Here is a 56,071-nt window from a genome sequence, read left to right on the forward strand (position 1 = left end):
GCCCCGCAGGCGCTGGCCGAACTCGCTGCGGAGCTACACCGGCATCTGGCTCCGGAGAATGTGCTGCATCCGCGGCCTGAGGGCGCTTGAGGAAGGTCAGGTACGCTCCCGCCATGGGGAAAACAGTAGTAAAACCGCTTCTTTTGCCGGCTGCCGTGGCGCTGCTCTGGCTGCTTTCGGGCTGGGGGTATGAGGCGCTGCTGACGGCCGGCAACGGCAGAATACCGGTATGGCTGGCGGCCGTGGTTGCCCCCGACACCATGCCGGTCCGTATCCGCTCGCTGCTGGACGGGCCGGCTTTGGTCCTCGCGGCCTCGCTCTCGGCTCTGGCGGTATCGGCTCTGACCCTGGCACTGCTGCCGGCAGGCACCGGGGCAGGCAGGCCGGCGCGCGGCACGCTGTTCCTGGCCAGCTGGATGAGCGTGGTCCTGGCAGCCGTGGCCGGCTCAGCGGTGCTGGCTACGGCAGGCATCCTCGCGGCATGGCCGTTGGGCCGGGTGCAGTGGATCTTCGACATGCTCAGCCCCTCGCTGCTGACCGGCGCGTACTGGGGAGTGAGCTGGGGCTGGATGCCTGCGCTTCTTGCCGTCTACCTGCGTCCCCAGCCGGAGGACGGCCACCGGGACGACGACGGCGGCGGCTACGCTGCCGCAGGTGAGGCCACTTCCCCGGGGCGGCAGCGGGCATGGGCACTGGGTGCCTTCGCCCTTTTCTCTGTTGCCCTGCTGGTGACCCTGCCGCTCACCGCCCGGGATTCCTCCCAGTCGGCACCGGTCCCGGAGAGCACCCCCACTCCGGAGCCGACGGTCTATGGCGCGGAAGCGGTGGCTGCCGCGGTCTCGGAGATCGATCCGCAGTGGTGCACCGGCGATGAAGTGGCAGTGTCCATCGGCGGCTGGGATGCGGCCACCGGACACCGCGGCGCCCGGATCACCCTGGAAAACACCGGCACCCGGACGTGCACCGTACAGGGGTACCCGGATCTGGATTTTGAAAGCAGCGACGGCTGGGTCATGGGCATCACCGCCGTCCATGGCGGCTCCATGATGACCGAGGATGCCGGGGCAGATACGGTGACCCTGGCACCGGGAGCGGAAGCCACGGCGTCCATCGGCTGGCGCGGCACCGCCGGGGCGGACATGGTCCGGGTGGGGACGCTGCTGGTGGCACCCTATGCGGGAACCTTGCGGCAGGAGCTGGAAGCGGATATTGATCTGGCGGAGCCCGGGTTCCTGACAGTCACGGCCTGGACACCCGCCGGAGGAGAGGCATCAGCCGGCTAAGTCTGCGGTCACGCACTGCGTATGTCGCCCGGGCCTGCCCCCTTGCCGTGGCTGGCAGGCGGGGACGCGGTCAGGCTTTGCCGTTGGCCATCACGCCGGCCACGGAGCGCGAGGACATGATGGATCCGGCCGAAAGCCAGGACATCACCGCCAGCACGGACAACGCCGATCCGACGGCCAGCACCGAGCCAAAGGACCCGATGGATCCGACGGAGCACGCTGAGCCCAAGCTGCCGATGGACAGCACGGAGTTCTTCGATCCGATCGACAGCACGGACCCTGAAGACCACAGCGACAACACAGAACTCTCCACGGAACCTACTCCATCCTGACTCCGCTGAGCCGGGCCACTGCTTCCGGGTCGCGGTGGTCGAAAAAGAGTGAGTGCCCGGTATCCAGATCGGCGATAGCGGCCATTTCCTGCGGGCTGAGTTCGAAGTCGAACACCTGCAGGTTCTCGGCCATCCGGTCCGGCCGCACTGACTTGGGGATCACCACAATCCCCCGCTGGATCAGCCAGCGCAGCACAACCTGGGCAACGGACTTCCCGTGTCCGGAGGCCACGGCCGTCAGCGTAGGATCCGAGAAAAGGTTGTTCTTTCCTTCGGCAAACGGAGCCCAGGATTCATGCCGCACGCCGCGATCCGTCATCAATTGGTTCTCGACGGCGCGCTGGTAGAAGGGGTTCGTTTCAATCTGGTTTACCGCCGGGACCACGTCATTGTGGATGATCAGGTCCACCAGCCGGTCCGAGCCGAAGTTCGAAACCCCGATGGCGCGGGCGGCGCCGTCGTTATAGAGCTGTTCCATCACCCGCCACTCGCCGTAAACGTCGCCGAAGGGCTGGTGGATCAGATAGAGGTCTACGTATTCGGTGCCAAGGTTCTGCAGTGAGGTCTCAAAGGCCCGGCTGGTGGTGGCTTCCCCGTTGTCCTGGATCCACAGCTTGGTGGTGATGAAAAGTTCGTTGCGCGCAATGCCGCTCTTCTGCACGGCACGCCCCACCGCGTCCTCGTTCCGGTAGGCCGCCGCGGTGTCCAGTGAGCGGTAACCGGCAGCCAGGGCATTGGTGACGGCTTCTTCGGTCTGGTCCGGCGGGACCTGGTAGACGCCGAAACCCAGGATCGGCATTTCCACGCCGTTGTTCAGGGTGATGTATTCCATCGGGTTGTCCTTTCGGTGGCGGTTCCTGCGACTGCCGGCGGCCTAACGCGCGCTGTATTCCACGTCGGTGACCTGTTCTCCCCATTCGGCCTCGGGCCCCACCGGCGGCGCCTCCCACATGGCCAGATGCGTCATAAAACTGTCCGGTCCGGCGCCGTGCCAGTGCCACTCCCCCGGCGGTGTGTACACGGTGTCTCCGGGGCGCATGTGGACAACGAGTCCTCCGTAGGACTGGATCAGCCCGTACCCCTCGGTCACATGCAGGGTCTGCCCCACGGCATGTGAATGCCACGCTGTGCGGGCGCCCGGGGCGAAATGAACCCAGTTGACCCGCATCCGGGACGGGGACGGCCTCGGTGCGGCAAGTACTTCAAACCAGACGTCGCCCGTGAACATATTGGCGGGTCCCTTGGTGCTGGGCTGGCGTGGTTCCAGTTGCATGGCATCTCCCTGCCGGTGGGTGGGAACGGCTTCGCTCAGGGCGGTTTCGCGCGGCACCGGACGGGATTCAAACCGCCGGACCGGCCTGCGGCCGCAAACCTGATTTCGACATTACAAGGGCTACTGGCGATGCGGGAGGGGAAAGCCCCGCTGCGCCGTTATGCCCCGCAGGAAGAGCGGCAGCCGGGGGCGGGCGAGACCCGCCGCTCCGGCTGCCGTGTTCCCCTGCCGGTGCTCCGGCCGGAGATATCCCGGCCGGCGAAACACCGGGCTTAGCCGTGGCGGCCGCGGGGCATGAGGGTCAGCGCGATGACCACAACACCGGCCGCCAACGTGCCCAGGCCAAGGACCGCCATCCCGACAGGGAAGCCGCTTTCTTCGATGCCGGTGTAGGCCAGCGCACTGGCGCAGGGCTGAACAGTGTTACCGCTGACGGGGTCCACCAGAGCGCCGTCAGGCCCCGTGGTGGGCACCGGAAGCCCTGCCGCTTCGGCAGCTGCAATGGCGGCTGCGGCGTCCGGGCAGGTGCAGTTGGCTGCGCCTCCGCCGCCGGCAGCAGCGCCCCCGCCCTGCGAGGCGGTGCCGGTGGGACTGGTTGTCGGTGCGCCACTGGTCGGATCCGTTGTCGGTGCCCCCGTCGTGGGATCCGTTGTCGGCGTCCCCGTGGTCGGATCCGGCGTCGGCGTCCCCGTGGTCGGTGACGGCGTCGGCGTTGCGGTAGTCGGCGTGGGGACCGGCGTATCCGTGGTGGGACAGGGGGTGGGGGCGGGCGAGGTGGTGGGTGGTGCGTCCGAGCAGCCGTTGGCCAGGAACTGTGCGGCCCGGACAGGGTCCTCGCGCCATGTCGCGCTTCCGCTGTAGCCCTCAAACGGCGGCACTATGTCCCCCTGGTGGCTGTCATGGCCGTTGCCGCCAAACACGCTGGACGTACTCACGGATTGATAGTTGTAGACACCCTCCGGCTGGCCCTGCGGGTGGTGGCAAATATTGACTTTGCCGGCACCCAGGTTGGGGGACGTTTGCGTCGGCATGCTCACTGCCTGTGCCGATCCGGCAATTCCAAGGAAAGCGAGCACAAAAACTGCTAGGAAACTCAGGACACGGAGTTGGCGGATTTTTTTCATGGCGGTGATGCTCCTGCCGACGAGGGTGCGCTTCGTCAGCCGTACCCACCGAACGGCAGGCATGGCCGGATGCAGGCCCGGCGGGGAATGGACACAACGCCAACGTAAGGGAGTGGTCCGTTCCGATAATCCGCCTGCCTGGCAGTGGTGTCAGATACCGGGTGAATTGCTGCTAGCTGGACCGAGCCTACGCAGCACCTAAGTACCGGAATAGGGTGTTTCCCGATACTGGTTCAGGTAGTTCCGAATTTTTTCGCAGGTATGGGGCTGCTGTCTTCCAGCCGGATCCCGCGGGCCGGCGCTCTCCCGCCGGCCCGCGGCTGCCTTACGGCCGTTCCACCGGCTGCTGCAGCTCGGTCACCCAGTTTTGCTGGTCCGCGGTGTCTGAGCGCAGGTACACCTCCCGGCACGGACCCGAGGGCGCGAAACCGCGGGCGATAATCTCCGCGTGCACCGCCTGCCAGCTGTCACCGATCCGATCCATGGAACCCAGATGCACTCCGCAAATGGCAGCAGGGACCGCGGGCAGGTCCACCGTGAGCAGGTCCCCCGGCACCTCCGCGGAGACGGTGAAACCCACCACAATGTCCATTCCGTCCTCGCCCATGGCGTACTGGGCAACCGGGGTTCCGAGGGTTCCTCCGGCGGACGTCAGGGCAGCGCCGACGGCGTCGAACAGCGGTCCGACGACGCCGGCCACCTCCGGCTGTTCGGCGACGGCGGCGGTACGCGCCGCCAGGCGGAGGGCGGGCAGGGGCTTGGAGATGATTTCGATCTGAGACATGGCATTTTCCTTTTCGATGAGACGGAGCCTGCGCTCCACGTCGGCGAGCCTGGCGGTGGCCGTCCGCTGTTCGTTCTCCACTTCGGCACGCCGGATGCGCAGCAGCTGCGCAATCCGGCCGGCGTCAACGCCGGCGTCGAGGATGGAGGCAATGTCCTCCAGGCCGAAACCGAGCTGGCGGAGGGCAACGATCCGGTGCAGCCGTTCCAGCTGCGCGGGATCGTAGGAACGGTAACCGCTGAACCCGTCCACGTGGGCGGGAACGAGCAGCCCGGAGGTGTCCCAGTGCCGCAGCATGCGGTGGGTTACCTGCCCGATCTGCGCGAACGCTCCGATGGATAACATGCTTCAGTTCTCTTCTCTGCCACTGTGTCAGGGTCAAGTATCGCCTCCGATCGGCTTCATAACGGGGGTTTTCCCTACCCCGGCCCGGCGGCGCGCCCGGTGTCCGCAGGCCTCCGGGCACCGGCAGACTTGGATCATGACGCAATCACTGCCCGCCGCCTCCCGCCGAAACGGCGTCCCGGCCCTCTTCCGCGGGGAAACCTGGCGCGCTTTCGGCCATCACTGGATTTCCTTGGTGCTGACACCGCTCGCCTTTACCTACGCAGTGGCCACCGTGTCCCTTGGCGCCTCGCTGGCGTTCTCCTGGGCGGGACTCGTGATTCCGGCGGCCATGATTGTGGGTGCCCGCGGCTGGGGCAGCCTCAACCGCAGCCTGGCGCGACACCTGCTGGGCACCGATCTGCAGGCGCCGGTGCCGTTTACACCCCGCCGCGGTTTCGTCGGCTTCCTCCGCAGCGGGCTGACTGACGGGGCCGGCTGGCGGGCGATTGTGCATATGGAGGTCTCTTTTGTCCTCTCGCTGATCGCATTCACCTTCAGCACCACGTTCCTGGCGCTAGGGCTCGGCGGCGTCACGCACTGGTTCTGGTACCGGTTCATCCCGCTGCAGCAAAGTGCCGACGGTTCCTGGCACCGGGGCACCCAGGTCTTCCCCGAGGTTTATGCCGACACCCCCATGTGGCAGTGGATCTATGCGGGCGCCGGGCTGCTGATCCTGTTCTTCGTCTGGCCCTGGGTCAACAACGTCACCGCCCGGCTGCAGGCCCTGCTGGCCGCGGCGCTGCTGACACCGACGGCTTCAAGCCTGCGGGTGCGGACGCTGGAACAGTCCCGCAGCGCCTCCGTGGACGACGCCGATGCGCGGCTTCGGCGGATTGAACGCGACCTCCACGACGGCACTCAGGCGCAACTGGTGGCCATCGCCATGAAGGTGGGCGATGTCCGCGAGCGCCTCGCTTCCGCAGACGCCGATCCGGAGGTCCTGGCCCTGCTGGACAGCGCCAACGGCACCGCGAAGGAAGCCCTGACCGACCTGCGCGGCCTGGCCCGCGGCATCCGTCCCGCCGCCTTGGAGGATGGCCTGGACACCGCGCTGGAAACCCTGGCCGCCGGTGCCGCCCTGCCCGTTACGGTGGCCTATGCCCTGGCCCGCCGGCCGGACCCGGCCATCGAAGCAATTGCCTATTTCTGCGCGGCGGAGCTGGTGACCAATGCCGTCCGCCACGCCCGTGCCACCCGGATCGACATCAGCGTCACTGCGCACAACGACGGCGAGGGGCTGCTGCTGATCGTCACCGATGACGGACGCGGCGGCGCCGCCGTCGGCCGCCGCACCGCCGACGGCAACCGCACCGGCTTGGCCGGGCTGCAGGAGCGGGCCGGATCTGTGGACGGCTGGCTGGAGATCGATTCCCCGGCGGGCGGGCCCACACGGATCACGGTGGAGCTTCCGCTATCCTCGAAGGCATGACTCCGGCGCACCCCGACCTCCCCTGCCCTGCCGCGGCTGCCGCATGAGGATAGCGCTGGCCGAGGACTCCACCCTGCTGCGCGTTGGCCTGACCGAGCTGCTCACCGGCCGCGGACACCAGGTGGGCACCGCCGTCGACAATGCCGCGGACCTGATCGCCGCCCTGAACGGCGCGGACGGCGGCGAGTTGCCCGACGTCGTGGTGCTGGATAACCGGATGCCGCCCACCTTCACCAACGAGGGCATCCGGGCAGCACTGACGCTGCGTCGCACCCATCCGGGCGTGGGTGTGCTGGTGCTGTCGCAGTATGTGGAGACACGGTATGCCGCGGAGCTGCTGGCGGGTACTCCTGCCGGCGTCGGGTATCTGCTCAAGGACCGGGTGGCCGACGTCGGTGATTTCCTTGATGCCCTGACGCGGCTGGCGCGCGGTGAGACGGTGCTGGATCCCGAGGTGGTACAGCAGCTGATGGGCGCTTCCCGGCACCGTTCGGACCTGGACCGGCTGACGCCGCGCGAGACGGAGGTGCTGGAGCTGATGGCGCAGGGCCGCACCAATGCCGCCGTCGGCAGCACCCTGTTCCTCTCCGCCGGTGCGGTGGAAAAGAACATCACCTCCATCTTCGCCAAGCTGGGCCTGCAGCAGAGTCCGGCGGACCACCGGCGCGTGCTCGCGGTGTTGGCGTACCTGCAGTCGGCCTAGCCTGCGTAAACCCACATCGCATCGGCGGTCATTGCTGCCCCTCCCTGGCATCCTGCGGCTAGGCTGGCGGCGTAATGGTAATCCCGGTCATGCCGGGTGAAGGACGGTGTGATTATGACTCTCGACAGCAATCCGGGACGGGCAGCCGAGCTGTGCATCGAAGCGCAGGAGCGGTTGATGCGTTCCGTGTCCGGCCTGGCCGACAACGACGTCCGTGCGCCAAGCCTGCTGCCCGGCTGGACGGTCGGGCATGTCCTCACCCATCTGGCCCGCAATGCCGATGGGATCGGGCGGCGCCTTTCCGGGGCGTTGGAGGGTCTCGATCTCCCCAAGTACCCCGGCGGCACGGCGCAGCGCGAGGATGAGATCGAAGCCGGGTCCGGCAGGTCAGCACCGGAGATCATCAGCGATCTCGCAGCCAGCCAAAAAGCGCTCGAGGCCGTTTTGACCCGATATGGTGAGGCCGGTTTCCCGAACGGCCACTTCCTCGGCGGGGAGCATTACGGGGTGGTGGAATGCCCGGCGCACCGGCTGCGCGAGGTGGAAATGCACCACGCGGATCTGGGTCTCGGCTACGGACCGGAGGACTGGCCGGAGGAGTATGTGGCATGGGACCTTCCGGTGCTGCTGGCCACCGTTCCGGAACGGCTCACTACGGCGGCGGACCGGCAGACGTTCATGGCCTGGCTCGCCGGCCGCGGACCGCTGGATGCCGCGCCGACCCTGGCCCCCTGGTGAGTTCCTACAGGCTTTGGCGCAACGCCGCGAACGGCTCCCAGAAGTAGTCGAAATTATCCTGTGGCCCGCTCATAAAGCGCTGGGTGAACACCACGCCGATATCCCCGTTGGGATAGACCGCTGCGCTCGTCCCCGATCCGCCCGCCCAGCCCCACATGCCGGGTTCGGACCAGTGCGCCCCCAGCCCGGTCTGCACTGCGGTCATAAAGCCCCAGGACTCATCCGGACCGGACATTTCGATCATGCCTTCGCGCTGCGGCGAGGTCAGCTGGTCATCAGTCATCTGTTCCCGGAGATCCGCGGGCAGCACGACGTCGTCGGCCAACCCGGCCAGAAAGCGCAGGTAGTCCGGCACCGTGGACACCATGCCGCCGGCCAGGGATTCGAACTTCGGCGGCACCGCCATGGCGTCCCGGTAGAGTGCCGCTTCCTGCAGCCTGCCGTTCACTTCCTGGTAGACAGCGGGGAAGGTTTCCGCCCCGGTGGGAAACCCCGTGCCGCTCAGGCCAAACGGTTCGCTGATCCGCTCCTGCAGCAGCTCGCCCACCGATGCATCGGCTGCCTTGGCCAGCACCACCGAGAGCAGATCCGCGCACGCGTGGTACATCCAGCGCTCACCCGGCTGATGGGCCAGCGGCAGGGCAGTAATCCGGGCCAGATACTCCTCCGGCGTAAAGTCCGGCGGGTTCGGCCCCCACAGCAGGTCCCTGGTGGCGGCAGCGTACGGAGTCGGAGCAAAGTCGACACCGAGCCCGGCGGTGAAGGTCAGCAGGTGCCGAACGGTGATCGGGCCGCGGGCTGGAACCGAGACGGTCAGCGGTGCATCCGGAGTCGCGAGCACCCGGAGGTGGCCCAGCGCCGGCAGCATACGGGACACGTCCTCTTCCAGCCCCAGCGTTTCGTCCGCCACCAGGCTCAACGCCAGGGCGCCGCCGTAGAGCTTGCTGAGCGAGGAGATGCGGAACGGGGTGTCTTCGGCCATGGGCACCGCCTGCCCAAAATCCAGCGATCCGGTGGCAAACACTTCGGTTTGCCCGTTCACCCGGATACCGGCAACCAGCCCGGGGCACCATCCTGACTCAACGGTCTCGGACAGCTTCTCCCACAGCGGTGCGCCGATGCCTGGCATGGGTCCACTGTCCGCCGGTGCCGCCGGAGAGTCAACGGGCACTGGCGCTGCGGCGGGTTCAGGTATGTATGCTGTCCGCCATGACGGCGCCCCTGGTCTATGTCCTGTTCCCGGCAACTGCCCGCGAAGCCCTCACGTTTTACGCCCGGATCTTCGGCGGTGAACTGTCCCTGCACACCAACGCGGAGTTCGGCAGCGGAGGAGCGCCGGACGCCATTGCGCACGGGATGCTGGACGGCGTCGTTTCACTGGCCGGGGCGGATGCGGATCTGCCTGGGACCAGTGTCCGGATGGAGGGCATGATGCTCTCGCTCCTCGGCACCGCTGAGCCGGCGCGTCTGCACGAGTGGTTTGACCTCCTCGCCGCCAACGGGCGGATCGTGGATCCGCTCGGACCCAAGCCGTGGGGGGCATCGGACGGGCAGGTCATCGACCAATACGGACTGCACTGGCTGATCGGATACGAACCCGAACCGGAGGAGACAAAATGAGCGGCCGCATTGTCCTGCTCGGCGCCACCGGATATACCGGCGGGCTGGTCCTGGGGGCACTGTTCCGGCGTGGTCTGCGGCCCGTCCTGGCCGGACGCAATACTGATGCGCTGGCCGGACTGGCTGAGGAACACGGCGGGCTGGAGTTCGCTGCGGCAGACGCGACCGACCCGGCCAGCGTCCGCCGCCTGTTGGATCCGGGTGACGTGCTGATTACCACCGCGGGACCGTTCGAACGCGTCGGCCTGCCGGTGGCCGAAGCAGCCGTGCGGGCCGGCGCCCGGTACATCGACACCACCGGTGAGGTGGGGTTTGTCCGCACACTGCAGGAGCGGTTCCACCGGCAGGCGCAGGACACCGGTGCCGTGCTGCTGCCGGCCTTCGGTTATGACTATGTGCCGGGCATCCTGGCCGGCGCCATGGCGGCGCAGCAGGCCGGAGATGCCGGGCGAAAGCTCGACGTCGGCTATTTCACTGCCGGCGCGCTAAACCCGGGGCTCAGCCAGGGCACCCGGGCCACCATGCGCGACGGATTGTTCCTGCCCGCCGTGCGTTTTGCCAACGGCCGCCTGGTCGAAGAGCGTGCAGCGGCTGAGGTCCACGATTTCCCGGTGAGCGGGGCGCGCCGTAGCCGTAAGGCGGGATTCCTTGTACCGGGAACGGAGGTTCTTTTCCTGCCAAAGGCCTTCCCGCAGCTGGACGCCGTGTCGGTGTACAACGGCTGGTTTGCCGACCTCAGCCGGGCAATAAGCCTGATGTCCGCCGCCTCCCACACGATGGCCCGCTCCGCCCGGGGCCGCCGCCTGCTGGAGAGACTTACCGCGCCGATGCTCGGAAAACCGGGCGGGCCGGACAGCAGCCAGCGGGCAAAAACACGCACCCAGGTGGTAGCCACGGTGACGGGCACAGACGGAAACCTGCTGGCCGCCGTGCAGCTCACCGGCCCGAACGTCTACACCCTGACCGGTGAGCTGATCGCATGGGGAGCCGAGCAGCTGCGCGACCGTCAGGATCTCACCCCCGGTGTGGCCGGCCCCCTGGATGCCTTCGGCCTCGACGGACTCACCAGGGGATGCGCCGCGTTGGGCCTGGTCCCGGTAGAGTCCCGCCGCGGCTAGGCGGGCTTTTCGCCGTTCCGTATTGCCGAATAAATGAGCACGTCCCGGCGCTGCCCGGAGATTTCCATGTAGCTGCGCAGCAGCCCCTCCCGCTCAAAACCGGCATGTTCTGCACTGCGGAAGGACGCGGTGTTCCATGGTTCGATATACAGCTCCACGCGGTGCACCTCCGGGATGCTCCAGGTAAATGCCAGCAGCGCGGTGAGTGCCTGGGCGGCGACACCTGCACCCCGCTCACCCGGCACCACTGCATAGCCGGCCTGGGTGCGGCCCTGCTGCAGTTCCCAGCCCCACAGGCCCATCTGGCCGATGGCCCGGTCCGTGGCGGCGTCGGCAATGGCGAAGGAGTACCCGGTTCCCCGGACATGCATATACCGCTGGCGTTCGAGCCAGTCCAGTGCCTGTTCATGGGTTGCCCGTGCCGGCAGGCTGCCCACAGTGGGGATGTAGGTGTCCTGGGCAAGGTCCACGGCCATGCCGGCGTCCTCGTCCCGGAACGGACGGAGCCGGATGCTGCCACTGGAGGGTTCAACCGCGGGCCACGGCGGAATTCCGGTGCTGGTTTCCATAGGCACAGCCTGCCACGGCCGTGCCTGCGTGTCCCGGAGGCGGAGGCACCTACTTGCGGCCGAACAGCTTTCCGAGCCAGCTGCTGCCGCCGGAAGGCTGGGCACCTACAGCCGTCTTGCCTGCATTTGCGCTGCAGGTGCAGCGCTCACCCTTGGGCACATTACGCATCACCTGGTCCACGTGGTTGCCGCATCCTGCCCAGGTGGTCTTTCCGCACTTCCTGCATGTAGCTGCCCTGCACATTGTTCGAACTCCGTTTCGGATCGATGGAAAAGTCTTGGTTCGACCATCCTGACAGATACCCCCTAGGGTATGCAAAGCCACGTCCGGCAAGTTGCAGCTATACCCCCTTGGGTATTAGCGTGGGAGCGGATCGGATACCCCCGGGGGTGTCCAACGGCAACCAAAGGAGACAACATGCTGCTCGAACGCATCTATGACGAGGACCTGGCCCAGGCGAGCTATTTCATCGGCTGCCAGCGCAAGGGCGAAGCTGTCGTCGTTGACGCCCGCCGGGACATCGACACCTATTTGGAACTTGCTGCCGCCAACGGCATGCGCATCGTGGCAGTGACGGAAACCCATATCCACGCCGATTACCTCTCCGGCACGCGGGAACTGGCTGCCGCCACCGGCGCCGAAATGTACGTTTCCGGCGAAGGCGGAGAGGACTGGCAGTACCGCTTCGCGGCGGAGCGCCTCCATGACGGCGACGCCATCAGCATTGGCAACATCATGCTGAAGGCAGTGCACACCCCCGGCCACACCCCGGAACACCTGTCCTTCCTGGTCACCGACGGCGCCTTCAGCAAGGACCCCGGCTACCTGCTCTCGGGCGACTTCGTGTTCTCCGGCGACCTGGGCCGTCCGGACCTGCTGGATGAGGCCGCCGGCGGCGTCGACACCCGTTTCGAGGGTGCTCGGCAGATTTTCCGCAGCCTGCAGGAGAAGTTCGTGACCCTGCCGGACCATGTCCAGGTCTACCCCGGCCACGGCTCCGGCAGCGCCTGCGGCAAGGCCCTGGGCGCGCTCCCGTCCACCACAGTGGGCTACGAACGGCTGTATGCCTGGTGGGGTCCGTACGTTGAAGCCGGCGACGAGCAGGGTTTTGTGGACGAGCTGCTCAACGGACAGCCCGACGCCCACGCCTACTTCGGCCGGATGAAGCGTGAAAACCGCCAGGGTCCGGACGTTATGGGCGAGCGCCCTGACCTGGAAGAGCTCGCGTCCGACGACGTCGCCGGCCGGCTCGCACAGGACAGCATCACCTTCGTAGACACCCGGCCGCACACTGCAGTGCATGAGCGAACCGTCACCGGTTCAGTGAATATCCCCGCAGGCAAAAAAACCGCCAGCTTCGGCGCCTGGGCAGTGGATCCGGAAACGGATGACCGCCCGCTGGTGCTGCTGGCCGAGGACGGCGCCGCCGCGCGGGAAATGTGGGACCACCTGGTCCGCGTGGGCATTGACCGCGTGGCCGGCTACACCACCAGCCTGGACGGACTGCCGACCACCACGCCGAAGCGGATCAGCCCGGAGGAACTGGAGAACTTCGACACCGCCCTGGTGCTGGACGTCCGCAACAAGACCGAACACGCGGACGGACATATTCCCGGATCAGACCAGCTCAGTGCCGGCCGGGTGCTGTGGAACCTGGATCAGCTGCCAGCAGACGGCGCCATCGTGACTTACTGCCAGAGCGGGGTGCGCAACTCCGTGGCCGCGAGCGCCCTGCGCCGCGCCGGCTTCGACGTCGTTGAGCTTGAAGGCAGCTACGCAGGCTGGTCGCAGTGGAAGGCCGCGCAGCCGGCCTAACCCGGAGCACAAGAAAGGGGGTGCTCCACATTGCGAAGCACCCCCTTCCCCGCGCCCGTCAGGCCAGGGAGAGGAAGAGTTTTTCCAGATCCTTCTTGTCCATGGAGCCATCCTCACTGGTCAGGCACTGTTCCAGCCCGGCAGCAATAATCGCGAATCCGGCCTTATCCAGGGCCTTCGAGACGGCGGCGAGCTGCGTGACGATGTCCTTGCAGTCCCGGCCTTCCTCGAGCATCCGGGTGACGGCGGCCAGCTGGCCCTGCGCGCGCTTGAGCCGGTTGACGACGGGGGCAAGTTCAGTGTTATCGAGCTGCATGGACACTCCTCGGTAGATTTCTTGCTCCAGTATACCCCCGGGGGTTTACCGGACAGCAGTGGCGGGCACCCCAAACCGCATCAATCCAAAGCACCACAACAGCAACACAACCATAAGAAATGAGACCATATGGCCTCCGCACTTCCCGCCGTATCCGAACTCGACGCCGAAGCATTGCTGGAAATGACCGGCAACTCTGAAGATCTGGTCATCATCGATGTCCGCTCCGCTGCCGAATTTGAATCCCTGCACATCCGCGGTTCCTACAACGTGCCCCTTCCCCTGCTCTCCGAGCACACCGGCACACTGGCCGAGCGCCTCGGTGGCAGCGTAGTGCTCGTCTGCCAATCCGGAGTCCGTGCCGAACAGGCACGCGGGCACCTGGCAGGCGCCGGCGTCGAGCGCGCAATGGTCCTCAATGGCGGTGTACCCGCCTTTGCCGCCGCCGGCGGCGAGGTTGTCCGCGGCGCCCAGCGCTGGTCGCTGGAACGCCAGGTCCGCATGGCGGCAGGCACGCTCGTTGTTGCCGGGCTTGCCGGGGGCCGGTTCGTTTCCCCCAAGGTCCGCTTCCTTGCCGGAGGGATCGGTGCCGGGCTGGCCTTCTCGGCCGCAACCAATACCTGTGCCATGGGCCAGGTCCTGGCCAAGATGCCTTGGAACAAGACTGCCGCCGAGCCCACCGCACAGTCCGCCATCGGGCAGCTGCCCGCTTCCCGCTAGCCCCGCCGCAGCGGACACCGCTTTGTGCGGACGGCCGCTGCCCGCCGCCGCTTCAACCCTAGGACCCACCATGACCCTCGCCCTCGCGGCAACCCTGTTGCTATCCGTATTGATCGGCCTTTCGCTCGGCCTGCTCGGCGGCGGCGGTTCCATCCTGACCGTCCCCATCCTGACCTACGTTGCCGGCCTCAGCCCGCGTGAAGCGATCGCCTCCTCCCTGTTCGTAGTAGGCGTAACCTCGGCAGTCAGTGCCATCGGGCACGCCCGCAAGGGCCGGGTGAAATGGCGTACCGGTCTGATCTTCGGCGCGGCCGGCATGGTGGGCGCCTTTGGCGGCGGACTGCTGGGTGGCCGGATCCCCGGCACCATCCTGATGATCGCCTTTGCCCTGATGATGGTGGCCACCTCTGCAGCCATGATTCGCGGACGCAAAACCGTGAAGGCGGCAGGTGACGGTGAACTCCGCGTCGGCAAGGTGATCTTCGAGGGCCTGGTCGTCGGCCTGGTCACCGGCCTCGTGGGTGCCGGCGGCGGCTTCCTGGTGGTGCCCGCCCTCGCACTGCTGGGCGGACTGTCCATGCCGGTGGCCGTGGGCACCTCGCTGGTGGTCATTGCCATGAAGTCCTTCGCAGGCCTTGGCGGATACCTGACCACGGTGTCCCTAAATTGGCCCCTGATCGCAGCTGTCACCGTCGCCGCCATCCTGGGTTCGCTCATCGGCGCCCGGCTGGCCGGACGCATCCCGGAAGCTGCACTGCGGCGCGGGTTCGGCATCTTTGTCCTGGTCATGGGCATCTTCGTCCTGGCCCAGGAGCTGCTGGGCCTCCGCTGAGCCGGAGCAGCAGCAAAAGGACCGGCCGGGGCGCTTGCCACGGCCGGTCCTTTTGTGCTCAGCGGTTGGATCGAGTCCGCAAGATTTACTGGTTTCGGCAGCTAGTCTGAAAATTTTGCAGATTGGATGCGCTGTTGCCTTCCGTGGAACAGATTTTCCCACGCTCTGGTGCAAGTGGTGCAGATGTTTCCCCATCCGAAACTCCAGCCACACTCCGTGGGATCTTGGGCGCGTCGAACGATCTTCAGCCCCGGAAATGGATCGGTTCGGGATGCTCCCGCCATTTTGGGAACATCCTGCGGCACAGTTTGCCTGCGCTTCACACTGACCGGGTTTCTCCGGCCCGGTCAGTGAAGGCAGCGTCAAGGTCTCCGGCTAGGGCCTCCTCGACCCGACGGCCCATATCGCGGATCTCCTCCTCATCAGCCACCACCATTTCGCCGCGGACAGTCTCCAGCACCAGCGAATTCTGCCGGCGGATTTCCTCCCGCTGCCCGTCGTTGACGGCCGTGGCGGCGCAGTCCCGCAGCAGGCGCAGCACCGCCGTCAGCACAATCGGTTCCGACTGGGCATAGCGGCGCACCGGACCGCAGACCAGGTCCAGGAAGTACCGGTAGTCCCGGCCCTCCGTGACCAGCCGCTGCACCCCCTCGGCATCACGGTGCGCTTCAGCGCCCAGCCTGCGGCGTTGCAGATCCACCAGCAGATCCGCGCAATAACCGGCGGCATGGGCTGCAGTAATGGGATCGTTGATGCTGGGAGAAATGGCTTTCACCGCAATATCGGTCAGCTGCCGCAGCCCGAGAGCCGCATCCTGCTCCGGCGTCCGCTCATAACCAATCTCCAAGGCCTCCGCCAGCGCCTTGCGCACCGCCGGCAGCGTCACCTCCCCGCCGTCGTCGGCCCACACCCGCGCCACCGGTGACCCGAAGGTGACATGGTCACCCGGCTGAACCATCACCCGCATGCTCAACCGGTGCTGCTGCAATACCGTCATCAGCGGTTTCCACTCCACGGCCTGCACAATACCGCTGCGCCCCACGGACACCAGCGTTCCGCCCTCGGGCTGCTCAAATTCCTGCACCTCACCCGTTTCGGAGAGCGGATAGGTTTCCCGCAGGACCGTCAGGCAACCCTGGTGCGCGTTGCGCATCATGGTGTCCACGCGCAGCGAGCGGGCAATATGCCCAATGAACAGCAGCAGCACAATCCCGGAGGCTATGCCCAGCACGTAGACCAGACCGACCACCAGCACCGGCACCGGCCGGCCCGGATCCATCCCGTGCAGCCCGGTGATGCTGACCAGGAATGTGCCGAGCAGTACACCCAGGACCGCCTGGGTGCGCACATCCCGGGCAAACTCACGCAGCAACCGCGGAGAGAACTGCTGTGAGGCCAGCTGCAGCGCCACCACAGTGAGCGAGAACGTCACAGTGGCCGCGGTCATCACACTGGTGGCCACAGTCTGCAGCAGACTGGACGCGGCCTCGACGCCGGCGGGCCAGATCCACTGCGCCCAGGCAGCGTCATCCCCAGGGCGGACCTGCATTAGCAACAGGGACACCACGAGCGCTGCAAGCGAGGCGCAGCTGGGCCAAAACCATAAGGACGCACGCAGCCCCTCCCGCGAGAACCGGAGCCGCGGCTCCGGGCCACGGGGATCGGGCGGAACGGTGGTTGCACCGTGGACGGGCTTAGCCATGGGGACCCCTCTGAACGCAGGACTACTCTGGATCCCAGTCTGCCCGGCTTCGTGGCGGGGCTCCACTTCCCGGCCGCCACCAGATGCGCCTAAACGAGCGGGCAGCCGACGACGTCGCCAACAACCGCCCGTTAGATCCCTCACAACCACCGCTAAGCGAGCACCCTGCAGCATTGCCGGGCACTATAGTTGACTTAAATCAACCTTTGACCTGAGTCAACCAATTTGGAGTATGCATGTCCGTCTCCCCTGCCCTGCAGGATGCCCGCGCCGAGGCCGAAGCCGCGGCCAAACGCAAACACCGCGAAGTCCTTCAGGCCCTGACCGGCCTGCTGTTGGGCATGTTCGTCTCGATGCTGGCCAGCACCGTGGTGAGCACCTCGCTGCCGGTGATCATTTCCGACCTCGACGGCGACCAGGCGGCCTTCACCTGGGTGGTCACCGCCACCCTGCTGGCCACTGCGGTTTCCACCCCGGTCTGGGGCAAGCTCGCGGATCTGCTCAACCGCAAGGTCCTGGTGCAGCTGGCACTGATCATCTTCATCGTGGCCAGTGCAGCAGCCGGTTTCGCGCAGAACACCGACTGGCTGATTGCCATGCGCGTGATCCAGGGCATCGGTGCCGGCGGACTCGGCGCACTGACGCAGATCATCATGGCGGACATCATCTCCCCGCGTGAACGCGGCCGCTACATGGGCCTGTTCGGTGCGGTGATGGCCCTCTCCACCGTGGGCGGACCGCTGATCGGCGGCGTCATCACTGACTTCGCCAACTGGCGCTGGAACTTCTACATCGCGGTGCCGCTGGCCGCCGTCGCACTGTTCATGATCCAGAAGACCCTGCACCTTCCCGCTTTGAAGAAGCGCAAGGTCACCATCGACTACGCCGGCATTGTGCTGCTCGCGGCATCGGTGTCCGTGCTGCTGATCTGGGTCTCCCTGGTCGGCACCGACTTTGATTGGATCAGTGCCGCCACCGCCTGGATGGTCGGCGGCTCCCTCGTGGGCCTGGCCGCCTTCGTGGCCGTCGAGCTGAAGTCCTCCGAGCCGCTGATTCCGCTCACACTGTTCCGCAACCGCACCTTCACCTTCTCTGTGATCGGTTCCCTCGCCGTCGGCGTGGCCATGTTCGGCACCTCCGTGTTCCTGTCCCAGTACATGCAGCTGGCCCGCGGCGCTTCAGCAACAATGTCCGGCATCATGACCATTCCGATGATGGGCGGATTGCTGGTCGTCTCCACCATTGTGGGCAAGATGATCACCAAGACCGGCAAGTGGAAGGCCTACGTGGTTTCCGGGTCGGTCATCCTCACCGTGGCTCTGGTGCTGATGGGCACCATTGAATACGACACCAACTTCTGGCTGGTTTCGCTCTACATGTTCCTGCTTGGCGCCGGCGTCGGCATGGTCATGCAGAACCTGGTCCTGGTGGTGCAGAACGATGTGCCCACCCGCGACCTCGGCGTGGCCAGCTCCGGCATCAACTTCTTCCGCACCATCGGCGGCACCATCGGCGTCTCCGCACTCGGCGCCGTGCTGGCCACCCAGGTCACCGACCGGATGGCACAAAAGCAGGGCGAGCTGATGGGCGCCATTGCCGCCCTCGGCGACCAGGGCAAGGACATTGCTGCCTCCCTGGCCTCCGGCAGCATTCCAGCGGTCAGCGCCCTGCCTGAATCGGTGCGCGTGATTGTGGAATCGGTTTACGGCTCGTCGGTGGCGCACATCTTTATGATTGCCGCCCCGCTGGGCGTGCTAACTCTGCTCGCCGTGCTGTTCCTGCCGAACCTGGAACTAGGCAGCATGACGCGCCACGAAAAAATGCAGGCCGAAGAATCCGCCAAAGCCGCCGCCACTGCAGTCAGCGGTGCGCCCGCCCTTGAAACACCGGAGGAAACTCCGGGCGACACCGCCGCCCGCATAGCTTCCGACGCCGAGGCAGCCGCCGGACAGAATCCGGACCTTCCGGCCGGAAAGCGGGGGAACTAGCATGACGGCGCCGGCTCCCGGGGAGGCCGCTGCGAAGTCCTCGATCGAGGAGGTGGAGCGTCAGTTCGCGCACATGCTGGCGGCTGCGCGGCGCACCTTCAAGGAATCCGCCCTGGCCGTGCACCCTTCGCTGCAGCCGTTGGGCTTCACTGTCCTGATGACCCTTTACCAGGGTGCGGAATGCCAGCAGGGTGCCGTGGCGGAAACATTGCAGGTGGATAAGGCACTCCTGAGCCGCACCGTTTCCCAGCTTGAATCGCTGGGACTGGTATGCCGGCGCTCCGACCCCGCTGATGGAAGGGCGCAGCTGCTGACCCTGACGGCCGAGGGGCGGGCCCGGTTCGAGTCCGCCCACTCCGCCAAGCGCTCCCGGCTGCGGGACCGGCTGGAAACCTGGCACCCCGACGAGGTGGAGCGGCTCTCGGAGCTGTTGAACAAGCTCAACGAGCGGGACTAGGTCTTTTGAGATGCGGCGGCCGGCGGCCTTCGGGCTGCCGACCGCTGCCGTGCTCAGGTCGCACCATCCCCAACACATCGGATTGTTAGCGGCGCTTCCCACTCCCTTGGGGAGCACCTAGCCTCACTCTCCGCCAGCCTGCGTCTGTCTCTAGGTCTTGACTGGGCGCATCTCGGAATGTTGACCAGTGCAGCTCTCCCGCACTTAGATTGTTTGGATTCTTAAATACTTCTTTTCCGGACTTGGGCCTCTTGCCTGGCAGCGGCAATACCTCCGGACGCTCCCTGACAACCACTACACGCGGATTGTTTGGTGCTTTAGCGCCAGCCCTGGACCGTCTACGTTCAGAGACTTGCGGTTGTCGCTGACTTGTCCTTTTTGGCTTCACGCTGGATCCCTGTTTCGCGCGTTTTGATCCATTGAAGGCCGGTCGGCCACTTCCGCTGCATAACTCACCAGCGCCACCAGAATGCTTGCCTGCCAAACCATTCAAAGGCTTTCCGACCAAGGTCTTCTGACAAATCAAGCACTGCCACTTCGGTCCTGCAGATGCCACAGCGCATCCCTCCCCCAGAGAAAATCGACTCCACATTCTATGCGGGGAATAGCCCGATTAGCAGTTACATCGGGCACGAGTCCTCACGTATCCGTGTTTCTCTTTACCGGCACCAGCTCCCCCAGGATCCGGGCGAGCTCGGCCCGGTCCCCCGGCTCCAGTACCGAGAAGAACTCGTCCGCCTCGCGCTTGCGATCCGCCAGCACCTTTTCGCGCAGCTCCTCCCCCGCACCGGTCAGCGTCAGCAGGGTGGCCCGCCGGTCCGCGGGGTGGGCGCTGCGGTCCACCAGCCCTTTGGCGGTGAGCTGATCCACCACCTCTGTAGCCGAGCGCGGCGCGATGTGCAGCCGCTCGGCCAGCTCCTTCAGGCGCAGACCGGGTGCGGCACCTTCGGGGCTTCCAGCCTGATCCGCCGCCCGGCCGACAGCGTTTAGCGCCCGGAACTGGTGCGGAGTCAGCTCGAACGGTGCCAGCTGGAACATCCATCGCTTCCGCAGGCCCCGGAACGCGGAGTGCATCAGTTCACCCAAGGCGGCCGGATCGGCAGGGACATCAGTCATGGTTTCAGTGTACCCATTTCGCTGTAACCACATAGTGAGGTAACCTCTGCAATAGCTGCCGTGTACGTTCCCGGCAGCGTCAGGAGGATCCATGGTTATACCCGGCATCGACACGGGCCGTCCCGGCGGCGGATCAGGTGCACCCCGCGGCGAGCGCGCAGCAGGCACACCAGGCGGTGGCCGCGGTCCCGCAAAGCTCAACCCGGCGGATAAAAAACAGCTGAAACAGCACCCCGTCTCCCTGCGCCGTATCGCGGCGCTTTTCGCCCCGCACAAGGGAACCATCGCCGTCGTTGTGCTGCTCATCAGTGCTTCCTCCGTGGTCAACCTGGCCCAGCCGTTCCTGGTCCGAGGGGTGATCGACAACGCGCTGCCGCAGCAGGACATCCGGCTGCTGGCCGTCCTGACCGCCTCCATGGTGGCGGTTGCCGCCGTGACCGCCGTGATCGGCGTCGTGCAGACCTGGCTGGCCACCAAAATGGGCCAGCGCGTAATGCACACCCTGCGCGTGAACCTCTTTACCCATCTGCAGGCGCAGTCGCTGGGCTTTTTCACCCGGACCCGCGGCGGGGAGGTGCAGTCCCGGCTCACGCACGACATTTCCGGCATGCAGTCAGTGGTCACCACCACCGCCACCGGAGTCGCCTCCAACCTCACGACGGCGGTGGCCACCGCCGTCGCAATGGTCGCCCTCTCCCCCGGGCTGAGCCTGATCTCGCTGGTGGTGCTGCCGCCGGCCATCTGGCTCTCCCGCCGGGTCGCGAAGATCCGCCGCGAGGTCACCGACGAACGCCAGCGCGAACTGGCCGCCCTGCACACGCAGGTGGAGGAAGGCCTCTCCGTTTCCGGCGTGCGCCTGGCCAAAACCCTGGGCACCGGTCCGCGGGATGCGGAGCGGTTCCGCAACCGTTCCGAAAAACTGGTGGGACTGGAACTGCGCAGCCAGCTGGCCGGGCGCTGGCGGATGGCCACCATGCAGATGGTCTTCGCCGCGATTCCCGCAGTCATTTACCTGGCCGCAGGCTTCCCGGCCACCAGCGGCGGCATGACCATCGGCACCCTGGTCGCCTTCACCGGCCTGCAGGGAGCCATCTTCCGTCCGGTGATGGGCCTGCTGAACATCGGTGTGCAGTGGGTGACGGCCCTGGCGTTCTTCAGCCGGATCTTTGAATATCTGGACCTGGTCCCGGGGATCCGGCCTGCCGCGAAGCCTGTCCGGCTGGATCCCGCCACGGTGCGCGGTGAGGTCCGGTTCGAGGGGGTGCGCTTCGCGTACGACGACGGCGCGGAGGTCCTGCACGGCATCGACCTGACGCTTCCGGCCGGGACATCCACCGCCGTCGTCGGATCCACCGGCTCCGGCAAGAGCACCCTCGCCTCGCTGCTGCCGCGGCTCAACGACGCTACCGCCGGCACGGTGCTCATTGACGGTGTGGACGTACGTGAGATAGCGCCCGGGGACCTGGCCCGGATTGTCGGCGTCGTTTCCCAGGAGACCTATCTGATCCACGCCTCGGTGCGGGAGAACCTGCTCCTGGCCGATCCCGACGCCACCGATGAGCAGCTGTGGTCCGCCCTGGCCGCCGCCCGGATGGCCGATACCGTGGGTGCCCTGCCCGAGGGCCTGGACACCCTGGTGGGTGCACGCGGCCACCGCTTCTCCGGCGGCGAGCAGCAGCGCCTGGCGATTGCCCGCACCATCCTGCGCAATCCTCCGGTGCTGGTGCTGGACGAGGCCACCTCGGCGCTGGACAACACCACCGAAGCGCAGGTTCAGGCCGCGCTGGAGCGGCTCGCTGCCGGGCGGACCACACTGACCATTGCGCACCGGCTCTCCACCGTGGAGAACGCGGACCAGGTGGTAGTGCTCGACGCCGGCCGGATCGTGGAGCGCGGCGCCCCGGCCGAGCTGCGGGCCGGGGACGGCCCGTATGCCCGCCTGGCCGCGCACAGTGCCGGGCTGGAGGATGCCGCACCGGCAGGCGGGGCACTGCAGCCCGGGCATTAACCAGCCCCCGTTCCAGGTGACCCGTACACTGGACCCTGCCGGACTCCGGCCAGCCGTCCATGGGGGAAGAAATGAAGAAAGCCGTCGCAGCAGCCGCCTTGGCCGCCGTCGCCGTTTGCGGCCTGAGTGCCTGCTCATCGCCGGCCTTGAGCACGGAGGATACCTGCCTGGAGCTTCGTGCCATCGTGGCCGACTTCCCTAACAGTGAGCCCGCGGATGAGGTCCTGGCGGACATCGGCAAGCAGTTCAACGACCTTGCGCGGAAGAGTTCGGACACGCTGAAGGACGACATCAGGACCGCCGGGAAGGTCATCTCGGCAGGTCCTGACGGCGGTGAGCCTACCGAGGACGACAGGAAAGCCCTGGACCGGCTCGATGAGAGCTGCAACCTCAGCAGCGTTCGCTAGCCCTGAAGAATCTACGGCCGGTTTGCAGGTTTTCGTCCGGTTTAAACCGGGCGAAAAAGCTTAAAACGGACGTAGAAGTTCGAAGTGGGCCAAGACTCGCCGGTTAGCCCTGGCAGAGGCAGAACGGGTGCCCGGCCGGATCCAGGAAGACCCGGAAGCTTTTCCCCGGCTGATACGCGTGCTTGGTGGCGCCGAGGAGCAGCACGGCGGCTTCTCCCTCATCCAGGTCATCAACGTCCACGTCAATGTGCATCTGCTGCGGAATGTCCTGTTCGGGCCAAACCGGCGGGGTGTAGTTCTCCACCTGCTGGAAGCAGTAGCGCTGGCCGGTGGCGTCGTCGGCGATGTCCGTCCAGTCGCCGTCCGGGCCATCCTCGTGCAGGTTCACCTTCCAGTCGAGCAGGGCACCGTAGAAGGTGGCGAGGGCAACCGCGTCGGGGCAGTCAAGGACAGTGGTGGGGTTGCGTGCAATAGCCATGGCCGGAAGCCTAGGGCCCTTTGCTGCGTTCGGCTAGACCCAATGCCCGGAGCTGCCCCGCCATGCTTCCGCTCCATCCAAACGGAAACGGCAGGTGCCGCTCCCCGTTCGGGAAGCGGCACCTGCCGTTGTGGCTATCCGGTCAGACTAGCTGCGCACGGGGGTTTCGACGCCGTCCGACGCCGGCTGCTCCTCGGCGTGCGGGTGGGCACGTTCCAGGGAAGCCCCCTCAACGTCGACGTCCGGCAGGATCTTATCCAGCCACTTCGGCAGCCACCAGGCCTTGTCGCCGGCAAGGTGCATCAGCGCCGGGATCAGCAGCATCCGCACCACAAACGCGTCCACCAGCACACCGAAGGCCAGGGCGAAACCAATGGGCCGGATCATGGTGCTGTGCGAGAAGATGAAGCCGCCGAACACGGAGACCATGATGATCGCGGCCGCCGTGACCACTGAACGGCCGGCGCGGAAGCCCTGCATTACGGCCACCCGGGCCGGGGAACCGTGAACGAAGGCTTCGCGCATGCCCGAGCCCAGGAAGAGCATGTAGTCCATGGCCAGGCCGAACAGGATGCCCACCAGGATGGTCGGCAGGAAGTTCAGTACCGGGCCCGGCGTCTCCACGCCGAACACGCCGGCCAGCCAGCCCCACTGGTAGATGGCCACCACGCCGCCGATGGCCGCGAAGTAGGACAGGATGAAGCCCAGCGTCGCGATCACCGGAACAAAGATGGACCGGAAGACCAGGATCAGGATCAGCAGGGACAGTCCCACCACTACGCCCAGGTAGATCGGCAGCGCTTCGGAGAGCTTCTCGGAGATGTCGATGTTGCCGCTGGCGGTTCCGGCCACGCCCAGCTTCACGTCACCGTTTTCGGTCTCGAGCGGAGACAGGTCCCGCAGGGTGTGCACCAGTTCCTGGGTGGATTCGCTGGTGGGACCCTCCTCCGGGATGACCTGGAAGGCAGTGACGGTGCGGTCTTCGGAGGAGCCGATGGGAGCCACGGCCGCCACGTTGTCCTGGTCGAAGAGAGTACGGGCAACCTCGCCCTGCGCCACCAGCATTTCTTCCTCGTCCGGGTTGCCGGGCAGGTCCGCGACCACCAGCAGCGAACCGTTCTGGCCTTCGCCGAACTTCTGCGAAACGGCTTCGTAGGCCCGGTACTGTGTGGTGTCGTGGGCTTCGGAGGAACCGTCGGGAAGGTTGGTGCGCAGGTCCAGGGCCGGGATGGCGATGACCAGCAGGCCAGCGATCGAGAGCACTACGGTGAGCGCAGCGCGCACCGTGGACATCTGCTTTACCGGAATGGTTTCCGGCTTGCCGGCCGAGGCCGAGGCACCGTGGTCCTTTTCCCGTGCCGCGCGCTCCTTGCGGCTGAGGATCTTCATGCCGGCCAGCTTGAGCAGTGCCGGTGTCAGGGTGGTGGCCACCAGAACCGCAATGGCGACGCAGGCCGCGCCCACGGTGCCCATCAGGCCCAGGAAGGGAATGCCGGTAATGTTCAGCGCCAGCAGGGCAATGAACACTGTGGTGCCGGCGAACACCACGGCGTTGCCGGAGGTTCCGTTGGCCAGGGCAATGGATTCGGACAGGCTGTAGCCGGCCTTGAGCTGGCGGCGGTGCCGGTTGACGATGAACAGGGCATAGTCAATGCCCACGGCCAGGCCGAGCATCACGCCGAGGATGGGGGTAACGGAGGCCATTTCGACGACGCCGGAGAAGGCCAGCGCACCGGCGGCACCAATGCCCACACCGATGATCGCGGTGACCAGCGGCAGGCCGGCACCGATGAAGGTTCCCAGCATAACCACCAGCACGACGGCGGCGACCGCCAGGCCGACTACCTCGCCGACTCCCAGGATGCTGGGGACCCCGGCGGAAACTTCGGCGGAGAAGTCCACCTTGACCCCGTCGATAGGCTCATCCTCAAAGGCTGCGACCAGTGCGTCCTTGGTTTCCTGTTCCACCTCCATCTGGGTCTCGCTGAAGACAACGTTGACCACTGCCGCACTGCCGTCCTCGGACACGGTGCGGATGTCGGCGGCCATTTCCAGCAGTTCAGCACCCTGTTCAGCCTGGACGGCGCCGGCTTCAAGCTCGGCGCTCTTGGCGTCCAGCTCGGCACGGCTGGCATCCAGGGTGGCCTGCTGGGCGTCCAGCTGTGCCATCATTTCGGCCGGGGCGCCGGCTGCTTCAGCCTGCTGCCGGGCGGCGTCAAGCTGGGCCTGGCCGTCCTCGAGCTGGGTGCGTCCCTGCTCGATCTGGAGGCGGCCGGCATCAACCTGGGCCTGGCCGTCCTGAAGCTGCTGCGCCTGCGCGGCGCGGTCCGCCTCGGTGGCGAACGGGTCAACCACGGTTTCCACGCCGTCGATCTCCGAGGCATCAGCGATCAGCGCGGAGATGTCCTGCTTCTGCTCGTCGGTGAAGGCGGAGCCGTCCTCGGTCTGGACCACCACGGAGCCGGAGCCGCCGGAAGCCTCGGGGAGTTTTTCCTGCAGGTGGTTGGTGACCTGTGTGGTGGGGGTGTCAGGGATGGAGAAGCCGGTGGCAAGCGTGCCGCCGAAGAGCAAAAACGCCGCTCCGGCAGCCACAAGCACTCCGATCCATGCCGCCAGCACGGTTTTCGCGCGGCGGGCAGCCGCGGCACCGAGGCGGTAGAGGAATTCAGCCATTTTGAGGGTCTGTCCTTTTATGGGAGGGGTGGGGAACTACGGGTGGAGTGATCTGGGGGATGAAGGGTCCGCCGCGTGGCCGCTGCGTACCTTTTCAAGGAGTGTGTCCAGCAGCTCGGCCCAGACCTGCCGGGATTCAGGCGTGTCCACGGCACCGGTGGCACAGTGCCAGTGGTGGTAGAGCACGCCCAGCCCACTGGTCAGGGAACCGATGAGCAGGTCCACGCTGAGTCCGTCCGCTTCCGGATAGCGGCTGAGCATGGATGCCGAGAACCGTTCGTTCAATTCGGTAAAGGCACGCAGGGCGATGGGATGGGCCTGCGCCTCCGGGGACGCGGGCAACGCCGGACCGAGCAGGCGGGTCAGGTAGGCCATGGGCGCCACCAGGTCCGCGGTGCGGAATGCCTCGGCAATCTCCTCAAACATGCCCGGACGGTCATCACCGGCCTGCGGCACGGCGGTCAGGCTCTCCACCGCAGTGCTGAGGACGCCGCTGCAGACCTCGGAGACTATGTCACGCACGGACCCAAAATGGTTGAACACCGTGCGGCGGGAAACATCGGCGCGCTGCGCCAGTTCATCGACGGTGAAATCCGTGGTCTGGCGTTCGTGCATCAGCGCGGCAGCAGCAGTCACAATGGCCTGCCGGTGGCGGTCCTTGAGCGCCTGGCGGCGGTCAGGGGTAGCGTTGGTGAACACGTTTCTACACTACGTGCACGGTTGCACTGGGTGCAAACGATGCCGGAAGGCCGAGGATTCCGCCAAACCCTCCCCAAGCGGAGCATGGTCCTGTTCCATTTAAAGTGCAGCCATTTCCCGGCAACGGGAGCATCCCGAGGAGGACCACTGAACTCCGTTCCGGCACTGACGGCAGATTAGACCGTACTGCACATGTTTGGGCCCGAACTGGTCCTGATCCTGGGCATCTGTGTCCTGGCCTGCAACCTGTGGGCGGACCGGCTGCGGACGCCGGCCCCCATTCTGCTGCTGGTGGCCGGGATCCTGCTGGGGTTCTTCCCGGCCCTGCGGGCAGTTCAGCTGCCACCGGAGGCAGTCCTGTTCCTTTTCCTGCCCGCCCTGCTCTATTGGGAAAGCCTGACGACGCCGCTGCGGGACATTCGCCGCTACCAACGCGGAATTGTGCTGATGAGCACCGCACTCGTGGCAGCCACCGCCGCCGCCGTCGCCGTCGTCGTCCACGCACTGGGCCTGCCGTGGGGTCCCGCCTGGGTGCTCGGTGCCGCGATCGCCCCGACGGACGCTACTGCCGTGGGCGCGCTGGCACGGGTGCTGCCGCACCGGAACGTGACCCTGCTGCGGGCCGAATCACTGATTAATGACGGTACCGCCCTGGTGGTCTACGGGGTGGCGGTGTCCCTCACGGTAGGCGCGGAACCGCTGGACGGACTGGAGATTTCCGGAATGTTCCTGCTGGCCTATGCCGGGGGAATTGCTGCCGGTGTCCTGACCGTCTGGGCGGGCATCAAGGTCCGGCGGCGGGTTCGGGACGCCCTGCCGGGTTCCGTGGTGTCCATCCTGACTCCGTTTACCGCGTTTGTCCTGGCGGAACTGATCGGTGCCTCCGGCGTGCTCGCCGTCGTGACCGCGGGGCTTGGCATCAGCCAGTCCGGGCCGGGACTGGTTCCAGCCGCCACCCGGCGCAGCCTCGAGTCCTTCTGGTCACTGTCCACGTTTATGCTCAACGGCGCGCTCTTTGTGCTGGTCGGCATGGAACTGCAGGCCAGTATCCGGGGCATCTCCGGTGTGGGTGAGCTGCTGCGCGGCCTGCTCGCCATGGTGGTGGTGGCCGCAGTGCTGGTAGGGGTGCGGCTGGCGTTCCTGTTCCTGATGACCTCGGCACTGCGGACGACCTACCGGGGACCGCTGGCGCCGCGGCCGGAACTGGGCGCACGGGCCAATGTGGTCAGCGCGCTGGCCGGTTTCCGCGGCGCCGTCTCTCTGGCGGCCGTGCTTGCCACACCTACGGTCCTGGCATCCGGGGCGCCCTTCCCGGACCGCGGCTTCATCATTTTCGTGGCCACCGGCGTGATTGTCCTGACCCTGGTGGTCCAGGGACCCCTGCTGCCGGCGGTAGTGCGCTGGGCAGGCCTGCCGACGGATGCCCACCTGTACCGCAGCGAACGGAAACTGGCCGAAACGGTGGCCTCCTCGGAGGCACTGGCCGCCATGCCGCGGACGGCTGCACACCTCGGCATCGACCGGGACGTGGTGGCGGTCCTGCGGCGCGAGTACCAGCAGCATCTGCGCGTGCTGCGGGCACGCGGGCGCGGTGATGCCGGAACCGATCCGGCCGTCGCGAACCAGGAGCAGTACCGCCGGTTGCGCCTGGCGCTGCTGGGGCAAAAACGGGCCACCGTGATCCGGCTGCGGAACGAGCACCGGATCGATGACACCGTGCTGCGCGAGCTCCAGTTCCAGCTGGATCTGGAGGAGGTGCGGCTGGCACCGCCCGAAGCGCCAGGCTAGTACCGTCCGCCTTCCGGCCGGGGCGCACCGTCCAGGAGTGCCAGATCCTAACCGCTGAGCATCAAGTCCCCGGCAGCAACGTTCTCCCGCAGGTACTTCGGCGTTTTGGTCCCGGGAATGGGAATGACGCGCCGCCCCTGGGCGACCACCCAGGCGAGCGCCACCTGGGCCGGTGTGGCCCCGACCCGTTCGGCAACCTCCCGGACCCGCTGCACAATGGCCAGGTTGGCCTTCAGGTTCTCCTGCTGGAAGCGCGGCAGCCGGCGCCGCATGTCATCGGCCGGCAGCTGGTCAAAGGACGTGAACCGTCCCGTGAGGAAACCGCGGCCCAGCGGGGAGAACGGCAGGAACGCCAGGCCGCGTTCCTCGCAGTAGGGCACGACGTCGGACAACCGGTCACGGGTCCACAGGGACAGTTCGGACTGCACTGCCGTCACCGGATGCACCGACTGTGCCAGCTCAATCTGCGCCACATCAGCCTCGGAAATGCCGATGGCGCGGGCTTTGCCGTCACGGACTGTCTGCGCCATGGCCGCCCAGGAGTCCTCCAGCGGTACGTCCGGATCCACACGGTGCAGGATGTAGAGGTCCACGTGGTCCGTGCCCAGCCGGCGCAGGCTGGCATCAATGGAGGCGCGAATGTGTTCCGGACTGCCGTTCTTGACCAGCCCCGGCATGGTCCCTGCCGCCGGTGCCGCAGTGCTGACTTCCAACCCCACTTTGGTGGAGAGGACGGCCCGTTCCCGGTAGCCGTCCTGCAAGGCCCGGCCGACCAGTTCCTCATTGGTATACGGCCCGTACACATCCGCCGTATCGATCAGGGTGGCGCCAAGTTCAATGGCCCCGCGGATCACCGACACGGAGGTTTCCGCATCCCGTGCGGTGTCCATGTCATAGGCGTAGCTCATGCCCATGCAGCCCAGACCGATGACGCCGACCTCCGGACCTTGGGTTCCCAGTGTGGTAGTGCGCATACGGGCTTCCTTCCGCTTGCTGTTGAATGGACCGGCTACGCGGTCAGACTGACCTCGAGGATCCCGTCCCGGACCCGGGTGGCAAAACGCGGTTGCGGGGCGGTGGCCGGCCCGTGCACCACCTCACCGGAATCCATGGAGAACGTGCTGGCGTGCCAGGGGCAGACAATGCACAGCCCGCCTTTGTCCCGCCGCAGTTCCCCTTCATGCAACGGCCCGCCCAAATGGCTGCAGGTGTCTGCGAGGACGGACACGGTCCCGTCCGCCGAGCCGTCGGTGCGCCGGAGCACCAGCAGGTCCACCTCGCCCAAGCTCGCCCGCTGCGGGGTTCCGGAGGCAAAGGAATCTACCGGACCCAGGGCATGCCATCCGGCCGGCACCTGCTCGGGGAGGTCCTCGTTGCGGTTGACGCCGGCTCCCTGCCGGTAGGACAGGTGGCCGCCCAGGAATCCGCCGGCTCCCGCCGTCGCAAGTCCGGCGAAGGCCAGCCCTTTCCCGAGGCCGTGGTCACCACGGGCGCGTGCCAGCCAGGACGCGGCATAGAGTACGACGGCGGCGGCGTTGGCGCCCTGATGGACAATGCCGACCCGTTGCTGTTCAGTATCGAGTTCGGAAAAATCAGTCACCCCGGTAAGCGCCGTGGGTACCGCGGAAAGGACTCCGAGTCCCACCAGGGTTTTCGCCGCGGGTTCCGTTCCGGGCAGCAGGTCAAGGGCCGCGGCAGACACCCAGGACCCCAGCGGCACCACTATCAGCAGCGGGTGCAGCGGATGTCCCAGCGGCACCCCGTGCAGTATGTCCTTGGCTTTCGTGGGCAGCAGTGTCCTGACGGTCCGGGCCACCCAGGTGGCGGCCGCGTCCAACCATGAGGCGTTTTCAAGTTTGTCGGCAACGGTGACCAGGGGCAGACGGTTCATGGCTTCTCCTCACGGGGCGTGAACGGTGCCCCACAGAGTAGGCAGCTCCGGCCCGCAGACGCCATACCGCGGTGCCGGGCGGGCGCCCCCGGCCCGCAGAATGCGCGCCGGGGGCGCCGGGTCAGAGACCCTTTCCGGGGTTGAGGATGCCCAGCGGATCCAACGCGGTCCGGATGGTGTTCATGACCTCCAGGGGAACCGCCCCCACTTCCTCCTCCAACCAGTCCCGCTTGAGCAGCCCGATCCCGTGCTCCCCGGTGAGGGTTCCACCCAGCCGCTTGGCCAGGTGGAACATCTCCCCCAGCGCAACCTTGGCCGGGCCGGTGGTTACCGAGTCCTCGGGATCCATCACGATCATGGGGTGCAGGTTGCCGTCCGAAGCGTGCGCAATGGTGAAGATCCGCACTCCGGTCCGGGCGGAAATATCCTCCAGTCCGGACACCACTTCGGCCAGCCGTCCGCGCGGCACACCAATGTCCCCAATGGAGACCCGGCCCAGTTTCTCCAGGGACGGGATGGCTTCGCGGCGGGCCGTCATCAGCGCCGCGGCATGTTCGTCATCGACCGCTTTTTCGCAGCTTCCCAGCGGCGAGACCACATCCATCACCACATCCTGTTCCAGGAAAGCCCCGTACCCGTCGGTCTGCACCAGCAGGAACGCTCCGCCCTTGGCGCGGTAGTCGGTGCCCATGGCCATGTCCACGGCTTCCAGCGTGGGTCCGTCCATCAGTTCCATCACCGAGGGCTGGATCCGCGCCGCGACGACGGCGGACGCCGCGCGGGCAGCGGCGGTGACATCCGGGAAAAACGCCGCCACGGTGGCTGTGTGCACCGGCTGCGGGCGCAGCCGCAGGGTCGCTTCAACCACAACGCCAAGCGTTCCCTCGGAGCCAATCATCAGGGCGTTCAGGTCATAGCCGCTGACACCCTTGATGGTTTCCCGCCCGGTGCGCAGCTCCCGCCCGTCCGCCAGGATCACCCGCAGGGCCAGCACGGATTCACGGGTCACCCCGTATTTGGCGCAGCGCATGCCCCCGGCGTTCGTCGCGATGTTCCCGCCGATGCTGCAGATGGCGGTGCTGGCCGGATCCGGCGCATAGAAAAGTCCGTACTCCGCGGCGGCAGCGTTGAGGTCCGCGTTCAGGACACCGGGCTCCACCACGGCCAGCTGTTCCTCCGGATCGATGCGCAGGATCCGGTTCATGCCGGAAACGTCCAGCACCAGTTCACCTGCCCGGGAGGAGGATGCCGCCGCCAGGCCGGTACCTGCACCGCGCGGAACCACCGGGATCCGGTGCAGGCTGGCCAGGCGGAGGGTGTCTACAACATCCTCAACGGACCGGGCCGCAACCACTCCGTCCGGCAGCGTTTCGGGGACAAAGCCGGAACGGTCGGTGCTGACCCGCTGCCGGTCCTCTTCCAGAACGGACACCGACGGGAAACCGGCCAGGACGGTGCTGCCGGGGGCGGCGACGGCGTCACCAAGTTCCGGGTCAAGGGAATGCGTGCTCACGGGATCTCTCCTTAGGGATCGGGGCTTACTGGGCAGGCGGAGGCGCTCAGGGCACCATCCAGCCGAGAATCGAGGTGGACTGCAGCCAGATCAGGACGGTAATAAACGCCAGCAGTCCCAAGCTCCAGCCAATGAGTTTGCGCAGCAGCGTCCCTTCCGCCCCTTCCAGCCCGACGGCGGCGGAGGCGATGGCGAGGTTCTGCAGCGAGAGCATCTTGCCCATCACGCCGGCTGACGAGTTCGCCGCAGCCATCAGCGTGGGCGAGAGCCCGGTCTCATTGGCCGCCGCCACCTGCAGGGCACCGAAGAGGGAGTTCGAGGAAGTGTCGGAACCGGTCAGCGCCACACCGATCCAGCCCAGAAGCGGTGAGAGCAGCGCAAAAAAGCCGCCGGCGGAGGCCAGGGCAACCCCGAGTGTGGTGGTCTGCCCGGACAGGTTCATTACAAAGGACAGCGCCAGCACGGCGCAGACCGTCAGGATGGTCCAGCGCAGCTGTTTCAGGGTTTCGCCGTAGACGCGGACTCCGCTGCGGGGTGCAATCCGGTACAGGAACATGGTGATGATGCCGGAGAACAGCAGCAGCGTGCCGGTGGCACGGAGGTGGTCAAAGCGCAGGGTCTGGGCCGCCACCGGTTTGCCGTTGGCGCCGGTGACATCCAGGCCCGGCCAGTGGAAGGTAGTGCTGCCGATGCTTGTCAGCCAGGTCTTGATGACCGGAATCTGGGCGAGGGAGAAGACGGCAATGATGATCAGGTACGGGGCAATGGCCATCCAGACCTCACGCCTGGAGGGGCGTGCGCCAGCCGCCTGTCCCCCGCCGCCCGGGGCGGGGTTTCCCGGGGTTCCGGCGTCCGCGCTGCTTCCGGCGCCCGGGTCACCGGCACTGTCGGCACCGACGGCGGTGGCTCCTCCGCTTGCTCCTCCACCTGCTCCTGCAGCCCCTGCCCCGGCCCCGGCGCCCCGCGTCGATCCGGTCAGGGTATCCGTTCCGGCCCCGGCCTCGGAAACGGCTGCTTCGGCCTTTTCCGCTTCCCGGGTTTCCCCGGTCATGCCGATAATCTCTGCCGGCTGCCAGACCCGGAGCATCAACAGGACCGCAATCACCGTCACAACGGCTGCAACAACGTCGGTCAGCTCCACGATGAAGAAGTTTGAGGCCACGAACTGGGCCAACCCGAACGCCGCTCCGGCCACCAGCGCCACCGGCCAGGTCTGCCGCAGCCCGCGCTTCCCGTCCACCAGGAACACCAGGATCAGCGGAACCACCAGGGCGATGAAGGGCGTCTGCCGGCCGGTCATGGACGAAAGCTCCTGTAGCGGGATGCCCGTGACACCGTTCAGGGCGATGATGGGTGCCGCCATGGCCCCGAAGGCCACCGGGGCGGTGTTTGCGAGCAGAGCAACAACAGCGGATTTCAGCGGCTTCATGCCGGCAGCCATCAGCATGGCGGCCGCAATGGCCACCGGTGCGCCGAACCCGGCGAGGGATTCGAGCAGGGCGCCGAAACAGAAGGCAATCAGGATGGAGAGGATGCGCAGGTCATCCGAGATGGACCGGATGGTGCGGCCAAGGATTTCGAACCACGGGGTGGCGACAGTGAGTTTGTAAATCCACAGGGCGTTGATGAGGATCCAGAGGATCGGGAAGATCGCGTAGAAGGCGCCCAGGCCGGTTGCCGACAGGACCTGGCCCACCGGCATTTGCCAGCCGACAACCGCCAGGATGATGGACAGTGCCAGGCTGATCAGGGCCGCTTGGTACGCCTTCATCCGGAACACGCCCAGCAGGACGAAAAGGATCAGCAGCGGAAGGGCGGCCAGGATGGCCGAAATGGCCAGGGACCCGGCTACGGGATCGAGCGGTTGCTGGAATGCGGCGGCTACATGCGTCTTCACAAAAACTCCCTTGTTTTTGTTCCCACACCTCTAGGTTTCCCTACCGCTTTTCCTCCGCGCCGCTCTTCCGGCGCGAACTGTCACAGTGAGGATGGGTCCGACACTAGGCCCGCGCCACCGGCAGGGTCAACGGTTCATCCACCGGCACGCCGACCCGCACATGCCGAAAACCGGCCCGGGGCAGGCCCAAAGAACGCCCCGCGGAATTTCATCACCGGGGCCAGGGGACTGCGGAGCCGGGGGCAGGGCGCCAGGGAGTTCAGGGGCCACGGAGTACGGGGGCCAGAGCGCCGCGGCCCGGGTTACTGCCGCGGATCCGGATTGCGCGGCTCATCGCTACCCATATCAGCGGCTCCAAACAGCTTTTCCACGGGGGAATCGGTGCCTTCATTGGCCCGCGGCATCAGTTCCGGATGGTGCAGGTCCAGTGCCGGACGCTCCGAGCGGATGCGCGGCAGCGAGGTGAAATTGTGGCGCGGCGGCGGGCAGGACGTGGCCCATTCAAGGGATCCCCCGAAGCCCCACGGGTCATCCACTTCCACTTTTTTGCCGTGGCGCCAGGTGATGTACACGTTCCAGAAGAACGGAATCATGGACAGGGCAAGGATGCCGGAGCCGATGGTGGACAGCTGGTTCATGCCGGTGAAGTTGTCCTCCACCAAATAGTCCGCGTAGCGGCGCGGCATGCCCAGCACGCCCAGCCAGTGCTGGATCAGGAAGGTTGTGTGGAAGCCGATGAACAGGAGCCAGAAGTGGATTTTGCCCAGACGTTCATTGAGCATCTTGCCGGTCCACTTGGGCCACCAGAAGTAGAAGCCGGCGAACATTGCGAAGACCACGGTTCCGAAGATGACGTAGTGGAAGTGTGCCACCACGAAGTAGGTGTCCGAGACATGGAAGTCCAGCGGCGGTGCGGAGAGGATGATGCCGGTCAGGCCGCCGAACAGGAAGGTAATCAGGAAGCCGATGCTCCAGAGCATCGGCGTCTCAAACGTGATGGATCCCCGCCACATGGTGCCGATCCAGTTGAAGAACTTCACGCCGGTTGGCACCGCGATGAGCATGGTCATAAAGGCGAAGAACGGCAGCAGCACGGATCCGGTGACGTACATGTGGTGTGCCCATACGGTCATGGACAGGGCAGCGATGGCAATGGTGGCAAACACCAGCCCCTTGTAGCCGAAGATCGATTTGCGGCTGAAGACAGGCAGGATCTCGGAGATGATGCCGAAGAACGGCAGCGCAATGATGTACACCTCGGGGTGGCCGAAGAACCAGAACAGGTGCTGCCACAGGATCGAGCCGCCGCGTTCCGGATTGTAGATGTCGGCGCCGAACCGGCGGTCGGCACCGAGGGCGAACAGGGCTGCGGCCAGCGGCGGGAACGCCATCAGGATCAGGATGGCGGTGACCAGGGTGTTCCAGGTGAAGATCGGCATCCGCCACATGGTCATGCCCGGGGCGCGCAGGCAGATGATGGTGGTGACGAAGTTGACCGCACCCAAGATGGTGCCGAAGCCGGACAACGCCAGCCCAAAGACCCACAGATCCCCGCCGAGGCCGGGACTGAATGCTGTGTTGGAAAGCGGGGTATAGGCGGTCCAGCCGAAGGACGCCGCCCCCTGGGGCAGGATGAACCCGGCGAGGGCAATGGTGCTGCCGAAGAGGAAGAACCAGAAGGCCAGCGCGTTCAGCCGGGGGAACGCCACATCGGGGGCGCCGATCTGCAGCGGCATGATGGCGTTCGCAAACCCGGCGAACAGCGGGGTGGCGAACATCAGCAGCATGGCTGTGCCGTGCATGGTGAAGAGCTGGTTGTACTGTTCCTTGGTCTGCAGGATCTGCATGCCCGGTTCAAAGAGCTCCATGCGGATGATCAGTGCCATCACGCCCGCGAGGCAGAAAAAAGTGAATGAGGCGATCAGGTACATGTACCCGATGGTTTTGTGGTCTGTGGAGGTGATCCAGTTGACGACGATGCGCCCTTTGGAAACCGGAACAACCCGGGGCGCAACATAGGTGCCGTCCGGTTCCGCGGTGTATTTCACTGTCGACATGGATCTATCCCCATCAGCCGTTGGGTACTGCCCTGCCAGAAACGTTTCAGACCGTGTGCTTCGTATCGTAGGGCGGCCGCGGGCTGCCCGCCAGACCCCCGGCCCTTCGGGACGGCTCCGCGCAGCCAATGGCTTCACGGGTTTTCACCGCGGGCAGGGAACGAGCGGAAGGTCCCGGTGGTGCACCGCCTGCGGACGGCAGGGCAGAATCAAGTCATGGACAAGGACACGCACAACATCCCACCAGGTGCCGCTGGCGCCACGCCCCGCACCGCTGTGGTTACCGGCGCCGGATCCGGTATTGGGCGGGCAACCGCGCAGGCGTTCCTGGCAGCAGGCTACCGGGTGGTGCTTGCGGGCCGGCGGGAGGCTGAGCTGCAGGAAACTGCTGCCGGCCACCCGGAGGCGCTGGTGATGCCCACCGACGTCACCGTGCCCGACGACGTCGAACGGCTGTTCGCTGCCGCCGCCGGAACCTTCGGGCGGGTGGATGTGCTGTTCAACAATGCCGGGGTCTTCGGGCCCACCGGCAGCATTGACGAACTGAGCATTGAGGATTGGAACCGGACCCTGGCGGTCAATGTCACGGGCACCATGCTGTGCGCCGCCGTGGCGGTACGGCACATGAAGGCACAGACACCCCGTGGCGGACGGATCATCAATAACGGTTCCATCTCGGCCCACACTCCCCGCCCGCTCTCCGCGGCGTACACCGCCACGAAGCACGCTGTGACCGGACTAACGAAGTCCATCGATCTGGACGGCAGGCCCTACGGCATCACCTGCGGGCAGATCGACATCGGCAACGCCGCCACCGAACTGCTCAGCGGGATCAGCAGCGGCCAGGGCGCACTTCAGGCCAACGGCACCACATCGGTGGAGCCGTCATTCCCGGTGGAGGAAGCGGCCGCGGCGGTGCTCTTTATGGCGTCGGCACCCGCCTCCGCGAACGTCCGTTCCCTGGTGGTTACGGCATCGGGGATGCCGTTCGGCGGCCGCGGCTAAGCGAATCAGTCTTTGCGGGCTTTCCGTGTTTCGCTCGCGTTGGCCTTTTGCAGGGCGTCCACCAGTTCGTCCTTGGTCATCTTGGAACGGCCGGAGATTTCCAGCTTGGAGGCCAGCTCGTAGAGGTGTTCCTTGGAGGCGTTGGCATCCACACCGCCTGCCGTGTCCTTGGAGGATCCCCGCCCTTCGGCCGCCCTGGCATCGGAGGGGCCCTTCCCTTCCTTTTCCTCCCAGTGGTCACCCACCTTTTCATGGGTGTGCTTCAGCGAGGCGTAGGCAGTACGCGCGGCCCGCTCGGCGTCGTCGTACTCCTCCATGGCGGAGTCATACGTCTTTGCGAACGTGTCCTGCGCCTTTTTGTCCGAGCGCTGCAGGGTGGAGGGCAGTTCGTCCTTGATCGGCGAACCGCTCTTTCCGGTCTTAGGCATTTCGGACCTCCGTGCTCTCCGGTCGCCCGTTTCCGTGTGTCATGCCGTTCCTTCCGGTCCGTCGCTGCCAGGGGTTCTTCCGGTTTTACCACCGGAGAATCGGACGCCTCAAGCCTCTGCACGCGGCTCGCCCCGAACATTTCAGGCGTTGGCCTGGGCCTCTTTGATGTCCTCTTCATCGATGCCGAGCACCTCCAGCTTGCCGCTCCGGCGGTCCGCCAGGTACTGCTTCATTTCCCGCTTGATCACCGGCAGGAGGAGGTAGACACCCAGCAGGTTCACAAAGGCGCAGACAAACAGTGCCGCATCCGCAAAGCTGATGACCTGGCTGAAGGACAGCACGCACCCGGCCACCGTGAACGTCAGGAAAATGACCTTATAGGTGACTTCCCGGCGACGCCCGCGGCCAAAAAGGTACTCCCAGGATTTGAGTCCGTAATAGGACCAGGTGATCAGGGTGGAGTAGGCGAACAGGGCCACGGCTATGGAGAGGACAACAGGGAACCACGGCAGCGCGGTGGCGAAGGCGTCCGAGGTGAGGATGACGCCATCGGGAGCATCGCCACCGCCCTGCACCTGGTCAATTCCGGCCTGCAGGCTGGGAGTCGAGGCCATGATGATGGTCAGGGCGGTCATGGTGCAGATAAGGACCGTATCCACCAGTGGCTCGAACATGGCCACGAAGCCCTCACTGACCGGGCGGCGGGTTTTGACCGCCGAGTGCGCGATGGCCGCGGATCCGACGCCCGCCTCGTTGGAGAAGGACGCGCGCTGGAAGCCGACAATCATGACGCCGATGATGCCGCCGGCGAAACCTTCGGGACGGAAAGCACCCTCGAAGATGGCCCCAAACGCCGCCGGCACATTCTCGATATTCACAATGATGACGAACAGGCACGCCAGGATGTAGACCGCACTCATGGCGGGGACCAGCTTGGAGGTGGTGGCACCGATGGATTTGATGCCGCCCAGGATCACCACCGCCACCAGGGCGGCCAGGATCAGGCCGAAGATCAAGGCTCCGCCCGCGCTGCCCAGGAGCCCGTCATCACCCCCGGTGACATTCTGGATCTGCGCGAAAGTCTGGTTGGCCTGGAACATGTTGCCGCCGGCGATACCGAAGATCAGGATGGCCACGGCAAACACGCCGGTGAGGATCTTGGCCGGCCAGCTGCCGAAGCGGGCGAACGCCACCGGCAGGTATTTGAACGGCCCGCCGCTGATGGAGCCGTCGGCATGCACTTCGCGGTATTTCACGCCCAGTGTGCATTCGGCGAACTTCGTTGCCATGCCCAGCAGGCCAGCCAGGATCATCCAGAGGGTTGCTCCCGGCCCGCCCAGGGCCATGGCCGCGCCAACGCCGGCAATGTTGCCCAGGCCCACGGTGCCGGACAGCGCCGAAGTCAGTGCCTGGAAATGCGGCACTTCCCCGGGGTCCTCTTTCGAGGAGAACTTCCCGCGGACCACTTCCACCGCCACTTTTAGTCCGCGGAACTGGATGAAGCCGAAATAGATGCTGAAGACTATTCCGGCACCGATCAGCCAGGCGACCACCACGGGAAAGCTGAAGTCACCGATGCTGACCGGAAAAAACACGATCGCCGAGAAAACCGCGGTAATCGGTTCGAAGAAGGAATTGACGGCGGCATCCACAGACCCGAGCCATCCGACTTCCTCCGACGCCGGTGCCATCGGAACTGCCCGTGCTGCACTCATCAATCGAACCTCGGTTTTCAGTAAGCATGCTGTCGAAGGGACACCATAGCCTTACTTAAAACACGGATGTTAGACAAATCACATCAGCCGGACGCAGCGCGCAGCGGTCAGCACTCCACCACGTTGACGGCGAGTCCGCCGAGGGCGGTTTCCTTGTACTTCGAACTCATGTCGCGGCCGGTTTCGCGCATGGTCACAATAACTTCGTCCAGCGAAACACGGTGGTCGCCGTCGCCCCAGAGCGCCATCTTTGCCGCGTTCACGGCCTTTGCCGCTCCGATGGCGTTGCGTTCGATGCAGGGCACCTGCACGAGTCCGCCAATCGGGTCACAGGTCAGGCCCAGGTTGTGTTCCATGGCGATTTCGGCGGCATTTTCCACCTGCTCCGGACTGCCGCCGAGGATCTCGGCCAGACCGGCGGCCGCCATGGACGACGCCGAACCCACTTCGCCCTGGCACCCCACCTCAGCACCGGAGATGGAGGCCTGCTCCTTGTACAGCACGCCCACGGCACCCGCTGCGAGCAGGAACCGGACCACCACGTCGTCGCGCTGTTCGGGCGTGGCGTTTTCCATTCCGGGACCGTAGTGGGTGGCGTAGAACATTACCGCGGGAATGATGCCTGCGGCACCGTTGGTGGGTGCGGTGACTACCCGGCCGCCGGAGGCGTTTTCCTCGTTCACGGCCAGCGCCACCAGGTTCACCCATTCCTGCCAGAACTTCGGATCACGGTTGGGGTCTTCAGCGCGCAGCCGGGTGTGCCAGGCGGGGGCACGACGGCGGACCTTCAGCCCGCCGGGGAGCAGGCCCGTGCGGCGGATCGCGGAGTTTTTGCACTCCTCCATGACGTCGCGGATGTGCAGCAGGCCGGCACGGATGTCCTCTTCGCTCCGGGCGGCCTTCTCATTGGCCAGCATGACTTCGCTGATGCTCAGGCCGTTTTCGGTACAGTGCCGCAGCAGCCCGGCAGCGGTGCGGAACGGATACGGCAGCTCGGACTTGCTGGCTTCCAGCTCCAGGGCCGCTGCCCGTTCCTCGCCCTCGCGAACAATGAACCCGCCGCCCACGGAGAAGAATGTTTCGGCGTGCAGCACTGATCCGTCCCCGGCCATGGCCGCGAACTTCATGCCGTTGGTGTGCCGGGGCAGCACCGTCAGTGGGTGCAGGACAATATCCGCCTCGCCGTATTCCAGCGGGCGGGCGACGGCGCCGGGCACCTCGCTGCAGAGCTGCAGTTTGCGGGTGGCCTCGATGTCGGCGAGCCGCTCCTCCACCTGTTCCGGCAGGATCAGTTCGGGGGCGAAGCCTTCCAGTCCCAGCAGCACGGCGGTCATGGTGCCGTGGCCGCGGCCGGTCGCCGCGAGGGACCCGTACAGGTCCACGCGGAGGCCGGCCACGGAATCCAGGATGCCGGCGTCCACCAGTTCACCCGCGAACACGGCAGCGGCACGCATCGGACCCACGGTATGCGAGCTCGACGGGCCGATGCCCACGGTAAACAGATCAAAAACGCCGACAGCCATCGGGTGTCCTAACGGTGTGCTGCCGCCGGGGCCGCGGAGAGATCCGCGACATCGGTGTACAGCGGGTGGGATTCAGCCAGGGCGGTGACGCGGTTGCGCAGCGGTGCCAGATCGGCGTCGCCAGCCGCAATCAGTGCCTGCGCAATGATGTCCGCAACCTCGCGGAACGCGTCCTCATCGAAGCCGCGGGTGGCCAGGGCGGGGGTGCCGATCCGCAGGCCCGACGTCACCATCGGCGGACGCGGGTCGAAGGGCACCGCGTTCCGGTTCACGGTGATGTCGATCTGCGCCAGCCGGTCTTCGGCTTCCTGCCCGTTGAGGGAGGCATTGCGCAGGTCCACAAGCACCAGGTGCACGTCCGTGCCGCCGGAGACCACCGAGATCCCGGCAGCAGCGACGTCGTCGGCCAGCAGGCGCTCGGCGAGGATCCGCGCACCGGCGAGCGTACGTTCCTGGCGCTCACGGAATTCGGGCGTGGCGGCGATCTTGAAGGCGGTCGCCTTGCCGGCAATAACGTGTTCCAGCGGCCCGCCCTGCTGGCCCGGGAACACTGCGGAATTGATCTTCTTGGCAATGTCCGCGTCATTGGAGAGGATGATGCCGCCGCGCGGACCCGCGAGGGTCTTGTGCGTGGTGGTGGTGACCACATGGGCGTGCGGAACCGGGCTGGGATGCAGTCCGGCGGCCACCAGGCCGGCGAAGTGGGCCATGTCCACCATCAGGTAGGCGCCCACCTCGTCGGCGATGCGGCGGAACGCCTCAAAATCCAGCTGCCGGGCGTACGCGGACCAGCCGGCGACGATCAGCTTCGGCCGATGTTCACGGGCCAGGCGGGCGACGTCGTCCATGTTCACGGTGTGGGTCGTTTCGTCCACGCCGTAGGGAACGATGTTGTAGAGCCGGCCGGAGAAGTTGATCTTCATGCCGTGGGTCAGGTGGCCGCCGTCGGCCAGGGAAAGCCCCAGCACGGTGTCGCCCGGCCGGATCAGCGCATGCATCACCGAGGCGTTGGCCTGCGCACCGGAGTGCGGCTGTACGTTGGCGAAGTTCGCGCCGAAGAGTTCCTTGGCACGGTCGATGGCCAGCTGCTCAATGACGTCCACGTATTCGCAGCCGCCGTAGTAGCGGCGGCCCGGGTAACCCTCGGCGTACTTGTTGGTCAGCACCGAACCCTGCGCCTCCATGATGGCCACGGCGGTGTGGTTCTCCGAGGCGATCATCTCCAGGCCCTGCTGCTGGCGGCGCCTCTCGTTGTCGATCTGCTCGGCTACCTCGGGATCAACCTCGGCCAGCGGGGAATTGAGGAAATCGCTCACAGCTCGCCGCCGTTCTTCTCGGCGTACTCCTCAGCGCTAAGCAGCTCACCCTCGGCGGTGGCGTTCACCGTGAACAGCCAGCCGGCGCCGTACGGGTCCTCGTTCAGCAGGGCCGGGTTGTCGATGGCTTCCTGGTTGATTTCCACTATCTCGCCGGATACCGGAGCGTAGAGGTCCGAAACGGACTTCGTGGACTCGACCTCGCCGCAGGTCTCGCCGGCGGTGACCGTGTCGCCAACGGCGGGCAGGTCAACGTAGACCACATCGCCCAGGGCGTCGGCAGCGACGGCGGAAATGCCGACGCGGACGGGACTGGAGGAGTCGACCCACTCGTGTTCGGCGGAGTAGCGGAGTCCTGCGTTTACTTTGCTCATCTGTTTGCCTCTCGGAAAGCTTGATCGTGGTTTGCTTCAAAGTTTAGGTTCCGAGGGCCCGCGGGGCGGCATTCGCCGCCCCTTAGCGTTCCAGATCCTGCCCTCCTCCTCGCAAGCTCGGTGAGGGAACCTTGGATCTTTCACTTCCTCGTCGTTCCTCGCTCGGCGATGCGGGCTACACAGAATGCCCCGCGTCCGACGCGTTCGTCCCGCCTTACTATGCTCACACCCACGTACCCACATGAGAGGCTCGCAAGAAGGTGACCGTCAGCGGGCCCTCCGGCGCCGGCGTCACGAGAATCTTTTATTTTTTTGGTTTACCGCTTCTCGCGCTTATAGAACGGAAGGGGGACAACCTCGAACTGCTCGGGCTTGCCGCGGAGGTCCACGTCCAGGAGGGTGCCGGGTTTGGTGTAGGCGGCATCGACGTAGGCCAGGGCGATCGGGAAGCCGAGGGTGGGGCTGGGAACGCCGGAGGTGACTTCGCCGATCGTCTCACCGTCCTTCAGGACCGGGTAGGAGCTGCGGGCCGACCGGCGGCCGGAGCCCTTCAGGCCCACGAGCTTCCTGGCCGGGCCGGTTTCCTTGCGGGCTTCGAGAGCGGTGCGGCCCACAAAGTCGCCTTCCTTGGACAGGGCCACCACCGGGCCGAGGCCCGCGGCGTAGGGGTCGGTGTCCAGGGTGAGCTCGTTGCCGTAAAGCGGCATGCCGGCTTCCAGCCGCAGGGAGTCGCGGCAGGCCAGGCCGGCCGGGATCAGGCCAGAGTCCGCGCCGGCGGCGAGCAGCGCGTCCCAGAGGGCCGCGGCGTCGTCGTTGGGCACGTAAATCTCAAAGCCGTCCTCGCCGGTGTAACCGGTGCGGGCCACGAGCAGGTTCAGCGTCCGCTCCCCCGCAGTGACATCCACTGTGTCCGCGGCGTAGTACTTCATGCCGGTGACGGCTTCGTGCTGCGTTTCGGGCACGAGTTCCAGCAGGATGGCCTCGGCTCCCGGGCCCTGCACTGCCACCAGTGAGGTTTCGGTGGACACGTTGGTCACCGTGACGTCGAAGCCCTCGGCGCGGGCGGCCAGTTCAGCGGCCACCGTGTCCGCATTGCCGGCGTTGGGGACCACGAGGAACGAGTCCTTTGCCAGCCGGTAGCTGATCAGGTCATCAATGATCCCGCCGTCAGTGGTGGTGATCAGCGAGTACTTGGCACGGCCCGGCTTCACGGCGGAGAGCCTGCCCACCAGTGCGTAGTCCAGGAACGCCCCGGCGTCGGGGCCGGAGACCTCCACTTCGCCCATGTGGGAGAGGTCGAACAGGCCTGCGGCGCTGCGCACGGCCTTATGTTCGGCCAGCTCGGAGCTGTACTTGAGCGGCATCTGCCAGCCACCGAAGTCGGTGAACGAGGCGCCCAGCTGTTTGTGCGCCTCATAGAGCGCGGTGTATTTCTCAGTCACTGGAATAACCCCTAGTTCTTGAACTCTTCGATGGGCGGGCAGGAGCAGATCAGGTTCCGGTCGCCGGCGGCGCCGTCAATCCGTCCCACCGGCGGGAAGTACTTATCCATCCGCAGGCTGCGCAGCGGGAAGGCTGCCTGCTCGCGGGGGTAGGCACGGTCCCATTCGTTCCCGGCCACCACGACGGCGGTGTGCGGGGCATTGCGCAGCGGGCTGTCCTCCAGGCTGAAGTCCCCGGCCGCCACCTGGTCGATTTCGGCGCGGATGGCGATCATCGCGTCAATGAACCGGTCAATCTCGCCCAGGTCCTCGGACTCGGTGGGCTCCACCATCAGGGTGCCGGCCACCGGGAAGGACAGCGTGGGGGCGTGGAAACCGTAGTCCACCAGGCGCTTGGCCACGTCCTCGGCGGTAACACCGGTCTTCGCGGTGAGTTCACGCAGGTCCAGGATGCATTCGTGCGCTACGAGTCCGCCCTTGCCGGTGTAAAGCACCGGGAAGTACTCGTTCAGGCGTGCAGCCACGTAGTTCGCCGCGAGCAGGGCGTGCTTGGTGGCGCTGGTCAGGCCCTCGCCGCCCATCAGGTTCACGTAGGCCCAGGAGATGGGCAGCACGCCGGCGGAGCCGAAACGCGACGCCGAGACGGGGATGTCCTCGCCCTCGGTCCAGGTGGCGGCGTCGCCGGGCATAAACGGTGCCAGATGTGCCTTCGCGGCCACGGGTCCGACGCCGGGACCGCCGCCACCGTGCGGGATGCAGAAGGTCTTGTGCAGGTTCAGGTGGGACACGTCGCCGCCGAAGTCGCCCGGCTGGGCCAGGCCCACCAGGGCGTTGAGGTTGGCGCCGTCAATGTAGACCTGCCCGCCGGCCTCGTGCACGGCTTCGCAGACGTCGCGGACGTCGTCGTCGAACACGCCGTGCGTGGAGGGGTAGGTGATCATGATGGCGGCCAGGTTCTCCCGGTGCGCGTCGATCTTGGCACGCAGGTCCGCGTGGTCAATGGCACCGTCCTCGGCAGTGGCAACAACTACCACCTTCATGCCGGCCAGCACGGCCGAGGCGGCGTTGGTGCCGTGTGCCGACGCCGGGATGAGGCAGACGGTACGCTGCTCGTCGCCGCGGGAGTGGTGGTAGCCGCGGATGGCCAGCAGGCCGGCCAGTTCGCCCTGCGAACCGGCGTTGGGCTGGATGGAGACCGTGTCATAGCCGGTGATCACAGCCAGCTTCTCTTCCAGGTCCGCAATCAGTTCACGCCAGCCCTCGGTCTGGGAATCCGGGGCGAACGGGTGGATGGAAGCGAACTCGGGCCAGGTCATGGCCTGCATTTCCGCGGTGGCATTGAGCTTCATGGTGCAGGAGCCCAGCGGGATCATGGTGCGGTCCAGGGCCAGGTCACGGTCCGAGAGCCGCCGCAGGTAGCGCAGCATCTGGGTTTCGGAGCGGTAGGAGGAGAACACCGGGTGGGTCATGAACTCCGAGGTGCGCAACAGATCCGCCGGCAGGTCGAAGCCTTCCACCGAGTCTGCCGGGGCGGCACCGAAGGCGTCCGCCACGTCCGCGATGACGGCCGGCGTTGTGGTCTCGTCGGCGGAAACGCCCACGGTGTCGGCATCAACGAAGCGCAGGTTGATGCCCTTCGCCTCCGCCGCGGCCACAATATCTGCGGCCTTGCCGGGAACCCGGGCGGTCACGGTGTCGAAGAAGGTCCCGTGCAGCAGTTCGACGCCGGCGGCCTGGAGGGCGGCGGCCAGCGAACGGGCCGAGTCATGCGCCCGGCGGGCAATCGCCGTCAGGCCTTCGGGGCCGTGGTACACGGCGTACATGGAGGCGACAATGGCCAGCAGTGCCTGTGCGGTGCAGATATTGGAGGTGGCCTTCTCCCGGCGGATGTGCTGCTCGCGGGTCTGCAGGGCCAGGCGGTAGGCGGGGGTGCCGGCGGAGTCCTTGGAGACGCCGACCAGGCGGCCCGGCAGGGAGCGCTCCAGGCCCTTGCGCACGGCCATGTAAGCAGCGTGCGGGCCGCCGAAGAACAGCGGAACGCCGAAGCGCTGCACGGAGCCGACGGCAATATCCGCGCCCTGCTCCCCGGGAGGGGTGATCAGGGTCAGGGCCAGCAGGTCAGCAGCAACGGTGACCAGCGCGCCGCGTTCCTTTGCTTCGGCAATCAGCGCGGCCTGGTTGCGGACCACGCCGGAGGCACCGGGCTGCTGCAGCACGACGCCGGCCAGCTCACCGTCGGGGAGTCCGTTGGCCAGGTCCGCGACGATGACCTCGAAGCCGAGCGCCTTTGCCCGGCCCTTCACTACGGCGATGGTCTGCGGGAAGGCTTCGGAGTCCAGCACAATGGCACCGTTGCCCTTGGCCTTGTTGGACCGGCGCATCAGCAAAACGGCCTCAGCCACCGCGGTGGCTTCATCCAGCAGGGACGCATTGGCGATCGGCAGTGCGGTGAGGTCCTGGACCATGGTCTGGAAGTTCAGCAGCGCTTCAAGCCGGCCCTGGGAGATTTCGGGCTGGTACGGGGTGTAGGCGGTGTACCAGGCCGGATCCTCCACCACATTGCGCAGGATTACCGGCGGGGTGTGGGTGGAGTAGTAGCCCTGCCCGATCATCTGCACGGCGGTTTTGTTCTTCCCGGCGATACGACGCAGCGCGGCCAGGGTTTCCTCTTCGGATTTCGCCGGATCCAGCACCAGCGGGAAGCCCTGCCGGATGGCGGCGGGGACAGCCATGTCCACGAGCCCGTCCAGGGAGTCGTAGCCAACGGCCTTGAGCATGGTTTCGACGGCGTCGCCGCGGGCACCGATGTGCCGGTCCGCAAACGCGGCGGCAAGGGTGGAGGAGGACGGTTCTACAGGCATGAGAGGCTCCAGGAAAGGCAGACGGGGGTACGCCAACTAACGAAGGCTCCTCCCCGCTCTGTATTGGACCTGAGAGATTCCGCGGGTGTACTTCCGCTTGCACCGTCGGTGAGTCCCGGCCGTGGCCGGAGCTGCTTTCCAGAGTTGCCTCGCCATGGCGGTACGGGGGCCTGAGAGATTCCCGGGGAGGGTTTGCTCCTACGGCGCCCGGCGCGATGCTCGTGTGCATCCGGCGGGACTCTCCCGCCACGGCTGATAAAGGCATGTTCATTTGTGGGTGTCACACGCACGTGACACAGCAAACTCTAACCCGACGCCCGCACGGCCTCAACCCCTCGACACACCCGGCTGCGGGGGCCGTACGCAGCCCCACGCGAGCGCTGTGACCTGCAACGTCACAATCCTGTAATTTGACGGGGCCAGTGGGCGGCTTCCAAACTGAAATGTCGGCGGCAGCGCCAACAGCAAGGTGCTGTCCCCTTCCGGGAGCGGCATAGGCGAGTACGGCGGTTAGCTGCCGGCGGGTGCCTATTAGAAGGATTTTGATGTCTGAGCGCATTACCCGCCCACCGAGCGACAGCCCTGTTTCAGCGCCGCAAAACAATTCCGCTGAGCCGCATCTTGCCCGCTCACTCTCCAGCCGCCACATCCAGCTGCTGGCTATCGGCGGAGCCATCGGCACCGGCCTGTTTATGGGTTCGGGCAAGACCATCTCCGTTGCCGGCCCGTCCGTCATCTTTGTTTACGCGATCATCGGCTTCATGCTGTTTTTCGTTATGCGGGCCATGGGCGAACTGCTGCTCTCGAACCTCAATTACAAGTCCTTCAGCGATTTCTCTGCGGACCTGCTCGGCCCCTGGGCCGGCTTTTTCACCGGCTGGACCTACTGGTTCTGCTGGGTGGTCACCGGCATTGCGGACGTGGTGGCCATTGCCCACTATGTGACGTTCTGGTGGGGCAACGCTCCGCTGTGGATACCCGCGCTGGCCTGCATACTGGTCCTGCTCGCGCTGAACCTGCCCACGGTGAAGGCCTTCGGTGAGACCGAATTCTGGTTCGCACTGATCAAGATCATCGCTATCCTCACCCTGATTGTGGTGGGCCTGGCCATGGTCCTGACCGGCTTCACCCACGGCGACGGCGTCACGGCAGGCTTCAACAACCTCTGGGACCACGGCGGCTTCTTCCCCACCGGTCCCATGGGCTTTGTGGCCGGCTTCCAGATAGCCGTCTTCGCCTTTGTGGGCATCGAACTGGTGGGAACCGCCGCCGCGGAGACCAAGGACCCGGAGAAGAACCTGCCCCGCGCCGTGAACTCCATCCCCATCCGCATCCTGCTCTTCTACGTAGGCGCCCTCGTTGTACTGATGGCCGTGGTCCCCTGGGACGAATTCAGCGCCGATGAAAGTCCGTTCGTAGGGATGTTCACACTGGCCGGACTGGGCACGGCTGCGGCCGTAGTGAACTTCGTGGTGCTGACTTCCGCGGCATCCAGCGCGAATTCGGGGATATATTCCACCTCACGCATGGTTTTCGGCCTGGCGCACGACGGCGATGCCCCTCAGGCCTTCGGCCGGCTGTCCCGGCGCAAGGTGCCCCAAAACGCCCTGTTCTTCTCCTGCACCTTCCTGCTCGCCGGCGTCGTGCTCCTGTATGCCGGCGAGTCCGTCAGCGCCGCGTTTACACTCGTAACCACCATTTCCGCGCTGTGCTTTATGTTCGTCTGGTCCATCATCCTGGCCAGCTACCTGGTCTACCGGAAGCGCCGGCCGCAGCTGCACGAAGCGTCGAAGTTTAAGCTGCCGGGCGGCGTCGTTATGGTGTACGTGGTGTTCGCCTTCTTCGCCTTCATTCTGTGGGCGCTGACCACCCAGCCGGACACCTTCCAGGCCCTGTTGGTAACGCCCTTATGGTTCATCCTGCTCGGTGTGGTGTACGCATTCCTGCGCCGCACTCCCGTGCACCAGGCGCGGGTGGCGGCGCATCAGGACAAGGTGGTCCGCGAGCGCGCCGAAGCGGTGCGGGCCCGCTAGTACACCACGGTGCCCCGGGAGCTGACCCTTGCCCCGTCAGTCCGGGCGCCCGGTTTGCTGCTGGCGTCCAGTTCCAGGCCGAAGGTGTTGAGCGGTACCTCCAGTGCCGTCACCAGATGCGGAACCACCTCGTGCTGGATCCGGGCGATGACCCCCTGCACGTCCGCATCGGAGTTCACCGTGACCTTCATGGCCAGGTCGGGTTCATCTGCCGTGCCCCGCAGGCGCACGCTGGAGGAGACCACTCCGGGCAGCTGTTCCGTCTCGTTGCTGACGGCGGCCGCAAGCACTGCCGGATCGCAGACCGTTATGCCGCGCGCCGGGTCTTCCTGCAGGCGGAAGGTCCCCGCCGTCCGGCTGCGCGGAATCTGGGCCAGGATCCACCAGAGGCCAAGAATGCCCAGCACCACGCCGGCCAGCAGTACCGCCCACGGCGCTGACTCGCCGGCAAGCAGTTCCGCACCGTCCGCCAGCAGCGGCTCCGATGCGTTGGCCAGGCCGCCCAGCACACCGGTGGCGATAAGCACCGCCAGCACTCCGGCGGCAAGGAAAAGTATCCCGAGGATGATCAGCCACGTCCGGTTGGCCGCTCCGGCATGTTCTTTCATTGAGGCTGGCCTTTCTGCTTGTCCGTCACCGCTCCCGGGTCATTCCCGGGAGCGGATGGAGGCGGTGACTTCCGGCACCGGATCCAGTCCGGTGGCGGCAAGACGGGACCGCACCCCGTCCACCACCCAGTGCTGGAGATCCGCGGTGCCGTGCAGCGCGGTAGTGACCTCCAGATGGACCCTTCGACCCGAGGCACTCGCCGAGGCGGAGGACACCCCGTCAATGTGGTTGCAGGTGGACGCGGCCAGCCGCGCCACGGCACGCCGGCTCATCACCACCGTTTCCCCTCCCCGCACCGAAGGCACCCCGCCGGACTCCCCGGCTCCGGGCAGGCCCGGCATGTTTACGGGTTTGGCCCGCAGCGGCAGGGCGCCGAATTCGCCGGGGATGATCCCGCACAACAGCAGGACCAGGCCGATGAGGAGCAGGACCACCGCGGCGGTCCAGCCCTGAGGGCTGTCCCAGGAGGTGGAGGACAGCCACACCAGCGGCTCGGCAAAAAAGACCGGCCACATCCCTTCCGCCAGCCGGACCACTGCCGCCCACACCAGTGCCACCCCCAGTGCCAGCAGCAGGAGGGCGGTGACCGCGGCAGGGCCGGACCGGCTGGGTCTGCGCCGCATGGAGACCGGCGGGTGAATCCTCCCGCTCATTGCAGCCTCCGGCGTGAGAGCTCCGTCCCGGCGGGCTTCAGCCAGGACACAGTAATGTCCACCTGCCGTACCTCCACACCTGTCAGTTCAGTGACCCGGTCGCTAATCCGGCGGCGCAGCTGTTCCGTAGCCTGCCGCAGGGCAATCGGATACGGCAGTCCCACGGTGACTTTCAAACTGGCAATATTTCCCGCCAGTTCCACACTGGCATCCGGCCTGGCGGACAGATCGGCCCGGGCGCCGATCCCCAGAAAGCCTCCCGAACTGCCGCCTGCAAAGGTTTCATCCCGGGCAACCTGGCTGGCGGTTTTCTCCAGCACCCGCCGGGACAGCACGGTTTCCCCCCGGTCATTGATATCCCGTGCCGGACGCAGCCGTCCCGGCGCCGATGGGATGCTCATCGGCTTGACGCTCTGCCGAGCATCCCCTGAACGTCCACCTTTCCGTCCACCACCAGACCCACGAGGAGTCCGATCAGACCAAAGAGAAGCGTAATGAGGAGCGCCAGCCAACCGCCGAAGGCCAGCACGATTCCCAGTACCAACCCGATTACCAGACACCACCGCGTTGCGGACATGGAGTCCTCCTTCTGCTTGTTGTACTGCCGTTACTGCAGGCTCTTGGGCGGCTTGTTTTCGCTCTCGCCGCTCTCATCCTGTTCATCCGGCAGGTGTACGTCCGTGACATTCACGTTGACTTCGAGCACCTCCAGTCCGGTGGCGTTTTCCACGGACCGGATGACGTTGCGCCGGATGCTCTGGCTGACCTCCACTACGGAGAAGCCGTACTCCACCACGATGCTCACATCCACGGCTGCCTGCCGCTCTCCCTTTTCCACTGTGACGCCGTTGCTGACGTTGGTCTGCGAGCCCGGGATCCGCTCGGTCATGGAACTGAAGGCCCGCCGCGCTGCGTTGCCCATGGCGTAGACACCGGGCACTTCGCGGGTGGCCATACCGGCCAGTTTCTGCACCACGGTTTCTTCAATGGTGGTGTCGCCCCGGGGAGTCTGCAGCGGGCCGGACCGGCGCTGGGCATCCATCCCCGACGACTCGTGATCGTGTCCCTGCGGGTCCGGAGCCGGGGGCCGGGCCTGGGTTCCGGTTCCGGAGGGGTCCGGGACGCTCTGGGCTCCCCGGGGGGTGGTGGTTGCCGGTGTGGGTCCGGCCGGTTTCGATGGATCTGCCATGGGAATCATCTCTCCTGCGATCGTTGCGGCGTCACCGCGCACGCCCCTTACAGGATTAATGACGTGTGCGGACGGGAAACGTCACGGCCGCAGCTGAGATTTGGGTATCTTCCCCTCGGTCCGGCAGCCGCTTATTCCGCCCTGCCCGCACCTCTGGGAAAATAGGAGCAGATCCGGTCACTGCCGGACGGACAAGGGACACCATGGCAGGATCCGAGCTGCCGCAGGCGGCACATGACCGGAGGGGTTCCACCCGCAGCCCGGCGGGGACGGATACCGGCTTCCCGAACGAGGTTTCCCTCGTGGCGATGGCCAGGGGCGGCGATCTGACGGCGTTCGAATACCTTGTGACACTTTACCGGGAACGGTTGTTCCGGCTGGCCTACCGCATGCTGCGGGACCGCGGCGATGCCGAAGACGTTGTGCAGGACACCCTCACGGCTGGCTGGCGTGTGCTGCCGTCATTGGAACGCGACGATGCGTTCGGCGGATGGGTTTACCGCACAGCCACCAACCGCTGCCTCGACGTCCTGCGCCGCCGCACCTCCCACCCGCAGGACATGCTGGATCCGGATGCTGATGACCCGCACTTCCGTGCCACGTTTCCCGGTACGGACCCGCACCGCACCGCGGAAGTCTCGGCTGAACTCGAGACCCTGCGGCGTGCCCTCTCCCTGCTCCCGACGGACCAGCGGGCATGCTGGCTGCTGCGCGAAGTCCATGACCAGAGCTACGCGGAGATTGGTGCCGCCCTGAGGATCAGCCCCCAGGCGGTCCGCGGGCGGCTGGCACGGGCGCGGGAACACCTGGCAGCGGCTATGACGGAGTGGAAGTAGGCACCGGTAATGCTGGGTCACAGGACACATTTACCCTTGTAATTCCACTCCACAGATAATAATATCCACGATACGGAAGAAAGTGTAGGGTTGGCGGTTCATCACGGACCGCCGCGGCCCCGTTGCTGCACCCGCACCCGCCCCACAGGCATTGTCGACAGGGAGAACCATCATGGCCATTGAAGTAACCGACCCCTCACCCGCAGAGGGAGCGGAGCAGATCCTGACCCCCGAGGCACTGGAATTCATCGAGGAACTCCACCGCCGCTTCCGCAGCACCCGCGACGAGCGCCTCGCTGCCCGCACCGTCCGCCGCCGCGAGGTTGCCGCCTCGGGCAAGCTGGACTTCCTGCCCGAAACCGCCGAGGTTCGCAGCGGAGACTGGAAGGTAGCCGAGGCCCCGGCCGCACTGCAGGACCGGCGCGTGGAAATGACCGGCCCGGCCTCCCCCGCCAAGATGGCCATCAACGCGCTGAACTCCGGCGCGAAGGTGTGGCTTGCCGACCTCGAGGATGCCTGCACCCCCACCTGGCACAACGTGGTGGATTCGCAGGTGAACCTCTACCACGCCGCCCGGGGAGACCTTTCCTTCACGTCCCCCGAGGGCAAGGAATACAAGCTGCGCACGGATGCCCCGCTCGCCGTCGTCGTGATGCGCCCGCGCGGCTGGCACCTGCCGGAGAAGCACGTACTGATCGACGGCGAACCCGCCGTGGGCGCATTGGTGGACTTTGGCCTGCACTTCTTCGCCAATGCCAAGCAGCTGCTCGAAAACGGCCAGGGCCCGTACTACTACCTGCCCAAAATGGAGAGCCACCTCGAAGCCCGGCTCTGGAATGACATCTTTACCTTCGCCGAAGAGTACGTGGGCGTACCCCAGGGATCGGTCCGGGCCACGGTGCTCATCGAGACCATCCCGGCGGCATTCGAGATGGACGAGATCCTCTACGAACTCCGTGACCATGCCTCGGGCCTGAACGCCGGCCGCTGGGATTATCTGTTCAGCATGATCAAGGTCTTCCGTGACGCCGGAAAGTCCTTCCTGCTGCCCGACCGCGCCGACGTCACCATGACGGCACCGTTTATGCGCGCCTACACCGAGCTGCTGGTGAAGACCTGCCACCGCCGCGGCGCCTTCGCGATGGGCGGCATGGCCGCGTTCATCCCGAACCGCCGCGAACCGGAAACCACTGCCGCCGCCCTGGACAAGGTCAAGGCGGACAAGACCCGCGAAGCCGGCGACGGTTTCGACGGCTCCTGGGTGGCACACCCGGACCTGGTTGCCACCTGCAAGGACGTTTTCGACGGCGTGCTGGGCGAGAAGCCCAACCAGGTGGACCGGCAGCGGGACGATGTTTCGGTCAGCGCTGCGGACCTGCTGGATGTCAGCACCGCCGGCGGATCCATCACCGAGGCCGGACTGCGGTCAAACCTCTACGTGGCTGTCAACTACGTGGCCATCTGGCTTTCCGGCAACGGTGCAGTGGCCATCCGCAACCTGATGGAAGACGCTGCGACGGCGGAGATTTCCAGGTCCCAGGTCTGGCAGCAGGTTCGCAACAACGTGGTGCTTGAGGACACCGGCGACACGGTGACGGAGGAACTGGTCAGCCGGATCCTTGCCGAGGAAACCGAACGCCTGCGCGGTGAGGTCTCCGAGGAAATGTTCACGGCGTACTTCGAACCGGCCAGCCGCATGATCGGCGAGATCAGCCTCTCCGAGGACTACCCGGACTTCCTGACCCTGCCTGCATACGAGCTGATCGACTAGCCGGGCACACCGTCACGGTTCACCCCGGCGGTGTGAGCGAGCTTCGGGTCCTGCCGCTTTGCGGCGGGACCCGAAGGTAGCCGCTGCTCCAGCGGGTAATCGCCGCATAGGCCTGCGCCCGCACCGCCGGTGCGGACAGGAACACGTCATGCATGGCGTTGGCAATCCGCACCACGCTCACCGCGGAACCGAGCGACAGTGCCCGGTGGGCCACCACGTTTACATCGAGGGCGACGTCGGCGCGTTCCGCTGCCTCGGACCACCTCGGGTGCAGGTAACTCTTGTCCGAGAGCAGCACCAGCACGGGCACCTCCAGCCGGAGCCCGTCCGCCACGGTTGCCTGGGCTGAAAAGACGGCATCCAAAAACGCCACGGTAACGGGAAACCCGCGGACCGGGCGCCAGTCCGTGTTGTAGTGCCATTCCCCGCCAAACGCTGCGGAGACGGTCCGGGTGTAAATCCCCTGATCCACCGGAGGGAACAGAGTGCGGGGCCGGCGCTGCGCCTGAAGGCTCACCAGCGGAGACATCACGCGGCGGGCCAGTTCGGTGGCCTGGAATTCCAGCCAGGGACTGTTCAGGATCAGGGCAGCCGCCCGTCCCGGATGCCGGTACACCCAGGTGGCCAGCGTCAGCCCGCCGGTGGAGTGCCCAAGCAGGATGAGCGGGGCTGCGTCCGGCCGGTCCTGGCCCATGGCCAGCAGTGCAGCCTCCAGATCCGGGTCATACTCCGCGAGGCTCCGGGTAAAGCCGGGTTCCTGGCCCGGCCGCAGGCTGCGCCCGTAATTGTGCAGGTCCACTGCGAAGAAGCGCGCTCCACGGCCCGCCCAGTAGCGGGCCAGTTCGGTCTGGAAAAAGTAGTCCGACCAGCCGTGTACATACAGCACATCGGCAGGGACGGCGTCCGGGCTCCCGGAATCCGCCGCCGGCGCCGGCCCGCGGGGATGGGGCTCCGGCGGGACGTAACGCACAAGCGTGGCCACCGAACCACCGGGGAGGGGCATGGTCAGCTGCTCGAACCCCTCCCCCAGAATGTCCGGACGCCACTCCTGCGCCGCCGGGATCCCGTCCGCGGACTCATTCATTCTGTGCCGCCACGTTCCCGGCCGGGAGTCCGGTTCCGCTAGTCAAAAAGAATCACCTGGCGGATCGCGTGGCCGTCCGCAAGGGTGTCCATGGCAGCGTTGATGTCCTCCAGGGCGATCGTGGAGGAGACCAGTTCCTCCACCGGAAGTTTTCCCTCCCGCCAGAGCTGTGCATACACCGGAATATCGCGTGCAGGCACGGCAGAACCGAGGTAGCTGCCGATGATGGTCCTGGCCTCGGCCGTCAAGGTGAGCGGAGTGATCTCCGAGGTCTGGTCCGGGCCGGGAAGGCCCACTGTCACGGTGGTGCCGCCGGGCGCAGTGATCCGCACCGCTGTTTCAAAGGCCCGGGGATGCCCGGCTGCCTCGATCACCAGCGCCGGGCGGATGCCGGCCTCAATCGCCTCCTGCGGGGTATACACCGCGTCAGCGCCCAGTTCCTTGGCCCGGATGAGTTTCTCCGGCAGTGCATCAATGCCGATGACCGTGCGGACATCCAGCGACAGCGCCGTCAGGAGGGCTGCCATGCCCACCCCTCCGAGCCCGACTATTGCGACGTCGTCGTCCCGGCCCGGACGCGCGGGGTTCAGCACGGCTCCGCCGCCGGTAAGGACGGCGCAGCCCAGCAGGGCGGCTACCTGAGGCGGAATATCGTCCTCCACCGGCACCACGGACTTCCGGTTGACCACCGCGTGGGTCGCGAAGCCGGAAACGCCCAGATGGTGACGCACTTCCCCGCCGTCGGGGTAACGCAGCCGCATCCCGCCCCCAAGAAGCGTGCCGGCGTTATTGGCCGCGCTGCCGGGAATGCAGGGCATTTTGCCGTCCGTCCGGCAGCCCGCGCAGTCGCCGCAGCGCGGCAGGAAGGCCATCACTACCCGCTGCCCCACACTGAGATCCTGAACGCCGTCGCCCAGCTCCTCCACCCTGCCCGCCGCTTCATGCCCGAGCAGCATGGGCAAGGGCCGCACCCGGCTGCCGTTCACCACCGACAGGTCCGAGTGGCACAGGCTGGCCGCCTCGATGCGCACCAGGATCTCCCCCGGCCCCGGCGGATCGAGTTCCAAGTCCCGCACAGCTACGGGCCGGGAACGGGCGTAGGGGCGCTCGGCGCCCATGGTTTCGAGGACCGCTCCCCGGATGGACCTGGTGCCCTCGATACCCATGAACTCTCCTTCGAAGATTCCTGCCGCGCCTGTCCGGTCCGGCGGTTTCCGCACCGACAGCCTTATTCCACCACGTCCGGCACGTTCCAACACGCCCCGGATGGGCACCGGTGCCGGAATCCTTTGGCAAGATGAAGTCATGAGTGAGAGTTCCGCGACCGTACCGGCACTGCCGGACAAAGACACCCTTGCCTTAAAGCGTGCCCTGGCCGCCGGGGATGTGACCGTCTTTGTGGACGGGACCGCCCTGCGGCTTCCGGACGCAGCCAGGGACGCGGTGCTGGAGCTGCTCTCCCGCCTGGCCCGGGGCGATGCCGTCAAGATCTCCACCCCGGCTCCTGCGGACC

Annotated in this window: 53 protein-coding genes and 1 riboswitch (2 of these 54 cut by a window edge); of the genes, 20 read left to right on the forward strand and 33 right to left on the reverse strand. The window is 66.2% G+C overall.

Going from position 1 to position 56,071, the window contains the following annotated elements:
* Positions 1-90, forward strand: the 3' portion of a protein-coding gene (locus MUK71_RS15235; protein WP_227928323.1) for an alpha/beta hydrolase. Its footprint begins 894 nt before the window's first position; 90 of the gene's 984 nt are visible here — the last part of the coding sequence; its start codon lies beyond the left edge, outside the window; its stop codon occupies positions 88-90.
* Between the two features lie 23 nt (positions 91-113).
* Positions 114-1,283 carry a DUF4232 domain-containing protein gene (locus tag MUK71_RS15240; RefSeq protein ID WP_227928321.1) on the forward strand — a complete coding sequence of 390 codons (1,170 nt, stop codon included), beginning with the start codon at positions 114-116 and terminating at the stop codon, positions 1,281-1,283.
* Positions 1,284-1,353: 70 nt separating this feature from the next.
* Here the strand turns inward: MUK71_RS15240 and MUK71_RS15245 are convergent, their stop codons facing one another.
* From MUK71_RS15245 to MUK71_RS15265, 5 genes are all read right to left on the reverse strand, one after another.
* A complete protein-coding gene (locus tag MUK71_RS15245) occupies positions 1,354-1,596 on the reverse strand; it encodes a hypothetical protein (RefSeq protein WP_227902933.1) in 243 nt (80 codons plus the stop codon).
* Between the two features lie 5 nt (positions 1,597-1,601).
* Positions 1,602-2,447 carry an aldo/keto reductase gene (locus MUK71_RS15250; RefSeq protein WP_227928320.1) on the reverse strand — a complete coding sequence of 282 codons (846 nt, stop codon included), beginning with the start codon at positions 2,445-2,447 and terminating at the stop codon, positions 1,602-1,604.
* 42 nt (positions 2,448-2,489) lie between these two features.
* Positions 2,490-2,888: a (R)-mandelonitrile lyase gene (locus MUK71_RS15255; protein WP_227902935.1), complete on the reverse strand. Its 399-nt coding sequence runs from the start codon at positions 2,886-2,888 to the stop codon at positions 2,490-2,492.
* Positions 2,889-3,160: 272 nt separating this feature from the next.
* Entirely contained in the window at positions 3,161-3,823 is a 663-nt protein-coding gene (locus MUK71_RS15260; protein WP_244802795.1) for a hypothetical protein, read from the reverse strand.
* Between the two features lie 514 nt (positions 3,824-4,337).
* On the reverse strand, positions 4,338-5,141 hold the full coding sequence (locus MUK71_RS15265; RefSeq protein WP_227928316.1) for a MerR family transcriptional regulator: 804 nt from the start codon (positions 5,139-5,141) through the stop codon (positions 4,338-4,340).
* A gap of 136 nt (positions 5,142-5,277) precedes the next feature.
* Here MUK71_RS15265 and MUK71_RS15270 point away from each other — a divergent pair, with 136 nt between their 5' ends.
* The 3 genes from MUK71_RS15270 to MUK71_RS15280 all read left to right on the forward strand — a co-directional run bounded on the left by MUK71_RS15270 (position 5,278) and on the right by MUK71_RS15280 (position 8,053).
* Positions 5,278-6,612 carry a sensor histidine kinase gene (locus MUK71_RS15270; protein ID WP_227928314.1) on the forward strand — a complete coding sequence of 445 codons (1,335 nt, stop codon included), beginning with the start codon at positions 5,278-5,280 and terminating at the stop codon, positions 6,610-6,612.
* A gap of 43 nt (positions 6,613-6,655) precedes the next feature.
* Positions 6,656-7,315 carry a response regulator transcription factor gene (locus tag MUK71_RS15275; RefSeq protein ID WP_227928312.1) on the forward strand — a complete coding sequence of 220 codons (660 nt, stop codon included), beginning with the start codon at positions 6,656-6,658 and terminating at the stop codon, positions 7,313-7,315.
* A 114-nt stretch (positions 7,316-7,429) separates the two neighbouring features.
* Positions 7,430-8,053 carry a maleylpyruvate isomerase family mycothiol-dependent enzyme gene (locus tag MUK71_RS15280; RefSeq protein ID WP_227928310.1) on the forward strand — a complete coding sequence of 208 codons (624 nt, stop codon included), beginning with the start codon at positions 7,430-7,432 and terminating at the stop codon, positions 8,051-8,053.
* Between the two features lie 4 nt (positions 8,054-8,057).
* On the opposite strand, the gene MUK71_RS15285 is transcribed toward MUK71_RS15280, so the two are convergent.
* Entirely contained in the window at positions 8,058-9,182 is a 1,125-nt protein-coding gene (locus tag MUK71_RS15285; protein WP_227928309.1) for a serine hydrolase domain-containing protein, read from the reverse strand.
* A gap of 80 nt (positions 9,183-9,262) precedes the next feature.
* Here MUK71_RS15285 and MUK71_RS15290 point away from each other — a divergent pair, with 80 nt between their 5' ends.
* Together MUK71_RS15290 and MUK71_RS15295 are read left to right on the forward strand one after the other, a co-directional pair.
* The gene (locus tag MUK71_RS15290; RefSeq protein WP_227928308.1) at positions 9,263-9,673 is read left to right on the forward strand and encodes a VOC family protein; all 411 of its coding nucleotides are present in this window, start codon (positions 9,263-9,265) and stop codon (positions 9,671-9,673) included.
* The gene (locus MUK71_RS15295; RefSeq protein WP_227928307.1) at positions 9,670-10,791 is read left to right on the forward strand and encodes a saccharopine dehydrogenase family protein; all 1,122 of its coding nucleotides are present in this window, start codon (positions 9,670-9,672) and stop codon (positions 10,789-10,791) included. The genes MUK71_RS15290 and MUK71_RS15295 overlap by 4 nt, the downstream gene beginning before the upstream one ends.
* On the opposite strand, the gene MUK71_RS15300 is transcribed toward MUK71_RS15295, so the two are convergent.
* Both MUK71_RS15300 and MUK71_RS16355 read right to left on the reverse strand, forming a co-directional pair.
* The gene (locus tag MUK71_RS15300) at positions 10,788-11,360 is read right to left on the reverse strand and encodes a GNAT family N-acetyltransferase (RefSeq protein WP_227928305.1); all 573 of its coding nucleotides are present in this window, start codon (positions 11,358-11,360) and stop codon (positions 10,788-10,790) included. The two genes, MUK71_RS15295 and MUK71_RS15300, sit on opposite strands and share 4 nt — an antisense overlap.
* Before the next feature lie 49 nt (positions 11,361-11,409).
* Complete coding sequence (locus tag MUK71_RS16355) at positions 11,410-11,604, reverse strand: DUF8730 family Cys-rich protein (RefSeq protein ID WP_227902942.1); 195 nt, start codon at positions 11,602-11,604, stop codon at positions 11,410-11,412.
* A 174-nt stretch (positions 11,605-11,778) separates the two neighbouring features.
* Here MUK71_RS16355 and MUK71_RS15310 point away from each other — a divergent pair, with 174 nt between their 5' ends.
* Positions 11,779-13,176, forward strand: a complete 1,398-nt coding sequence (locus tag MUK71_RS15310) for an MBL fold metallo-hydrolase (RefSeq protein ID WP_227928303.1) — start codon at positions 11,779-11,781, stop codon at positions 13,174-13,176.
* Between the two features lie 58 nt (positions 13,177-13,234).
* Here MUK71_RS15310 and MUK71_RS15315 read toward each other — a convergent pair whose 3' ends face one another.
* Positions 13,235-13,492: a metal-sensitive transcriptional regulator gene (locus MUK71_RS15315; RefSeq protein ID WP_227902944.1), complete on the reverse strand. Its 258-nt coding sequence runs from the start codon at positions 13,490-13,492 to the stop codon at positions 13,235-13,237.
* A gap of 129 nt (positions 13,493-13,621) precedes the next feature.
* Here MUK71_RS15315 and MUK71_RS15320 point away from each other — a divergent pair, with 129 nt between their 5' ends.
* The gene (locus MUK71_RS15320) at positions 13,622-14,212 is read left to right on the forward strand and encodes a rhodanese-like domain-containing protein (protein ID WP_227928301.1); all 591 of its coding nucleotides are present in this window, start codon (positions 13,622-13,624) and stop codon (positions 14,210-14,212) included.
* A gap of 70 nt (positions 14,213-14,282) precedes the next feature.
* Positions 14,283-15,044, forward strand: a complete 762-nt coding sequence (locus tag MUK71_RS15325; protein WP_227928299.1) for a sulfite exporter TauE/SafE family protein — start codon at positions 14,283-14,285, stop codon at positions 15,042-15,044.
* Between the two features lie 319 nt (positions 15,045-15,363).
* Here MUK71_RS15325 and MUK71_RS15330 read toward each other — a convergent pair whose 3' ends face one another.
* Positions 15,364-16,746, reverse strand: coding sequence for a DUF2254 domain-containing protein (locus MUK71_RS15330; RefSeq protein WP_227928297.1), 1,383 nt, complete (start codon positions 16,744-16,746; stop codon positions 15,364-15,366).
* A gap of 236 nt (positions 16,747-16,982) precedes the next feature.
* Here MUK71_RS15330 and MUK71_RS15335 point away from each other — a divergent pair, with 236 nt between their 5' ends.
* Both MUK71_RS15335 and MUK71_RS15340 read left to right on the forward strand, forming a co-directional pair.
* Positions 16,983-18,734, forward strand: coding sequence for an MDR family MFS transporter (locus MUK71_RS15335; RefSeq protein ID WP_227928295.1), 1,752 nt, complete (start codon positions 16,983-16,985; stop codon positions 18,732-18,734).
* Position 18,735: 1 nt separating this feature from the next.
* Positions 18,736-19,191 (forward strand): MarR family winged helix-turn-helix transcriptional regulator, encoded by a 456-nt coding sequence (locus MUK71_RS15340; protein WP_227928293.1) that lies wholly within the window; start codon positions 18,736-18,738, stop codon positions 19,189-19,191.
* A gap of 639 nt (positions 19,192-19,830) precedes the next feature.
* Here the strand turns inward: MUK71_RS15340 and MUK71_RS15345 are convergent.
* Positions 19,831-20,307, reverse strand: coding sequence for a MarR family winged helix-turn-helix transcriptional regulator (locus MUK71_RS15345; protein ID WP_227928292.1), 477 nt, complete (start codon positions 20,305-20,307; stop codon positions 19,831-19,833).
* A gap of 91 nt (positions 20,308-20,398) precedes the next feature.
* Between MUK71_RS15345 and MUK71_RS15350 the strand changes: the two genes are divergently transcribed.
* Together MUK71_RS15350 and MUK71_RS15355 are read left to right on the forward strand one after the other, a co-directional pair.
* Entirely contained in the window at positions 20,399-22,315 is a 1,917-nt protein-coding gene (locus tag MUK71_RS15350) for an ABC transporter ATP-binding protein (protein ID WP_227928290.1), read from the forward strand.
* Positions 22,316-22,386: 71 nt separating this feature from the next.
* Positions 22,387-22,722, forward strand: a complete 336-nt coding sequence (locus MUK71_RS15355) for a hypothetical protein (RefSeq protein ID WP_227928288.1) — start codon at positions 22,387-22,389, stop codon at positions 22,720-22,722.
* Between the two features lie 103 nt (positions 22,723-22,825).
* Here the strand turns inward: MUK71_RS15355 and MUK71_RS15360 are convergent, their stop codons facing one another.
* The 3 genes from MUK71_RS15360 to MUK71_RS15370 form a co-directional block, all read right to left on the reverse strand.
* The gene (locus MUK71_RS15360) at positions 22,826-23,200 is read right to left on the reverse strand and encodes a VOC family protein (RefSeq protein WP_227928287.1); all 375 of its coding nucleotides are present in this window, start codon (positions 23,198-23,200) and stop codon (positions 22,826-22,828) included.
* 147 nt (positions 23,201-23,347) lie between these two features.
* The gene (locus MUK71_RS15365; RefSeq protein ID WP_227928285.1) at positions 23,348-25,873 is read right to left on the reverse strand and encodes an MMPL family transporter; all 2,526 of its coding nucleotides are present in this window, start codon (positions 25,871-25,873) and stop codon (positions 23,348-23,350) included.
* Positions 25,874-25,909: 36 nt separating this feature from the next.
* Positions 25,910-26,572, reverse strand: a complete 663-nt coding sequence (locus MUK71_RS15370) for a TetR/AcrR family transcriptional regulator (RefSeq protein ID WP_227902957.1) — start codon at positions 26,570-26,572, stop codon at positions 25,910-25,912.
* 192 nt (positions 26,573-26,764) lie between these two features.
* On the opposite strand from MUK71_RS15370, the gene MUK71_RS15375 reads away from it, so the two are divergent.
* Positions 26,765-28,360 (forward strand): Na+/H+ antiporter, encoded by a 1,596-nt coding sequence (locus MUK71_RS15375; protein WP_227928283.1) that lies wholly within the window; start codon positions 26,765-26,767, stop codon positions 28,358-28,360.
* 47 nt (positions 28,361-28,407) lie between these two features.
* Here the strand turns inward: MUK71_RS15375 and MUK71_RS15380 are convergent, their stop codons facing one another.
* The 5 genes from MUK71_RS15380 to ctaD form a co-directional block, all read right to left on the reverse strand.
* Entirely contained in the window at positions 28,408-29,334 is a 927-nt protein-coding gene (locus MUK71_RS15380; RefSeq protein ID WP_227928281.1) for an aldo/keto reductase, read from the reverse strand.
* Between the two features lie 35 nt (positions 29,335-29,369).
* Positions 29,370-30,251, reverse strand: a complete 882-nt coding sequence (locus MUK71_RS15385; protein WP_227928280.1) for a Rieske (2Fe-2S) protein — start codon at positions 30,249-30,251, stop codon at positions 29,370-29,372.
* A 121-nt stretch (positions 30,252-30,372) separates the two neighbouring features.
* Positions 30,373-31,764, reverse strand: coding sequence for an FAD-binding oxidoreductase (locus MUK71_RS15390; protein ID WP_227928278.1), 1,392 nt, complete (start codon positions 31,762-31,764; stop codon positions 30,373-30,375).
* A gap of 46 nt (positions 31,765-31,810) precedes the next feature.
* A complete protein-coding gene (locus MUK71_RS15395) occupies positions 31,811-33,661 on the reverse strand; it encodes an L-lactate permease (protein ID WP_227928276.1) in 1,851 nt (616 codons plus the stop codon).
* Between the two features lie 302 nt (positions 33,662-33,963).
* On the reverse strand, positions 33,964-35,718 hold the full coding sequence (gene ctaD, locus MUK71_RS15400) for an aa3-type cytochrome oxidase subunit I (RefSeq protein ID WP_227902963.1): 1,755 nt from the start codon (positions 35,716-35,718) through the stop codon (positions 33,964-33,966).
* A 216-nt stretch (positions 35,719-35,934) separates the two neighbouring features.
* Between ctaD and MUK71_RS15405 the strand changes: the two genes are divergently transcribed.
* On the forward strand, positions 35,935-36,723 hold the full coding sequence (locus tag MUK71_RS15405; protein WP_227928274.1) for an SDR family oxidoreductase: 789 nt from the start codon (positions 35,935-35,937) through the stop codon (positions 36,721-36,723).
* A gap of 5 nt (positions 36,724-36,728) precedes the next feature.
* Here the strand turns inward: MUK71_RS15405 and MUK71_RS15410 are convergent, their stop codons facing one another.
* The 7 genes from MUK71_RS15410 to gcvP all read right to left on the reverse strand — a co-directional run bounded on the left by MUK71_RS15410 (position 36,729) and on the right by gcvP (position 46,383).
* Positions 36,729-37,151: a ChaB family protein gene (locus MUK71_RS15410; protein ID WP_227928272.1), complete on the reverse strand. Its 423-nt coding sequence runs from the start codon at positions 37,149-37,151 to the stop codon at positions 36,729-36,731.
* Between the two features lie 141 nt (positions 37,152-37,292).
* A complete protein-coding gene (locus tag MUK71_RS15415; protein ID WP_227928270.1) occupies positions 37,293-38,867 on the reverse strand; it encodes an alanine/glycine:cation symporter family protein in 1,575 nt (524 codons plus the stop codon).
* 107 nt (positions 38,868-38,974) lie between these two features.
* Positions 38,975-40,390: an L-serine ammonia-lyase gene (locus tag MUK71_RS15420; RefSeq protein ID WP_227928269.1), complete on the reverse strand. Its 1,416-nt coding sequence runs from the start codon at positions 40,388-40,390 to the stop codon at positions 38,975-38,977.
* Between the two features lie 8 nt (positions 40,391-40,398).
* The gene (gene glyA / locus MUK71_RS15425) at positions 40,399-41,706 is read right to left on the reverse strand and encodes a serine hydroxymethyltransferase (protein ID WP_279326966.1); all 1,308 of its coding nucleotides are present in this window, start codon (positions 41,704-41,706) and stop codon (positions 40,399-40,401) included.
* Positions 41,703-42,080, reverse strand: a complete 378-nt coding sequence (gcvH, locus tag MUK71_RS15430; RefSeq protein WP_227902969.1) for a glycine cleavage system protein GcvH — start codon at positions 42,078-42,080, stop codon at positions 41,703-41,705. The genes glyA and gcvH overlap by 4 nt, the downstream gene beginning before the upstream one ends.
* A gap of 317 nt (positions 42,081-42,397) precedes the next feature.
* Positions 42,398-43,522, reverse strand: a complete 1,125-nt coding sequence (gene gcvT, locus MUK71_RS15435; RefSeq protein ID WP_227928267.1) for a glycine cleavage system aminomethyltransferase GcvT — start codon at positions 43,520-43,522, stop codon at positions 42,398-42,400.
* Between the two features lie 11 nt (positions 43,523-43,533).
* Positions 43,534-46,383, reverse strand: a complete 2,850-nt coding sequence (gene gcvP, locus MUK71_RS15440; RefSeq protein ID WP_227928265.1) for an aminomethyl-transferring glycine dehydrogenase — start codon at positions 46,381-46,383, stop codon at positions 43,534-43,536.
* A gap of 148 nt (positions 46,384-46,531) precedes the next feature.
* A riboswitch (glycine riboswitch) is annotated at positions 46,532-46,639 on the reverse strand.
* Between the two features lie 289 nt (positions 46,640-46,928).
* Here gcvP and cycA point away from each other — a divergent pair.
* Entirely contained in the window at positions 46,929-48,416 is a 1,488-nt protein-coding gene (gene cycA / locus MUK71_RS15445; RefSeq protein ID WP_227928263.1) for a D-serine/D-alanine/glycine transporter, read from the forward strand.
* Here cycA and MUK71_RS15450 read toward each other — a convergent pair.
* Genes MUK71_RS15450 through MUK71_RS15470 form a run of 5 tightly spaced genes read right to left on the reverse strand, consistent with a single transcriptional unit; the run spans position 48,413 to position 50,720 of the window.
* The gene (locus tag MUK71_RS15450) at positions 48,413-49,024 is read right to left on the reverse strand and encodes an alkaline shock response membrane anchor protein AmaP (RefSeq protein WP_227928262.1); all 612 of its coding nucleotides are present in this window, start codon (positions 49,022-49,024) and stop codon (positions 48,413-48,415) included. The two genes, cycA and MUK71_RS15450, sit on opposite strands and share 4 nt — an antisense overlap.
* Positions 49,025-49,063: 39 nt before the next feature.
* Complete coding sequence (locus MUK71_RS15455; protein WP_227928260.1) at positions 49,064-49,678, reverse strand: DUF6286 domain-containing protein; 615 nt, start codon at positions 49,676-49,678, stop codon at positions 49,064-49,066.
* A complete protein-coding gene (locus tag MUK71_RS15460; protein ID WP_227928258.1) occupies positions 49,675-50,079 on the reverse strand; it encodes an alkaline shock response membrane anchor protein AmaP in 405 nt (134 codons plus the stop codon). The genes MUK71_RS15455 and MUK71_RS15460 overlap by 4 nt, the downstream gene beginning before the upstream one ends.
* Positions 50,076-50,255, reverse strand: coding sequence for a hypothetical protein (locus MUK71_RS15465; protein ID WP_244802797.1), 180 nt, complete (start codon positions 50,253-50,255; stop codon positions 50,076-50,078). The genes MUK71_RS15460 and MUK71_RS15465 overlap by 4 nt, the downstream gene beginning before the upstream one ends.
* Before the next feature lie 30 nt (positions 50,256-50,285).
* Positions 50,286-50,720: an Asp23/Gls24 family envelope stress response protein gene (locus MUK71_RS15470; RefSeq protein WP_227903056.1), complete on the reverse strand. Its 435-nt coding sequence runs from the start codon at positions 50,718-50,720 to the stop codon at positions 50,286-50,288.
* A gap of 350 nt (positions 50,721-51,070) precedes the next feature.
* Here MUK71_RS15470 and MUK71_RS15475 point away from each other — a divergent pair, with 350 nt between their 5' ends.
* Complete coding sequence (locus tag MUK71_RS15475) at positions 51,071-51,703, forward strand: RNA polymerase sigma factor (RefSeq protein ID WP_227928256.1); 633 nt, start codon at positions 51,071-51,073, stop codon at positions 51,701-51,703.
* Positions 51,704-51,875: 172 nt separating this feature from the next.
* Entirely contained in the window at positions 51,876-53,474 is a 1,599-nt protein-coding gene (gene aceB / locus MUK71_RS15480) for a malate synthase A (protein ID WP_227902977.1), read from the forward strand.
* A 19-nt stretch (positions 53,475-53,493) separates the two neighbouring features.
* Here aceB and MUK71_RS15485 read toward each other — a convergent pair whose 3' ends face one another.
* Positions 53,494-54,558: an alpha/beta hydrolase gene (locus MUK71_RS15485; protein WP_227928254.1), complete on the reverse strand. Its 1,065-nt coding sequence runs from the start codon at positions 54,556-54,558 to the stop codon at positions 53,494-53,496.
* Between the two features lie 38 nt (positions 54,559-54,596).
* Entirely contained in the window at positions 54,597-55,724 is a 1,128-nt protein-coding gene (locus tag MUK71_RS15490; RefSeq protein ID WP_227902979.1) for an alcohol dehydrogenase catalytic domain-containing protein, read from the reverse strand.
* Positions 55,725-55,863: 139 nt separating this feature from the next.
* On the opposite strand from MUK71_RS15490, the gene MUK71_RS15495 reads away from it, so the two are divergent.
* Positions 55,864-56,071, forward strand: the beginning of a protein-coding gene (locus MUK71_RS15495) for a helix-turn-helix domain-containing protein (RefSeq protein WP_227902980.1). 230 nt of this gene lie beyond the right edge of the window; 208 of the gene's 438 nt are visible here — the first part of the coding sequence; its start codon is at positions 55,864-55,866; its stop codon lies off the right edge, out of view.

The sequence above is a fragment of the Arthrobacter zhangbolii genome (assembly GCF_022869865.1).
Lineage (GTDB): Bacteria > Actinomycetota > Actinomycetes > Actinomycetales > Micrococcaceae > Arthrobacter_B > Arthrobacter_B zhangbolii.

Coding starts and splice junctions, on each gene's coding strand:
- MUK71_RS15240 (WP_227928321.1), top strand. CDS start 114: ATGGGGAAAACAGTAGTAAAACCGCTTCTTTTGCCGGCTGCCGTGGCG.
- MUK71_RS15250 (WP_227928320.1), bottom strand. CDS start 2,447: ATGGAATACATCACCCTGAACAACGGCGTGGAAATGCCGATCCTGGGT.
- MUK71_RS15255 (WP_227902935.1), bottom strand. CDS start 2,888: ATGCAACTGGAACCACGCCAGCCCAGCACCAAGGGACCCGCCAATATG.
- MUK71_RS15265 (WP_227928316.1), bottom strand. CDS start 5,141: ATGTTATCCATCGGAGCGTTCGCGCAGATCGGGCAGGTAACCCACCGC.
- MUK71_RS15270 (WP_227928314.1), top strand. CDS start 5,278: ATGACGCAATCACTGCCCGCCGCCTCCCGCCGAAACGGCGTCCCGGCC.
- MUK71_RS15275 (WP_227928312.1), top strand. CDS start 6,656: ATGAGGATAGCGCTGGCCGAGGACTCCACCCTGCTGCGCGTTGGCCTG.
- MUK71_RS15280 (WP_227928310.1), top strand. CDS start 7,430: ATGACTCTCGACAGCAATCCGGGACGGGCAGCCGAGCTGTGCATCGAA.
- MUK71_RS15285 (WP_227928309.1), bottom strand. CDS start 9,182: ATGCCAGGCATCGGCGCACCGCTGTGGGAGAAGCTGTCCGAGACCGTT.
- MUK71_RS15290 (WP_227928308.1), top strand. CDS start 9,263: ATGACGGCGCCCCTGGTCTATGTCCTGTTCCCGGCAACTGCCCGCGAA.
- MUK71_RS15295 (WP_227928307.1), top strand. CDS start 9,670: ATGAGCGGCCGCATTGTCCTGCTCGGCGCCACCGGATATACCGGCGGG.
- MUK71_RS15300 (WP_227928305.1), bottom strand. CDS start 11,360: ATGGAAACCAGCACCGGAATTCCGCCGTGGCCCGCGGTTGAACCCTCC.
- MUK71_RS16355 (WP_227902942.1), bottom strand. CDS start 11,604: ATGTGCAGGGCAGCTACATGCAGGAAGTGCGGAAAGACCACCTGGGCA.
- MUK71_RS15310 (WP_227928303.1), top strand. CDS start 11,779: ATGCTGCTCGAACGCATCTATGACGAGGACCTGGCCCAGGCGAGCTAT.
- MUK71_RS15315 (WP_227902944.1), bottom strand. CDS start 13,492: ATGCAGCTCGATAACACTGAACTTGCCCCCGTCGTCAACCGGCTCAAG.
- MUK71_RS15320 (WP_227928301.1), top strand. CDS start 13,622: ATGGCCTCCGCACTTCCCGCCGTATCCGAACTCGACGCCGAAGCATTG.
- MUK71_RS15325 (WP_227928299.1), top strand. CDS start 14,283: ATGACCCTCGCCCTCGCGGCAACCCTGTTGCTATCCGTATTGATCGGC.
- MUK71_RS15330 (WP_227928297.1), bottom strand. CDS start 16,746: ATGGCTAAGCCCGTCCACGGTGCAACCACCGTTCCGCCCGATCCCCGT.
- MUK71_RS15335 (WP_227928295.1), top strand. CDS start 16,983: ATGTCCGTCTCCCCTGCCCTGCAGGATGCCCGCGCCGAGGCCGAAGCC.
- MUK71_RS15340 (WP_227928293.1), top strand. CDS start 18,736: ATGACGGCGCCGGCTCCCGGGGAGGCCGCTGCGAAGTCCTCGATCGAG.
- MUK71_RS15345 (WP_227928292.1), bottom strand. CDS start 20,307: ATGACTGATGTCCCTGCCGATCCGGCCGCCTTGGGTGAACTGATGCAC.
- MUK71_RS15350 (WP_227928290.1), top strand. CDS start 20,399: ATGGTTATACCCGGCATCGACACGGGCCGTCCCGGCGGCGGATCAGGT.
- MUK71_RS15355 (WP_227928288.1), top strand. CDS start 22,387: ATGAAGAAAGCCGTCGCAGCAGCCGCCTTGGCCGCCGTCGCCGTTTGC.
- MUK71_RS15360 (WP_227928287.1), bottom strand. CDS start 23,200: ATGGCTATTGCACGCAACCCCACCACTGTCCTTGACTGCCCCGACGCG.
- MUK71_RS15365 (WP_227928285.1), bottom strand. CDS start 25,873: ATGGCTGAATTCCTCTACCGCCTCGGTGCCGCGGCTGCCCGCCGCGCG.
- MUK71_RS15375 (WP_227928283.1), top strand. CDS start 26,765: ATGTTTGGGCCCGAACTGGTCCTGATCCTGGGCATCTGTGTCCTGGCC.
- MUK71_RS15380 (WP_227928281.1), bottom strand. CDS start 29,334: ATGCGCACTACCACACTGGGAACCCAAGGTCCGGAGGTCGGCGTCATC.
- MUK71_RS15385 (WP_227928280.1), bottom strand. CDS start 30,251: ATGAACCGTCTGCCCCTGGTCACCGTTGCCGACAAACTTGAAAACGCC.
- ctaD (WP_227902963.1), bottom strand. CDS start 35,718: ATGTCGACAGTGAAATACACCGCGGAACCGGACGGCACCTATGTTGCG.
- MUK71_RS15405 (WP_227928274.1), top strand. CDS start 35,935: ATGGACAAGGACACGCACAACATCCCACCAGGTGCCGCTGGCGCCACG.
- MUK71_RS15410 (WP_227928272.1), bottom strand. CDS start 37,151: ATGCCTAAGACCGGAAAGAGCGGTTCGCCGATCAAGGACGAACTGCCC.
- MUK71_RS15415 (WP_227928270.1), bottom strand. CDS start 38,867: ATGAGTGCAGCACGGGCAGTTCCGATGGCACCGGCGTCGGAGGAAGTC.
- MUK71_RS15420 (WP_227928269.1), bottom strand. CDS start 40,390: ATGGCTGTCGGCGTTTTTGATCTGTTTACCGTGGGCATCGGCCCGTCG.
- gcvH (WP_227902969.1), bottom strand. CDS start 42,080: ATGAGCAAAGTAAACGCAGGACTCCGCTACTCCGCCGAACACGAGTGG.
- gcvP (WP_227928265.1), bottom strand. CDS start 46,383: ATGCCTGTAGAACCGTCCTCCTCCACCCTTGCCGCCGCGTTTGCGGAC.
- cycA (WP_227928263.1), top strand. CDS start 46,929: ATGTCTGAGCGCATTACCCGCCCACCGAGCGACAGCCCTGTTTCAGCG.
- MUK71_RS15450 (WP_227928262.1), bottom strand. CDS start 49,024: ATGAAAGAACATGCCGGAGCGGCCAACCGGACGTGGCTGATCATCCTC.
- MUK71_RS15455 (WP_227928260.1), bottom strand. CDS start 49,678: ATGAGCGGGAGGATTCACCCGCCGGTCTCCATGCGGCGCAGACCCAGC.
- MUK71_RS15460 (WP_227928258.1), bottom strand. CDS start 50,079: ATGAGCATCCCATCGGCGCCGGGACGGCTGCGTCCGGCACGGGATATC.
- MUK71_RS15465 (WP_244802797.1), bottom strand. CDS start 50,255: ATGTCCGCAACGCGGTGGTGTCTGGTAATCGGGTTGGTACTGGGAATC.
- MUK71_RS15470 (WP_227903056.1), bottom strand. CDS start 50,720: ATGGATGCCCAGCGCCGGTCCGGCCCGCTGCAGACTCCCCGGGGCGAC.
- MUK71_RS15475 (WP_227928256.1), top strand. CDS start 51,071: ATGGCAGGATCCGAGCTGCCGCAGGCGGCACATGACCGGAGGGGTTCC.
- aceB (WP_227902977.1), top strand. CDS start 51,876: ATGGCCATTGAAGTAACCGACCCCTCACCCGCAGAGGGAGCGGAGCAG.
- MUK71_RS15485 (WP_227928254.1), bottom strand. CDS start 54,558: ATGAATGAGTCCGCGGACGGGATCCCGGCGGCGCAGGAGTGGCGTCCG.
- MUK71_RS15490 (WP_227902979.1), bottom strand. CDS start 55,724: ATGGGTATCGAGGGCACCAGGTCCATCCGGGGAGCGGTCCTCGAAACC.